Consider the following 55791-nt stretch of genomic DNA (forward strand, 5'->3'; position numbering starts at 1 on the left):
ATCGGCTCGTAGCTTTCCGACCCGCAGATGTCGTCCGCTTCGGCGCGGCGGCGATCGACCACCTTTCCGCCCGATATGGTCACGATGTAGGTCTGTGGCCCGAGCGGCGATCCGGTCGCCGAGGTGAGCTGGGCGCGGACGCAAGCTGTCCAGCCCGGTCCCCGCACCTCACGATGGGGTGAGGCGACATGCACCTCACGCGGATAGGCCGTGCTGAGGAAGACGAATTCGATCTGCTCGCGCACGACGCGTTTGACGTCGGGGGCCGCTTCGGGCGGCGGCTGCTCGGCCTCCTTCATGCGCATGAACTCGGGCACCGGTGCGCGGCTGTCGGCAAAGCCGCAGGCCCCGAGCGCGAGCGCGCTGGCCAGCAGCGCGGCGTGAGCAATAATCCGTAACATCCGTGAAGGTCCCCTGCGGGCCAAAATATAGGCACGAATGCGATCCGACGAAGACCCGGCCAATCAAGATTTGCTGAAGCCAGGATTTCTTGAAGCCAAGATTTCCAGGAGCAAGATTTCCTGGAGCAAGATTTCCTGGAGCCAGATTTCCTGAAGCCCTGGACCCCGCGGCATTGGCTATTCCATAATTGCCGGCTAGTTTGTACCCCAGACGAGGGGGATTGCGCCCATGAGGATTTTGGTCATAGCGGCCGCCGTGCTGGCGCTGGCGGTTGCCTCCGCGCAAGCGCAGATGGGCGGCGGCAGGCGTCAGCCTAACGAGGGCGGCCAGAAGGCGGACAACAAGCCCAAGGTCGACGAGAAGGCCTACAAGGCCGCGCTCGAGCGCATTCCCGAGTCCAAAGAGAAGTACGATCCGTGGAGCGGGGCGCGTCCGCCTGAACCCGCCAAGAAGCCGAAATAGGTGCGGCGGGCGCTGGCGACCCGCCCCCGGTATTTGGCAGCTCTCATCACGCTCCTCTTGTTTTCGGCGCGGCCAGGCCTCGCCTGGGAGAGCTGGGGTGGCGATCCCGGTGGCTCGCGCTTCTCGCCATTGCGAGAGATCACGCCCGACAATGTCGGCAACCTGGTTCGGGCCTTCGAATTCCAGACGGGCGATCTCGCGGCGCGGCCGCCCGGAGTGATGCGGCGAACCAAATTCCAGGCGACGCCGCTGTTCGTCGAGGACAGCCTGGTCTTCTGCTCGCCTTTCAACGAAGTGATCGCGCTCGATCCCGGCACGGGCGCGCAGAAATGGCGCTACGATCCGAAGATCGCAATCAACCAGCGTCCCGCCAACCGCTACGTCTGCCGCGGCGTCACCTACTGGATCGACGACGAGGCGCCTGCGGATGCCGCATGTCGATCGCGTATCTTCATGGGCACGAACGATGTGCGCCTGATCGCGCTCGATGCGAAGACGGGCATCCCCTGTGCCGGCTTCGGGGAGGGCGGTGAGGTCAGGCCCGATATCGGCATGAAGCTGGAATGGCCCGGCGAATTCCAGATCACGTCGCCGCCGGCGGTCGGCCGCGGGGTCGTCGTGGTCGGCTCCGCGATCGGCGACAACCGCCGCGTCGACGCGCCGAGCGGTGTGGTGCGCGCGTTCGATGCGCATAGCGGTCAGCCGCGCTGGACGTTCGAGCCGCTCAAGCGCGACGGCATCGAAGCCGGTCACGCCAATGTCTGGGCGCCGATGTCGGTCGACGCGGCGCGCGGACTGGTATTCCTGCCGACGTCCTCGCCGTCGCCGGATTTTTGGGGCGGCAAGCGGCCGGGCAACAACGAGCATGCCAATTCGGTTGTCGCGCTGCGCATTGAGACCGGCGAACTCGTATGGGCATTCCAGACCGTGCACCACGACGTCTGGGACTACGATCTTCCGGCGCAACCGACGCTCACGCGCATCGACGCCGGCGAAGGTCAGCGCGATGTCGTGATCCAGCCGACCAAGCAGGGCTTTGTCTTTGTGCTCGATCGCGATACCGGCAAGCCGGTGTGGCCGGTCGAGGAGCGCAGCGTTCCGCAGGGGGCCGCGGAAGGTGAACGGCTGTCGCCCACGCAGCCATTCCCGACGCATGTGCCACCGCTGATGTCGCAAAAAATCTCGACTGAGGATGCGCTCTCGCTCGTTCCTGGCCTGCGCCGCTCAGCTTGCGAGACGCAGTTTGCGGAGGCACGCAACGAGGGCCTGTACACGCCACCCTCAACGCAAGGCACGCTGGAGTTTCCCTTCACCGGCGGCGGCGTCAACTGGGGCAGCGCAGCCTTCGATCCCGTCAACCAGGTCCTCTATGCCAACACCAGCCGGGCCGTTCATCTCATCAAGCTGATTCCGCGGGCGGAGGCGGCCGGATTCGATCCTCCGCCCGGTCATGATTTCGGCCAGCAGAATGGTGCGCCGTTTGCGATGTCGCGTGCGGTGGCAATGTCGCCGCTCGGGTTTCTTTGCAACAAGCCGCCCTGGGGCGAGATGGTCGCGGTCGATCTGAAGGCGGGCAAGATCCTCTGGCGTTCGACGGTCGGCACCACCGAGGATCTCGCCCCGCTCGGCGTGCCGCTGCCGTGGGGTGCGCCGCTCGTCAACGGGCTCGCTGTCACGGCAGGCGGGCTCGTCTTCACCGGAGCGATGGACGCCTATTTGCGCGCCTTCGACGCGCGCAGCGGCAGTGAGCTGTGGCAGGGTCGGCTGCCCGTGCCAGGCGTCGCCAATCCGATGACCTATTTCTGGAAGGGCGAGCAGTATGTCGCGATCGGCGCCGGCGGCCACTCCGAGGCAGGCACCTCGATCGGCGACAGCGTCGTTGCGTTTCGCCTGGCACGGCCCGGCGAGGGGCCGTCGTTATGGTCGCGTACCATTGATCGTCCCGGTGGGCGATTTTTTGCGGCATCATCGGCGATCGCGCTCGCGATTATCGCGCTTGTGGTTGCAGGACTGCGCTGGCGGCGCCGAGGTCGTATCGCGCGAACATGACGCAGCATCGCGCGCGATGCGAACCATCATTCACATCATATGCACTACTGTACGAAAGCGAGGCCGATGCGCCTCTCGCTGCGCCAATTACGTTGAACTAAATTCAATACTGGCGCTACTTGCACAGCGCTTCAGATTTCGTTTACGACGTCGAAGCGGAAGTGACTCCGCCGATTTTCCCTCAAGCCGTTCCTTTGTGGCGCTACGCGCCGATGGAGATATTGATGAAGACCACGCTTTCGCTTCTGTTCGCCGCAGCTCTCTCGCTGTCGTCCATGCCCGCCCATGCCACCAAGCTCGATCTCGCGAACATGAGCTGCAAGCAGTTCTTGGAGAGCGGCGACGACACCATCAAGATGGTGCTGACCTGGATGGACGGCTGGTACAAGGGCGATGAAGAGAACGCGATCATCGACACCGACGTGTTCGTCGAGAACGCCAAGCAGTTCGGCAGCTATTGCGGAAAAAATCCGAACGTCAGCATCGTCACGGCGGCTGACGAAGTGCTCGGCAAGTAACGTCTCCCACGTGACGGCGCGAAGCGCGATCGCGCTTCCTGTCTCGACATGACGCCATCGAGAGCCGCGGTGCGCTTTGCGCTCGCGCGGCTTTCCTCTTTTCGGCTGATACTCACCCCGGCAGCATCGCGAACGCGCTCGACACCATCGCCACCGGCTTGTTGTCGGTGGCCGAGAGCAGCGTGACCCGGCCAAAGCTCATGCTGCGTCCGAGCCGCACCACGCGGGCATCGGCCAGCACGTCTGAGGAGGAGACGGCGCGCATGAAATGCGTGGTCTGGTCGACCGTCGTCATCGGACGATAGCCGCGGTTGGCGGCGAGGTTCGCGATCACCATCGCGGTGTCGGCGAGCGCCATCAGCGCTTGGCCGCAGACCACGCCGCCGTTGCGGCACAGGCGCTCCGAGAACGGCATGCGCAGGAGCGCTGCCGGCTGCCAGTCCGGCACGTCCGGCGGCGGCAGGTGCTCGATGCGCTCGACCGACAGGTTGAGATCCTGGACCCAGGGCGCAAAGACCTCGCCGAGGATGCGTCGGGCCTCAGTGATGCCGAACTCGGCTTCTGGCTGCGATGGCATTGCTGTCGTTCCCTCCGTATTGTCGGATGTTCGGCATTCCGCGCAGACCGGCGCGGCAAAGTCACCCGGCCTGCCGCGGGTCCCGTCGGCTTGAAAATGCCTGACTTCGCCCGGTATGATGCCACGGAGTGGGTATGGGGTGGGTGATGTTGCGTCGGTATATCCTCATGTTTTGTCTGGCCGGGTTCGGCCTGTTGCTGAACGGGTGCACCAAGTGCGGCCCGATCTGGGACGACTGGCTCCACGCGCCGAAATCGTGCAAATCGGATCGGCTCTAGCGGCCCGAGCGGCCCTTGCGGTTGTGGCCGGGGTGACAAGGCGCGGGCGACCCGCGCCGCATGGATGATCAAGGAGTCAATGATGAAGCTTTTCCGTATGGCCGCGGTGCTGGCTGTTCTGGCGGGACCGACCGTGCTGGCGGGACCGGTCTATGCGCAAATGCCCAATCTCAATTTGCTGCAGGAGGGGCCTGGCAAGACCCCCGAGGAGAAGGCCGCGGAAGCCGAGCGTGACAAGGCCTACAAGGAAACACTAAAGAAGATTCCGGATTCCAAGGCTTCCAACGATCCCTGGGGCGGCATGCGCTCCGACCCGCCGAAGCCGTCGGCGGCGCCAAAGGCCTCGGCCGCGACCGGTGCGCCGAAGAAGAAGTCCGGCACGTCTGCCAATTGACCATCTGCCCGATCGGAGGCGGTTGATGCCTCCGGCCGGGACTCCTCTTCGGTCGGCCTGCTTCCTACATTGCGCGAGAGCGTATTGCGCAAAGGAGGCGGGACATGGTCGATCGTCCGCGGGATCTCGCCGAGCGGATGGCGCGCCGGCGCACGATGGGCGGCAAGCCCGGCGCGACGGCCGGCGACGGCTATCTACGCGAGACCTTCACGCTGCCGCGCGCGGCGGCGCGGGAGAGGGCGCAGGCTTTCTTCGCCCGCTATCCCAAGGCCGGCTATATGAGCGCGGTCGAGACCTGGCGCGAGCTGCCCGGCGGCGACATCGAATTCACGATGCGGCGGCTGCCCAGCGCGGATTAGGCCTGGCCCCTATTCGAAGGTTTCGGATGTGATGCGGATCCGGAACACGGGCTCCTTGGCCTCGTCCAGCAGCTCCATGTTCCATTCGGAATTTTCCTGGAGCTTGCGGGCGATGCCGGCGGCCATGTCGGCGCAGACGCTGGTCATCTCCTTCCAGGCCAAATCGCGATCGGCAAATTCCGACGCCTGGTCGGCGCAGCCGGAATAGCTGCCGTTCCGGATTCGAAAAAAGTAGAGCGGCATGGTTCGTACCGATCGCGCCTGATGGCTCCGTCCCCACGGCCATAATCGCGGCAGTCCAATCCCAAACCATCGGCAGATCAATTCCGGGCGGCTACGGAATAGCCCCGTGGGGGCGGCGAGCGCCCTGCAAGCCATGCCGCCGACGATCTCGGTCCGGCCGCTCAGGTCGCGTTGCGCCCGATCGCCTTCAGCTCCCGATCGATGCGCAGCTGCACCCGCCGGATCGCCAACAGATCGATCTTGGTCTCGGTCCTGCCGGTCTTGATCTGCTCGCCGATCCGGAACTGCCACTGCCAGATGCCGGGAAGTGCCGTCTTGGCGACGGTGAACTCGACGCCCCTGTGATTCATGGCCTTCTCCCATGATTCACTTCCATCACTGAGAACATGCTGGGCGGCATAATATTCCAGGGAAAGCCAAATCTGTCGGTAAGCCCCGGATAGCTCACGGCTATCTCGCAGACGCACGCGCTGCCGCCCAGCGGCGGCGCGAGGCCTCTCCGTGGTTCTCCGGCCAAGAACAGAGTTCCTGGGATGGGTAAGGGCGCCTTCCGGACCGCGGCGGCATGTGCCTTGCTTGGCCCGATGACGGTCAGCAACATGGGCGCGTCATGCCGGGCATTCCCCGCCGCTATTCTCATTTCGTGTTCGGAATCATCCAGTCCGGACTGACCTCGCTGATCGCCGCGGGCATCGCCAGCTTTCCCGCAGGGAACGCGCTGGACTTCCTGGCGCACTGGATGGTGTCGTGGCTGATCGCATGGGCGGCGATGCTGCCGATCGTGCTGCTCGCGGCGCCGGTGATCCGCGCCTTCTCGCTGCGCCTGACGCAGGAGGAGGGCGGTTCGCAAACCGGCCGGCCGGCATGAAATCGGCAAGAAAATCCGAATGAAAATCAGCATGAAAAAACCCCGCTTGGGAGAGCCAAGCGGGGAGAAGGTTATTGGAGGCTGAGGTGCTGGGCTGCAACACCATAGCCAGGCGACCCTAGCCGGCTCAGCTTACGACAGCCTGACAAGGCCCGACGGTGGCAGCGAAAGCCGGAGCTCGGGGGCCGCACACTGGCCCCGCACCGGTCCCAATTTCGACATCCGTTCGCACAACTCAGGACACAACCGCAGGCGAGATTTCGCAGCGACGGTGCTGCCATGGGGGAAACGTGGCGCACCGGCAACGGGGTGGCATCATGGACAACGTAGAGCGGTCATTCGCCGCCGCGACGGCGGCTGGCTTCGTCGTGCTTGTGATCGGCATCGGGTTGCTGGTTCTGCTGTAGGCAATGCAGGGTGCCGGGAGACGGCTCCGGGGGTGGAAAGGCCCATGCGCGCCTTTCAAAAACACGAAAACAACCCCATGCACAGTAGCCTGCAGGAAAATTCCGTCGCTCAATCAATGGGTTATTGGTAGTATTTAGATACCTTCTCGGCTCGGATTCGCCTCCGCGGCCACGCCAATCCCCATTCCGTGCCGATCTCCTTGAGATCAATCATGGTCGTTCGGGCATCGTCGCGAACGCGTTCCGCTGGCGAACACCGTCACCGCCTGCCGAGTCGGCAGGCCTCGTCAGCTCCTAAGCACTCGTCGCGGCGGCCTTAGTGAACCTTGATCGCGTCCAGCGGCAAATGGAGTTCGGCGGCACGCTCTTCGCGGTCCTTCTTGCGGAACTCGTTTTCCTTGCGCTCGAACTTGCGCATCTCCTCCTGCGCCGCCTCCAGCAGTGGATTGCGCCGGCTCGTATCGTGATGCGTGTTGTTCGTCATGACTGAGGTCCCCAGAGTTGCGGTCCCGTCCAAGAGTCCGATGCAAGACTCCCATGCAAGAGTCCCATCCCAGAGAAGGCCGCAGACCGCGAAAAGGTTCGGTGCCGCAGGATTGCGGAATTCTGACGGCGTGCGGGTCATCGGTCTTTGATGCGCGTCAGCCAGAGCGTGCAAATTCCCAAAAGAACATATTGCGAACCTAGAACAAATAGGGTACATTGATTTTATCGCCGCCCGCCAGCCGTTTGTCCCTCTAGCGAATCCTCGCCATAAGGAGCACGACCCAATGTCCACCACTGCCCTGCGTATCGTCGAAGGATCTTCCATGGACAAGAGTAAAGCTCTGGCCGCCGCGCTCTCCCAGATCGAGCGGCAGTTCGGCAAGGGCTCGGTGATGAAGCTCGGCAAGAACGACCGTTCGATGGATGTCGAGGCGGTCTCCTCGGGCTCGCTCGGGCTCGATATCGCGCTCGGGATCGGCGGCCTGCCGAAGGGGCGTGTCGTGGAGATCTACGGGCCGGAATCCTCGGGCAAGACCACGCTGGCGCTGCACACGGTGGCGGAAGGGCAGAAGAAGGGCGGCATCTGCGCCTTCATCGACGCCGAGCACGCGCTCGACCCGGTCTATGCGCGCAAGCTGGGCGTGAACATCGACGAGCTCCTGATCTCCCAGCCGGACACCGGCGAGCAGGCGCTGGAAATCTGCGACACGCTGGTGCGTTCCGGCGCGGTCGACGTGCTGGTGATCGATTCGGTCGCGGCGCTGGTGCCGAAGGCCGAGCTCGAGGGTGAGATGGGCGATGCGCTGCCGGGTCTGCAGGCTCGTCTGATGAGCCAGGCGCTGCGCAAGCTGACGGCGTCCATCAACAAGTCCAATACCATGGTGATCTTCATCAACCAGATCCGCATGAAGATCGGTGTGATGTACGGCTCGCCGGAAACCACCACGGGTGGCAACGCGCTGAAATTCTATGCCTCCGTCCGCCTCGACATCCGCCGCATCGGCGCGATCAAGGAGCGCGACGAAGTGGTCGGCAACACCACCCGCGTCAAGGTCGTCAAGAACAAGCTGGCGCCGCCGTTCAAGCAGGTCGAGTTCGACATCATGTACGGGGAGGGCGTCTCCAAGATGGGCGAGATCCTCGATCTCGGCGTCAAGGCCGGCATCGTCGAGAAATCCGGTGCCTGGTTCTCCTATGACAGCCAGCGTCTTGGCCAGGGCCGCGAGAATTCGAAAGCGTTCCTGAAGGCCAACCCCGACATCACCGCCAAGATCGAGACCTCGATCCGCCAGAACTCCGGCCTGATCGCCGAGCAGATTCTCGCCGGCAGCCCCGAGCGGGACGTCGACGGCGAGGAGCCGGCCGACGAGTAAGCCTCAAGGCGTAGAGTTTTTCGCGAGGAGCGGGCGCTGAGGACGTTGAGTTGCCGACGTCTTCGGCGCCTGTTTCGTTTTGCGTTGCGTTGATCAGGTGGTGCGATGAAGCGTCTGATCTTGACCAGTTCGTCCGGAGGCGAGCTCGCACGATCCGGGTTGGCGGAGCTTGTCATCTCATCCTCGTTTCATTTTGAGTGGGGACCGCTGCCCTCGCCCGAAAAGCTCGCAGCCTATTTCGCGGCGCGTTCGGCGAATCTCGGGCCGGGTGATCATTGGTCTGATTGGGGCATCCGGTGGCCCAAGGGCATCAAGGACCGCAAAGACTTGTCCCTTGCGGACTTCTGCGAGCAATATGACGTGGTTGAACTTTGGTTCGACCCAGCTCCCCGGGATCAATTGCAGCTCGTCTGCCTCCTGGACCATCTCAGCTCCTGCTCCTCGCTGGTGCGAAAGCTTAGGCTTCGACTTGTGGCATCCGAGCTGACGACGGAACGCGGTGAGGATCTCGCTGCATCCGAGCCGCACATTCATGTCCTGCCTATTAGGGCCCAAGAGTTCGAGACTGCCCGGTTGGCGTGGTCGGCCTACCGCGCAATGACCCCTGAGGCGTCGATCTCCTTCACCAGGATCTCAGTGCATTGCTGATGCTGCGCCCGGCCTTGCTCGATCTCTTAGCAGAACTCCCGTCGCCTTCGACGGGACTCGGTGCGACCGAGATGCGGTTCTTGGAGATGCTTGCCAGAGGGTTTGCGAACACGGGTTCGTTGTTTCACCTGCGCTCGCATCGGCGCACGTTCGTGTTTGGAGAGACTGAGTTGGGTCGGTTGCTCGACGGGCTCGCGCTCGGCCCCAGGCCCGCAGTGGCCGGATTGGACGACGAACTGCGGACAATCGATCGCGAGAATCACAGGGATCGCCACGCCGCATATGTACGCAGCCGACTGTCACTGACGGAGTTCGGGGAGGCTGTCCTGGCCCACCAGGAGGATTTCAGTCGCCACATCCGATCGACCGCTGGTGGGGCGGCACGCATCTGACCAATGATCGGCTGTGGCGTTACGGCCATGTATTGACGAAGCCTTGAGGTGCGAGCACTGAACTGACCAACGAACGGCTCTGGCAGTGGGATCCGAAGGGCAGTTCGTTGGTGGCACCCAAATAGGCGTTCAGACAGTAGGATGGGTAGAGCGCAGCGAAACCCATCATTGTCTTCGTCACCGGTAAAAGTGCACTGATGGGTTTCGCTGCGCTCTACCATCCTACGTAGCTAAGAATCCGCTACTCCGCCGCTTCCGCATAATCGCTCACCGGCGGGCACGAGCACACCAGGTTGCGATCGCCATAGACGTTGTCGACGCGCCCGACCGGGCTCCAGTACTTGTCGGTGCGCGAGGTGCCTGCGGGGAAGCAGCCTTCGGCGCGGGTGTAGGCGCGCTTCCAATCGTCGTCAGCGATGTCGTGCACGGTGTGCGGGGCGTGACGGAGCGGCGACGCCTCGATCTTGAAACGGCCGGTCTCGACCTCGGCGATTTCCTTCCGGATCGCGATCATGGCGTCGCAGAAGCGATCGAGCTCCGCCTTGGATTCCGACTCCGTCGGCTCGATCATCAGCGTGCCCGGCACCGGAAAACTCATGGTGGGCGCATGGAAGCCGTAGTCGATCAGGCGCTTGGCGATGTCGTCGACGGTGACGCCTGAGGTCGTCTTCAGCGCGCGGGGATCGACGATGCACTCATGCGCGACGCGGCCTTTCTCGTTCTTGTAGAGCACCGGGAAGTGCGCATCGAGCCTTGCTGCGACGTAGTTGGCGTTGAGGATCGCGATCTCGGTGGCGCGCTTGAGGCCTTCGCCGCCCATCATCAGGATGTAGATGTAGGAGATGGTCAGGATCGAGGCTGAGCCGAACGGCGCTGCCGAGACCGGGCCGACCGGCGCATCCCCGTTCGCCGCTGGATGCCCCGGCAGGAACGGGGCGAGGTGCGCCTTGACGCCGATCGGGCCCATGCCCGGGCCGCCGCCGCCATGCGGGATGCAGAAGGTCTTGTGCAGGTTGAGATGGCTGACATCGGCGCCGTAATCGCCGGGCCTGCTCAAGCCGACCTGCGCGTTGAGGTTGGCGCCGTCGAGATAAACCTGCCCGCCATGGCCATGCACGATGTCGCAGATCTCGCGGATGTGCTCCTCGAACACGCCATGCGTCGAGGGATAGGTGATCATGACGGCGGCGAGGTCGTTCGAATGCTTCTCGGCCTTGGCGCGGAGATCGTTGACGTCGACGTCGCCGTTCTTCTCGCAGGCGACCACCACCACGTCCATGCCGACCATCGCGGCCGAAGCCGGGTTGGTGCCGTGGGCGGAGGAGGGGATCAGGCAGATCTTGCGGTGGGTCTCGCCGCGCGCGGCATGGTAGCCACGGATCGCAAGCAGCCCGGCATATTCGCCTTGCGCGCCCGAGTTCGGCTGCAGCGAGATCGCGTCATAGCCGGTGATGTCGCACAGCCATTTTTCCAGCCGCGCGAACAGCGCGTAGTAACCCTTCGCCTGCTCGCGCGGGGCGAACGGGTGCAGGCTGCCGAATTCCGGCCAGGTCAGCGGCATCATCTCGGTGGTCGCGTTCAGCTTCATGGTGCACGAGCCGAGCGGGATCATCGCGCGATCGAGCGCGAGGTCGCGATCGCTGAGCTTGCGCATATAGCGCAGCATCTCGGTCTCCGAGCGATGCGCATGGAAGACGGGGTGGGTGAGGAAGGAGGTCGCGCGCTTGAGCGCCTCCGGCAGCGCCTCACGCGTGGTCGCGTCGATCTCGGCATAGGCAAGCTGGCCACCGAAGGCGCGCCAGACCGCTTCCACCGTCGCGGGCGTCGTGGTCTCGTCGAGCGCGATCCGCAAGCTGTCGTCGCCAACGCCGAGATTAATCTTCTCGGCGGCCGCTCGCGCGACGATCTCGGCACGCTTCGCGCCTGTAACCACGCTGAGCGTGTCGAAGAAGCTGTCGGACTGCAGCGCAAAGCCGAGCTTGCGCAGGCCCGCGGCGAGCACCGCCGTGCGGCGATGCACATTGCGTGCGATCTGGGTCAAGCCTTCGGGGCCGTGATAGACCGCATACATCGAGGCGATTACGGCGAGCAGCACTTGCGCGGTGCAGATGTTGGAGGTCGCCTTCTCGCGGCGGATGTGCTGCTCGCGGGTCTGCAGTGCGAGGCGATAGGCAGGCATCCCGCGCGAGTCCACGGAGAGGCCGACGATGCGGCCGGGCAGCGAACGCTTCAGCGCATCGCGCACCGCCATATAGGCCGCGTGCGGCCCGCCATACCCCATCGGCACGCCAAAACGTTGCGCCGAGCCGATAGCGATGTCGGCGCCGAGCTCGCCGGGCGAGGCGAGCAGTGTCAGCGCCAGCAGATCGGCAGCGATGATCGCAAGCGCGCCCTTGGCCTTCAGGCTGGCGATCGCGGGCCTGAGGTCGCGCACAGCGCCCGAACTGCCCGGATATTGCAGCAGCGCGCCGAGCACGTCTGATTTGTCGAGATGGGTGAGGGGATCGCCGACGATCAGGGTCCAGCCGAGCGGCTCCGCGCGGGTGCGCATCACGGCGAGCGTCTGCGGATGCACGTCCTTGTCGACGAAGAAGGCTTTTGCTTCAACTTTTGAGTGCCGCTCCGCGAGCGCCATCGCTTCCGCGGCCGCGGTCGCCTCGTCGAGCAGCGAGGCGTTGGCGACGTCGAGCCCGGTGAGATCGCAGATCATGGTCTGGAAGTTGAGCAGCGCCTCCAGCCGGCCCTGGCTGATCTCGGGCTGGTAGGGCGTGTACGCCGTGTACCAGGCCGGGTTCTCCAGAATGTTGCGCTGGATCAGCGCAGGCAAGATCGTGCCGGAATAGCCTTGGCCGATCAGCGAGGTGAAGACCTGGTTCTGGGCGGCGAGCTCGGCCATATGCGCGATCGCTTCGGTCTCGCTCAAGGGCTTGCCGAGATCGAGTGGGGCGGCCTGCCGGATCGAAGCGGGAAGCGTCTGCGCCATCAGCGCATCGACGCTGTTCGCGCCGACGGCCTCGAGCATCGCGGTGACGTCGCGTGCCGAGGGGCCGATGTGGCGGCGAACGAAGCTGGTGGTGTCGCCGTTGGATTTGCGGTGTGCGGTCATCATGGGTCCTCGCTTCAGATGTTCTTGTCGCCGTCATGCCCCGCTTAGTGCGCACTTGCGCACGGGGGCGGGGCATCCAGTAAACGCAGCCGCTTCGGCTAGGGCCGATGGGCCGCGGCGTACTGGATCGTCCGCCTTCGCGGACGATGACACCGAATATGAGGTCAGAGTTCGCATCATCTCACGCCGTGTGGGCCTTGTACGCCGCTTCGTCCATCAGACCGCCGAGCTCGCTCTTGTCGGCCATCTTGATCTTGAAGAACCACGCCTTGCCCTGCGCGTCCGAGTTTACCAGCGCCGGCTCGCTCGCGAGCTCGGGGTTGGTCTCGAGCACCTCACCGCTAACAGGCGCGTAGACGTCCGATGCGGCCTTGACGGACTCCACGACGGCGGCGGGTTCGGCCTTCTTCAGCGTGCGGCCGAGCTTGGGCAATTCGATGAACACGACGTCGCCGAGCTGCGATTGCGCGTAGTCGGTGATGCCGACGGTGGCGACATCGCCGTCGATCGCGAGCCATTCGTGGTCGGTGGTGTACAGCGTCGTGGTCATTTTCTCAGTCCTCAGCGTTTGTAGGTGTTTTTCACGAAGGGCATGGCGGCGATTTGCACGGCCAGGCGTTGGCCGCGCACCTCGGCGAAAAGTTTTGTGTCGAGCGCGCTCAGGCTCGTGGGCACATAGCCCATCGCGACCGGCGCATTCAGGCTCGGGCCGAAGCCGCCCGAGGTGACCTTTCCGATCGGCTCGCCGGAGGTTGCGTCCGCAAACAGCAGCGCGCCCTCGCGCACCGGCGCGCGGCCCTCGGTGCGCAGGCCGACGCGGCGGCGGGATGCGCCGTGGTCGAAATGGACCAGAATCTTTTCCGCGCCGGGAAAGCCGCCGGCGCGCGCGCCGCCGGTGCGGCGGCTCTTCTGCACCGACCATTCCAGTGCGGCCTCGACCGGCGTGGTCGCAGTATCGATGTCGTGGCCGTAAAGACAAAGCCCGCCCTCGAGCCGCAGGCTGTCACGGGCGCCGAGCCCGATCGGCATGACGTCCGGATTGTCCAGCAGGGCCCTGGCGAGCCGTTCGGCATCGCCTGCAGGAACCGAAATCTCGAATCCGTCTTCGCCGGTATAGCCGGAGCGCGAGACGAAGCAGTCGAGGCCGGCGACCTTGTGCGGGCCGCCGGAATCCATGAACTTCATGGCGGGCGCCTCTGCACATAATTTCGCCAGCGCGGATTCCGCCTTCGGCCCTTGCAGCGCGATCAGCGCGCGGTCGGCCAGCGAATCGATGACGCAGGCGTCGGACAGATTCGCGCGCAGATGCGCCTCGTCCTCGGCCTTGCAGGCGGCGTTGACGACCAGGAAGAGGTGATCGCCGAAATTGGCGACCATCAGATCGTCCAGAATCCCGCCCTCGGCATTGGTGAACTGGGCGTAGCGCTGCCGGCCCGGCGCGATCGCCAAAATATCCTGCGGCACCAGCCGTTCCAGCGCGCGGGCGGCGTCCTCGACCTTGCCCGATCTCGGCCTGAGTGCGATCTGGCCCATGTGAGAGACGTCGAACAGGCCGGCTGCGTTGCGGGTATGAAGGTGCTCTTTCAGGACTCCGGCCGGATATTGCACCGGCATGTCATAGCCCGCGAACGGCACCATCTTGCCGCCGAGCGAGACATGCAGGTCGTAAAGAGGGGTGCGTTTCAGGGAGTCTTTGTCGTCACGCGCACGCATCGGGGGGCCCTCGGCGGTTCCCCGGGAACGATTTCCCGTGGACACCAGTCGAAGCCCCATCTGTCGCTGTGCCTGAGAGTATTATCCCGTCGGCGGACGCCATCCGGGTTAAGCCGGTCGGCGCCTCTTTCCAGATGCTGTCAAAGCCACGCGGTCCTTTTGCCTGAGAGTTTCCGGGGCGGTTGCTCCTTCGGCGCCGGCACCAGTGCCGGTCTCTCCCGACGTGGCCGTACGATACAGATAGGTAAAGACCACAGGCCGGCCAAGCCTGTCAACGCGGCATCGGCGGCTTTCCAACGGGATTGCGCATCTGCGGCAACGCCTTGATCTGTCTGCACAGTTTCTGGACAGCGAAGCTGGCCTTGTCTAAAAGCGCTTTGACCCGCAGATATCAGCCCAAACTCGCGGTTTGGATGGCTGGAAGGCGGGTACAAGCACACCCGATTGGATGAACATGAGCGGCGTCAACGAGATCAGGTCGACCTTTCTGAACTTCTTTGCCGAGAACGGCCACGAGATCGTGTCGTCCTCGCCATTGGTGCCGCGCAACGATCCGACGTTGATGTTCACCAATGCCGGCATGGTGCAGTTCAAGAACGTCTTCACCGGCGTCGAGAAGCGGCCCTATCAGCGCGCCACCACCTCGCAGAAATGCGTGCGCGCCGGCGGCAAGCACAACGACCTCGACAATGTCGGCTACACCGCGCGCCATCTCACCTTCTTCGAGATGCTCGGCAACTTCTCGTTCGGCGACTATTTCAAGGAGCGCGCGATCGAGCTGGCCTGGACGCTCATCACCAGGGAATACGGGCTGAAGAAAGACAAGCTGCTCGTCACGGTCTATCACACCGACGACGAGGCGGCCGGACTGTGGAAGAAGATCGCCGGCTTCTCCGAGGATCGCATTATCCGCATCCCGACCTCGGACAATTTCTGGGCGATGGGCGACACCGGCCCGTGCGGCCCGTGCTCGGAGATCTTCATCGATCGCGGCGACCACATCTGGGGCGGACCTCCCGGCTCTCCGGAGGAGGACGGCGATCGCTTCCTCGAATTCTGGAATCTCGTCTTCATGCAGTACGAGCAGGTGACGAAGGAGGAGCGCGTGCCGCTGCCGCGTCCCTCGATCGACACCGGCATGGGGCTGGAGCGCATGGCCTGCATCATGCAGGGCGTCGACAGCGTGTTCGAGACCGACCTGTTCCGTCATTTGATCGACGCGACCGCGTCGGCTCTCGGAAGCGGACCGGACGAGAAGACCGTGGCCTCGTTCCGCGTCATCGCCGACCATCTGCGTTCGTCGGCCTTCCTGGTCGCCGACGGCGTGCTGCCCTCGAACGAGGGCCGCGGCTATGTGCTGCGCCGGATCATGCGCCGCGCGATGCGCCATGCGCAGCTGCTCGGTGCGCAAGAACCGCTGATGCATCGCCTGGTCTGGGCGCTGGTGCGCGAGATGGGCCAGGCCTATCCCGATCTGATGCGCGCGGAAAATTTGATCGAGGAAACGCTGCGGCTGGAAGAGACCCGCTTCCGCAAGACGCTGACGCGCGGCCTCGCCATTCTCGACGAGAAGAGCGCGTCCTTAAAGAAGGGCGACATGTTCGACGGCGACGTCGCCTTCACGCTGTACGACACCTACGGCTTCCCGCTCGATTTGACGCAGGACGCGCTGAAGTCGCGCGGCATCAGCGTCGACCAGGCTTCCTTCACCGATGCGATGGAGCGTCAGAAGGCCAAGGCGCGCGAATCCTGGAAGGGGTCTGGCGAAGCGGCTTCCGAGGCGATCTGGTTCCCGCTGCGTGAAAAGCTGGGGGCAACCGAATTCCTGGGTTACGAGACCGAGAGCGCCGAAGGCGTGGTGACCGCGCTGGTCAAGGACGGCAGGGAAGCCACGAGTCTCAAGGCCGGCGACACCGGCGCGATCGTGCTGAACCAGACGCCGTTCTACGCGGAGTCGGGCGGCCAGGTCGGCGACACCGGCGTATTGACGGGCGAGGGCGGCATCAAATTCCGCGTCACCGATACGCAGAAGAAGCTCGGCGATTTCTTCGTTCACGTCGGCACGGTCGAGAGCGGCGAGCTGAAGCTCGGCACCCCCCTGCAGCTCGAAGTGGATCACGGCAGGCGCTTTTCGATCCGCGCGCATCACTCGGCCACGCATCTCATCCACGAGGCGCTGCGCCAGGTGCTCGGCGATCACATCGCCCAGCGCGGCTCGATGGTCGCGCCGGATCGGCTGCGTTTCGACTTCGTGCATCCGAAGCCGATCACGGCGGAAGAGCTCGCGCGCGTCGAGGATATCGCCAACGACGTGGTGCTGGAGAATGACGAGGTCTCGATCCGCGTCATGGGCGTGGACGAGGCCCGCGAGGCCGGCGCACGCGCGCTGTTCGGCGAGAAATATGGCGACGAGGTTCGCGTCGTCTCGATGGGCCGGACCGCGCGCGAGCGCGGCGCCAACGCGCTCGGCTGGTCGGTCGAACTCTGCGGCGGCACGCATGTCAGGCGCACCGGCGATATCGGCCTGATCACGCTGACCGGCGAGAGCGCGGTTGCCTCCGGCGTGCGCCGCATCGAGGCGCTGACCGGCAACTACGCGCGCAAGCACGCCAACGAGACCATGGCGCTGGCGAAGACGGCGGCCAACGAACTGCGCACCTCGATCGACGACGTCCCGGCGCGCATCAGTGCCCTGATGGAGGAGCGCAAGAAGCTCGAGCGCGAACTCTCCGACGCCCGCAAGAAACTCGCGATGGGCGGCGGTGCGGCTGCGAGCAACGGCGCGGCCTCCGGCGTGCGCGAGGTCGGCGACGTCAAGCTGATGGCGCGCGCGGTCGAGGGCATCGAGATGAAGGATCTCAAGAGCCTTGCCGACGACGGCAAGAAGCAGATCGGCTCCGGCGTCGTCGCCATCGTCGGCGTGACCGAGGACGGCAAGGCCGGCGTCGTGGTCGGCGTCACCGCGGATCTCACCTCGCGCTTCAATGCGGTCAATCTGGTGAAGGTCGCCTCCGAAGCGCTCGGCGGCAAGGGCGGCGGCGGCCGGCCCGACATGGCCCAGGCCGGCGGCCCCGATGGCGCGAATGCGGCCGCGGCGCTCACGGCGATCGAAAAAGCCATGACTGAACAAAAATCGGCCGGCGCGTAGCCAGGTGCGCCCCGTTCCGCGAGGGCGTGGCTCAACTGATCCCAATCTGAGGGATCGCCTCTACGAATTGCTGGAGCACGATCCGCTGGCCTACTCGGTCGGGTCGCGCTTCATCCAGCTGGTCATCGGCGTCATCGTGCTGGACGTCGCTGCGATGATCCTTGCCTCGGTGCCGGAGCTGGATGCGCAGTTCGGCGCGCTATTCGCGGGCATCTCCATCCTCTCCGTGATCGTATTCGCGCTGGAATATGCCGCGCGGCTGTGGACGGTGGCGGGCCATACCCAGCGCACGGCGTCCGCGCTGTCCGACCGGCTCGGCTATGTGTTCTCCGCACTCGGCATCATCGATCTGCTCGCGTTCCTGCCGGCTGCGGTCGTGCTCGCTACGGGCCGGCATGCGACGCTGGCAGCCCTCGGCGTGCTGCCGTTCTTCAAGCTGGTGCGGTACTCGCCGGCGATGCGTTCGCTGCTCGCGGCCGTGCACGCCGAGCGGCGGGCGCTGATCGGCTGCATCGTCATCCTGATCGGCGCGGTTCTGACGTTTGCCTCGCTGCTCTACGCCATCGAGCGCGACGTGCAGCCCGACAAGCTCGGCACCATTCCGCAGGCGATGTGGTGGGCGATCGTGACGCTCGGCACCGTCGGCTATGGCGACGTCGTGCCGGTGACGGCGCTCGGAAAGTTCATCTCCGTCTTTACCATCATCAGCGGCTTTGCCATGATCGCGCTGCCGGTCGCGATCATCTCGACGGCCTTTGCGGAAGAGGTGAAACGGCGCGACTTCGTGGTCACCTGGGGCATGCTGGCGCGGGTGCCGCTGTTCTCGCATCTCAGCGCATCCGAGATCGCCGACATCATGCGGCTGCTGCGGGCGCGCACCATCGAGCAGGGCGAGATATTGGTGCGGCGGGGCGATGCGGCTTCGTCGATGTACTTCATCACCGCCGGCGAGGTCGAGATCGCGCTGCCGAACCAGCAGGTGCGGCTCGCGGATGGCACCTTCTTCGGCGAGATCGCGCTGCTGCATAAAACAAAACGCAGCGGCACGGTGACGGCGACGCGCAAGACCCGGCTGCTGGTGCTCGATGCCCAGGATTTTCACGCCCTGATCGAACGCATGCCGACGCTCGCCGCGCACGTCCACAAGACGGCGAAGGCGCGGCTGGAGGGCAGCGGCGACCTTGCCGTGGCGGAGCTGGCGCAGGCGGAGCGCGAAGGCACCGACCGCTGAGGGCTCAGCCCTTCTTCAGGAACACGTAGTCGGCCGAGTAGGGCACACTTTGAAAGTTGCCGGCGATTTCGCAAGGGCCGTCGTCTAACCAGCCGCCATGGGTGTTGATGCGCTGAACCGTCGTAACCGGCGTGAGGACGCCGCTGCCGCGGTGGGCGGTCACCTCCAATTTGAGCCACGGGATGTCCGTGGTCTTGCCCGACGCGTTGCCGATCGCCAGTCTGCCGGTCATCTTGCCCACCACGGCGCTGCCGTCGGCATGCTCCCAGTTCGGCCCGGCATAGTGCCGGCCGATGGTCTTGCCCTCGACGAGCAGCGTCGCGATCGGCTCGCGGAAGGCCCAAGCGAGCTTGCCGTCGGTGCCGGCCTTGCACTCATAGACCTGCGCGCCCTCGGCGTGGACACTGAGCACGATGCTCTCGCCGGGCGCGGCGATGGCGTCGGGGAGCGGGTCGGCGGCCACAGCCGGTCCAGCGAGCAGCAACAGGCAGGGGACGGCAAGCTTAATCGACATCGTCGCATCTCCGCGAAAGGTCCCAAAGAGAACGGGCCGCGCTTGCGGCGCGGCCCGTGATGATGTCCGGCCCAGTCCGGCGAAATTGCGGTCGGCTTAAGCCGCCAGCGCCTTCCCGAGGTTCTCGGCGACCTTGTCGAGGAAGCCGGTGGTCGAGAGCCAGCGCTGGTCGGCGCCGACCAGGAGCGCGAGGTCCTTGGTCATGTAGCCTTCCTCGACGGTGTCGACGCAGACCTTCTCCAGGGTGTTGGCGAACTTGGCGAGCTCGGCATTGTTGTCGAGCTTGGCGCGGTGCGACAGGCCGCGGGTCCAGGCGAAGATCGACGCGATCGAGTTGGTCGAGGTCTCCTTGCCCTTCTGGTGCTCGCGGTAGTGGCGGGTCACCGTGCCGTGGGCGGCCTCGGCTTCCACCGTCTTGCCGTCGGGGGTGAGGAGGACCGAGGTCATCAGGCCGAGCGAGCCGTAGCCCTGTGCCACCGTGTCGGACTGCACGTCGCCGTCGTAGTTCTTGCAGGCCCAGACATAGCCGCCGGACCATTTCAGCGCCGAGGCCACCATGTCGTCGATCAGGCGGTGCTCGTAGGTCAGGCCCTTGGCCTCGAATTCCTTCTTGAACTCGCGGTCGTAGATGTCCTGGAAGATGTCCTTGAAGCGGCCGTCATAGACCTTGAGGATGGTGTTCTTGGTCGAGAGATAGACCGGGTAGTTGCGCAGCAGGCCGTAATTGAGCGAGGCGCGGGCGAAGTCGATGATGGAATCGTCGAGATTGTACATCTGCATGGCGACGCCGGCGCTGGGCGCCTTGAACACTTCCCGCTCGATCACGGTGCCGTCCTCGCCGACGAACTTCATCGACAGCGTGCCCTTGCCCGGGAACTTGATGTCAGTGGCGCGGTACTGGTCGCCATAGGCGTGGCGACCGATGATGATCGGCTTGCTCCAGCCCGGAACGAGGCGCGGCACGTTCTTGCAGATGATCGGCTCGCGGAAGATGCAGCCGCCGAGGATGTTTCGGATGGTGCCGTTCGGCGACTTCCACATCTGCTTGAGGTTGAATTCCTTCACCCGGGCCTCGTCCGGGGTGATCGTGGCGCACTTGACGCCGACGCCGACCTTCTTGATGGCCTCGGCGGCGTCGATCGTCACCTGATCGTTGGTCTCGTCACGGTACTCCATCCCCAGGTCGAAATAGAGCAGCTCGACATCCAGGAATGGGTTAATCAGCTTGTCCTTGATGTACTGCCAGATGATCCGGGTCATCTCGTCGCCATCGAGTTCGACGACGGGGTTGGACACCTTGATTTTTGCCATGATCGGGGAAGCCTCTTGGGAACGGCGCTTTGGCGCGCCACGGGAATATCCGCCGCCTCTTAGCACCTGATAGCAGCGGGCGAAAGCCAAGGGATTATGCACTTTTAGCTCATCCAGCCCCCGCAGATGGGGGTTCGAGGAGCCCCGTCGCGAGGGCAGGGCTGAAGTTTCAGGCGAGATTCAAAAGTCGAATCCAACCCGTTATTTCCCTTGAGAATTTTGTCAGGACAGGCAAACGACAGGCGAACGGGCAGCCGGCCCGAGAGCAGGTCAAGACCGGGTCGAGACCAGGTCGAGACCAGGTCAGGACCGGCCTTGAATCATTTCATCAAGAGGGCCTGTCCAAGGCCTTGAGAACCAGTGTGAAAGCGAAGCGAGATGTCGGGGACTGACAAGAGCAAGGCGGGCCTTTCCCTCGACGGTCCCATCGTCATCCTGGTCGAGCCGCAGCTGGGCGAAAACATCGGCATGGCCGCGCGCGCCATGGGTAACTTCGCACTGAGCCGATTGCGCATCGTCAATCCGCGCGACGGCTGGCCGAACATCGCCGCCCAGCGCGCCGCGGCCGGGGCCGACTATATTCTGGACAAGGTCGAATTGTTCGACACGGTCGGTGAGGCCGTCGCCGACCTCGACCTGCTGTTCGCCACCACCGCGCGCCCCCACGACCAGGCCAAGCCGGTGGTGGGCCCGGAAGCCGCAGCTAGTGAGATTTCCGGGCACGTCGCCGCCGGCGGAAAGGCCGGTATCCTGTTCGGCCGGGAGCGCTGGGGCCTGACCAATGAGGAGGTCGGGCTCGCCAACCGCATCATTACCTTCCCGGTCAATCCGGGCTTTGCCTCGCTCAACCTCGCCCAGGCCGTGCTGCTGGTCGGCTACGAATGGTTCAAGCGCGCGACCTCCGGCGAGCTGCCGCACGCCATGCCGGAGCGCTCCGAGCGCGCCTCGCAGCACCAGATGCAGGCCTTCTTCGACAATTTGATCCGCGAGCTCGACCGGGTCGAATTTTTGCGCCCGGCCGAGAAGCGCGACACCATGCTGGTGAACCTGCGCAACATCTTCACTCGGATGGAGCCGACCAAGCAGGACATGCACACCCTGCACGGTGTCGTGATGGCGATCGCGGAAGGGCGCAAGGGCCCGGCCAAGGGCGGCGTGCTCGACGGCGAGCAGGCCACGCGGCTGCGCGCGCTTTTGGCCGAGCACGGGCAGGGCGGCGGGGTGCCCGACAGCGGCTCCACCGTGCGCGGCCTCGCCCGCCTCCTCCGCCGCAACCCGACCGATGCCGAGCGGCTGCTGTGGCAGGCCCTCACACGCGATCGCCGTTTCGCAGGAGGGTTCAAGCGCCAGACCCCGGTGGGGCGGCACATCCCGGACTTCGTCTCGTTCCCGCACCGGATCGCGATCGAGCTGGTGAACGCGGGTGAGAACGAGGCGATCGTCGCGGATCGTGCGTCGCGGCGGGCGTGGCTGGAGGCGCGCGATTATCGGGTGCTGGAGATTCGGGCGGCGGATGTGGAGCGCGATATCGAGGCGGAGCTGGAGCGGCTGCAGGGAATGATACAGCAGAGCGCTTAAATTTCGTCGGAAAGCAAAGCGGATTGTCGGTCTCGCTCACCTGGGCCAATCAGCGCCGGTTCAGCGCTGGAAGACAACCTTGCCGCCAACCAGGGTCAGGTCCACCTTGATTTCCTTGATCTGCTCCTCCGGCACGGTCGCGTAGTCGGCGGAGAGCACCACGATGTCCGCCAGCTTTCCGGGTTCAATGGTCCCTTTGCGCGCTTCATCGAACGTGTAGCGTGAAGCCGCGCTGCTGTAGAGACGGAGGGCCTGCTCGCGGGTGATGGCTTCTGCCAAGCCGTAGACGTTTCCGTTGGGGTCCTTCCTGGTCACCATGATGTACATGTTGAGGAAGGGGTTGATCGGGTTGACCGGAAAATCCGTCCCGGCGCCGAGGCTGTTGAGCCCCATTTTTTCGATCAACGTCCTGGTCGGCACGGCGCGGTCGGCGGTCGCTTTCCCGAGAAATCGTTCGACGGTCGCTGCCTTATCCCACATGAAAACGTTCTGGAAATCGATGCGGATTCCGAGTCTTTGCGCACGCTCCATCTGTTCTGGCCGGATCAGGCTGGCGTGGATGAGGACGAAGCGACGATCGCGGATCGATTTTTCTTTATCCGCTGCCTCGAAGGCATCGAGCACCTGGTCAACACCCAGGTCGCCCACCACGTGGACACCGACACGCCAGTCATAACGGTTGCTGACGGCGATGAGTTGCTTCAGCCGCTCGGGAGTCTGCTGCGTGATGCCGTGATAGTTGTCGTGTGAATCGGGATACACGTCACGCATGAGCGCCGTCTTCAGCGTCATGCCGCCGTCGTAAAAGATCTTGATGCCGGCGAACTTGAGCCAATCGTCACCGAACCCTGATGAGGCGCCATTGCCTGACATGATCGCTTCCCATGCAGTCAGATCAGCTGGGGGCTCCGGTCGAAACATCACGCCGGTGCGCAAAGTGGCCTTCCCGGCTGCGACAAGCTTCTGCAGCGTGCGGACGTCGCGTGGCTCTGTTGCGCCTTCGATCACACTGGTGATGCCAAAACTGTTCAGCACACCTTCGGCAATGGTGAATTGCCGCATTTCGTCGTCTTCTGTCCAGGGTGGTACGGCCTTCTCGACCCGATCGATCGCCGTCTCCACGAGCACGCCGGTCAATTCACCGGCTGCGTCGCGTTCAAACTTTCCACCACTCGGATCCGCGGTGGTCTTGTCGACACCGACCACTTGTAGAGCCATGGTGTTCGCCATCGAGAAATGCCCGACGGTGCGAAGATAGACCGGGTTGTCTGGAGCAACGCTATCGATCTCCTGCCTCGTCAGATAGCGCTTCTCGGCCAATTGTGAGGGTGGATGCCACGCGCCACCTACAATCCACTCACCTGGCTTTTTCTTCGTGGCGAATGATTTGATGGCCTCGAGCGCGTCCGCAACGGTCTTGGCTCGGCCCAGGCTTACGACATAGTCGCCCAGACCAGCGGCTTTGAAGTGAGCGTGTGTATCGATCAATCCGGGGATGACGGTCTTGCCAGACACATCGAGCACGCGGGTCCGGGCGCCTGCAAGCGCCTTGATCGAAGCACTGGTTCCGGTCGCGATGATCTTTCCATCCGCGACGGCGACTGCCTCCGTGACGGTCGATCGGTCGTCTAACGTCAGAACCTTGCCATTAACGAGGACCAGGCCCGGCGCATTAAGCTCCGGCTGCTGTGCCTCGGCATTTGCGACGCCAGCGATGAACGTGCCCGTAGCAAGGATTGCAAATGCCGTTAATTTGCGGATCATCGCGTACCCCCTTGGATCTTTTTTGCGTTGGCGACAGCTGCAAGGGTATCTTTGATCAAATAGGGGTTCAATGCTTCTCGACGCTTGGCAGCGTCGCACGGTGGGCAAGGTGGAGTGCTCTCTTGGCTAGCCGAAAGCTGGCTGGCTCCGTACCGGGCGCCCATGTCCCCTCTACGAAAGGCGCCCGAGCTGCACCTCGCGCTCCACCGCAATCCATGTCGTGCGCGCCACCGCGAGCAATTTCCCGGCTCCATCATGCACCGCGGCGTCGGCCATGCGCTTGCGGCCGTCGCGGGCGGTTGGCCAGGCCGTGATGATGCAGCGGTCTCCCGGGCGCGGGCGGGCGTCGATGTGAGCCGACATCCGCCCGAGCAGGAGCGGGGTCTTTTCGAAGCCGCCGCTCTGCTGATCGTAATTGCAGGCAAAGCCGGTGGGGCAATCGAGCGCCGACCAGAGGAATTCGGGTGCGACCAGGCCGTCCTCGGCGGCGAGGTTCGAATCTGGTGCCCAGGTCGCCGCGAGGACAGGAATCTGCGCATGACGGCTGAGCGGCCCGGCGAAGATGCGCAGGCCGTCGCCTTTCGCACGCGCGGGACCGCAAACGAAGCAATTCGGCAGCGGATGCTCGTGCGGCTGGACTAGCGCCAGCAATTCGGCGGCGCGTGCTTTCTCCAGGCTCGCTGTCTCCAGCCGCGCAAGCTCGACGCTTGCCGGCCGCCCGGTCGCGACGATCTTGTCGCTGTCGTGAAGCTCCCATGTGCCGTCGTTCGTCGCGACCGCATCAAGCGGGGTGTCCAGCGGCGGCGGTGCGCGCAGCGTTATCTCCGCGGCGCCGGCAATGTGGCGGGCCAGCCGCCCACAGACATAGCCGCCGTTGCCGGAGTTGGGAGGACCGCAAAAGCGTTTGTCGATGATGATCTGTGTCATCGGTTTTGTTCTCTCTTCCCCGTGCACTTTACCTGATCTTGAGGACAATTCGCCCCTGAACCGTTCGGTTGGCCACGGCACGCATGGCTTCGCCGGCCTCCTCCAAAGGGAGGACGCGATCGATATGCGGGCGGATTTTTCCGCCGGCCAGCAATTGCATCAGCGTGGCATTCATACGCGCGGCGTCCGCGGGAAATTTCTCCGCCCAGGCGCCGACGAAGACGCCGAGGATGGAATAGTTCTTCAGAAGCGGAAGGTTCATCGGGAGCTGTGGAATTTCGCCGCTGGTGAAGCCGATCGGCATCAGCCGTCCGCCCCATTTCACCAGCCGGGCCATCTGCTCGAAAATCGCGCCGCCGATCGTGTCGAAGCCGATGTCGATGCCTTCTCCTGACGTGATCGACTTGATGCGGTCGCGCAGATCCTCACTGCGATAGTTGACGATGTCGCTGGCCCCATAATTGCGAACCAGGGCGGCCTTGTCATCGGAGCCGATACCGGCGACGACGCGCAGGCCGAGATGGCGGCCGAGATCGACCACAGCAAGGCCAACTCCGCCGGCAGCACCGGTGACGAACAGCGTTTCGCCGCGCTGTGCCCGGGCCCGCTCGACCAGCGCATAATAGGCCGTGCCGTAATTATGCAGGACCGTCGCCGCGGCCTCGAACGCGACGTCGCCAGGCAGACGCACGCACTTTGAGTCCTTGGCTATCATCCGTTCGGCGTAGCCGCCGGTCCAGGCGCTGCATGCCACGCGGTCGCCGGGAGCGAATGCCGTGACCTCGTCGCCGACCGCGACGACCACACCGGCCGCTTCCGTGCCGGGCACGAAGGGCGTCGGCGGCCGCATCTGGTAGAGCCCCGAGACCACCAACTGGTCCATGAAGCTGACAGAGGCCGCATGGACGTCGATCAGGATCTCGTCGCCGGCCGGCTTCGGCTCGTCGATCTCGCCGAGGCGCAAATCGCCGGGGCCGGTGAACGATGTGCACAGAATCGCTTTCATCGGGGCGCTCCGAAAAGACGCGGCAGCAGCATGGGAACGTGTCGGCGGTAGTCCTGGTAGGTGGCGCCGAATTCGGCGATCAGGTCGCGCTCCTCGAACTGAAGCGCGGCCAGGATGTAGGCGGTGTTTGCGAGCGCAAACAGAAGGTGGCCAATGGTCATCTCGGGCGTGGCCCAGAACGCGAGCAGGAAGCCGAGCATGATGGGATGCCGCACGATCTTGTAGAGCAGCGGCGTCCTGAACGATTGACCTGGTATCGCGCTCCCGCGGAACGCAACGAAGGCCTGGCGCAGGCCGAACAGATCGAAATGATCGATCATGTGGGTCGAGGCGAACGCGATCAGCCAGCCGAGCCAATGTACGCCGATCAGCAACCAGGCCGCTGTTCCGCTGGTTTGCCAGACCGGCGTGGGGATCGGACGCCACTGCCAAAACAGCAGCAGCAAGATCAGGCTGGAGAGCAGCACATAGGTGCTGCGCTGGCAGGCTGCGGGGAGGAATTTGACCAGCCATCGCTTGAAGCCCGGGCGCGCCATGACGCTGTGCTGGATTGCAAACAGGCTCATCAGCAGCAAGTTGACGACGATGGCCACGCTCAGGTCCGTCGGGCTGCCGACGCCGATCGGCATGTCGATCGACTTATCAATCGACTTGGGCACGACATAATTGCCGACGAAACCGAGCGCATAGAGAAATGAGACCGTGAAGATGACGTAGCTCACGATGGCGTAGAGCAGGATCAGGAGGCGCGAGATCATGTTTTTTCCTATTGTGCCTGATGCAGCCGTGCCGCATGCAGGAGCCTGAGTTGCTCGCCGGCGAGCAGGCTCGATCTGCCCCGACTGCTATCGCTGGACCGTCCCCTGTGCGTCCCCCGGGGGCGCCGCGAGGGGAGGGAGGACTTTCATGACGGTTTTTTCGCTGGGGACGTTCGGGTTCCCGGAGGTCCACGCCGACGGCCGCCCGATTAAGTTGGCCCTGCGCAAGGGCCTCGCGCTGCTGGTCTATCTCGCGGAAGCCAAGGGCGCTGCGGCCCGCGACGTGGTGGCCACGCTGCTGTGGCCGGAGGCCGACCGCGAGACCGGCCTTGCGCGATTGCGGCGGCTGCTTCACCGCATCGAGCTGACGCTCGGTCAGCAGGTGTTCGAGACCGATCGGACCAGTCTGCGGTGGTCTCCGGCAGTCGCGCTGCAAGTCGATGCACATCTGTTCGAGAGCGCCTGCGATCGCGGTGACTTTGACCAGGCCTGCCAGATTTATCGGGGAGATTTCCTCGCAGGCTTCTCGCCGGAGGACTGTCCGGAATTCGACGACTGGGCGTTCTTTCGCCGCGAGGCGCTGCGCGGACGTCTCGTTCACGCGCTGGAGCGTCTGGTGCAGGACAAGACTGCTGCCGGAGACTACTTTGCCGCGACCGCACATGCGACCCGTCTGGCCGAGCTCGATCCTTTGAGCGAGGTCTACGGCCGGCATCTGATCCGCAGCCTGCTGCTGGCGGGCGACCGCAGCGCGGCAGAGCGGCACCACGCGGCACTGACGCAGCGGCTGCGTGACGAGCTTGGTGTTGCGCCCGAAGCCGAGACCGAGGCGCTAATGAGTCCTGCGGCGGCACATGCGATTCCAGCGACGCGCTATGTCAAGGGCGCCGGCGTGCATCTGGCGTATCAGACCTATGGCAGCGGTCCGGTCGACATCCTGGTCATGCCGGGCTTCGTGTCGCATGTGGAACGCGCCTGGGAGCATCCCGCGAGCCGGAGGTTTCTGGCCTCACTGATGAAGCTTGGGCGCCTGATCGTGTTCGATCGTCGCGGCATCGGGCTGTCGGACCGGGTTGGATCGGCCCCCGGTATCGATGTCACCGCGGAGGATATCGGTACCGTGTTGCGGGCGACGGATTCGCGCCGTGTCGTGCTGTTCGGCGCATCCGAGTGCGGGCCAGCCTGCATCAAATTTGCGGTCGATGAGCCGCGTCTCGTGGCCGGACTCATTCTGTTCGGTGCATTGGCCAAGGGCTGCTGGTCGCAGGACTATCCGCACGCGTTGCGCGCCAGCCAGTACGACGCCTGGAGCAAGCACCTCATTGCGCAATGGGGAGGACCGGTAGAGATTGAAACCTTCGCGCCCAGCCTTGCCGGCGATCCCCAGGCCCGCGCCTGGTGGGCGGGGCTATTGCGCGCGGCCTCCAGTCCCGGCGGCATCTCGGCCGTGCTCGAGGCGTTTCGCGACGCCGACGTGCGGCAGCTTTTGCCGCAGATTGCCATGCCGACATTGGTGCTGCATCGTCGGGACGACAAGGCCGTACGGATTGCGGCCGGCCGCGATCTCGCGAGCCGGATCAAAGGTGCGCAATTCGTCGAGCTCGACGGCCATGATCACTGGTTCTTTGCAGGCGATCAGGGACCGGTGCTGGGGGCGATCAGGCGGTTCATTGCTGCGTTACCGCGCGAGCGGCTGCGAGTGCTGTAGCCCGGATGAGCGACGCGACATCCGGGGACGGTCGTCCCGCATGTCGCTGCGCTCATGCGGGCTACGGGATGGGAGCGATCACACCGCCTCGAGCTGATCCGCCGCGCGCTTCTTCTTTGCCTTGGACTGGCTGAGCAGGGGACCTGCCGTCAGCGCCGCCGTATCCGCCACACCCGGATCGCGCGACACCATCGCCGCGACGATCGCGCCGTCGATCAACAGGCCGAGCTGGTGCGCGAGCACGATGGGTTCGTTCGATCCGAGCTCGCCGGCGAGCTTCTCGATATGGCCGAGCACGATCTTCTTGTGCTTCAGCGCGATGTTGCGGAACTGCTTGGCGTCCTTGTCGTGCTCGCCGACCGCGTTGATGAAGGGGCAGCCGTAGAAGCGCTCTTCGGCGAACCAGCTCTTCAGGGCCGGGAAGATGCGCGTGAGTTTGGCTTGCGCATCGCCGCCGCCTTCCTCCATGGCGCCGATGAACCATTCGCGCCACTGCTTGCCTTCGCTCTCCAGCACCGCGTTGACGAGATTGGTCTTGGAGCCGAACAATTTATAGAGCGTGGTCTTCGCGGTGCCGGCTTCCGCGATGATCGCGTCGATGCCAGTGGCGTTGATACCGTTCTTGCAGAACAGATGCGTCGCCGCGTTGAGCAGGCGCCCGCGCGCGGACTCGTCTTCGCTGGTGCCGCCGTGCGGCGAATGAGGCTTCTGCTTAGACGTCTTGTTCGGTGAGGGCTTGGCCATGAGTCCAAACTTACCCGCAGCCGCGCTGCATCAGCAAGCCGCATCTGTCCGCGCTGAAAAGATTCGCACGGGAAAGCCGGTCTGCATCGCCTTTGAGCAAACGGCGGCTGATCAATCCGCAGGCAGCGTTCGCTAAGCGGCTCCAATGCTTGGCCTTTTGATTTTGGCCTGGTCTGGCACGCTCCATGCAAGGAAACAGACCGTTCGGTATCCTGCCGATTTCCACTTCTGCCAGGGAGAAGATGATGACTGCCGTCGTTCAGAAGACAGTGCTGACGGGTTGCCTCGCGCCCATCGACAAGAACGGCCTCGAGCAACTGATCGCCAACGGCAAGGCCAATCCGAAGGTCATCAAGACCTTGAAGTGCAAGACGGTCGCGGAAGGAAAATTCCGCCATGCCAACTACATCCGCAATTTGCCGCCCTACATCGTCGACGAGCCGCCGGGGCTTCTGGGCGACGACACTGCGCCCAATCCGTCCGAAGCCTCGCTGGCCGCGCTCGGCTCCTGCCTTGCCGTCGGCCTGCACGCCAACGCCGTGCATCGCGGCTGGATCGTCAACAAGCTCGAGCTCGAGCTCGAGGGTGACCTCAACATTACCGCGGTGTGGGGCACCGGCGACATGTCGGACAAGCCGGTCGGCTTCACCGACGTCCGCGTCAAGGTCGACATGGAATGTGAGGGGATCTCGCCGGACGAGATCAATGCGCTGGTGGCCCATGTGAAGCAATGGTCGCCGGTCGCCAACACCTTCACCCGCCCGGTCAATCTCGAGGTCGGCATCTGAGCTGACGGCAACAGGACAAGGTGCGGAGACGATCATGGGTTCACTGGCTTTATCACGGACCGAAGTTTTGGATCAGCCCGCACCGTCCATTGCAGGAGAGGTGGCGCGAATCGCGCGGGAGCAGCTCGCGCCGCTCGCCGCCGGCATCGACGACGGCTCGGTCTATCCGGCCGAAGTGCTGCGCAAACTTGGCGAGGTCGGTGCCTGGGGCAGTCACATGCCCCACGAAGGTCCCGCCGATTTGCGCTGTGCCATCCAGGCGATGTCGGCGATCGGCGAGGTCTGCGGCAGCACCGCCTTCATGGCGTGGTGCCAGAACACGCTGGTCTGGTACGCCGCCAACTCGACCAACATGAAGCTGGCAAAGCGCTTCGGCGATGCGTTCTCGACCGGCCGCGTGCTCGGCGGCACCGGGCTCTCCAATCCGATGAAGAGCTTTTTCGGCATCGAAAAGCTCAAGCTGAAGGGGCGCAAGGTCGACGGCGGCTACATCGTGCGCGGCGCGCTGCCCTGGGTCTCCAATCTCGGACCCGACCATTATTTCGGTACCATCTTCGAGCGCGAGGACGAGCCGGGCACTGTCATGTTCCTGGCCGACTGCGCCGATCCCGCGATCTCGCTGACGCCATGCAAGCCGTTCCTCGCCATGGACGGCACCGGCACCTATGGCGTGCAGTTCCGTGACGCCTTCGTGCCTGACGAGCTGATCCTAGCCGATCCCGCCGCGCCGTTCGTCAAGAAGATCCGCGCCGGGTTCATCCTGCTGCAGGCCGGCATGGCGCTCGGGCTCATCAAGGACTGCATCAACATCATGGACGAGGTCGACAACCCGCTCGGCCACATCAACCGCTATTTGCCGCAACAGCCGGTGCACTTCCGCGATCTCGCCGCCGAGCTCGAGGCCGAGACCATGGCGCTGGCGCGCGATCCCTACAATGAAGAGGAGACCTACTGGCGCAAGGTGATCGCGCTCAGGCTTCGCGCCGGCGAGGCCAGCGTCGCGGCGGCGCATGCGGCGATGCTGCATTGTGGCGCGCGCGGCTACCTCAAGTCCCACCGCGCGCAGCGCCGCCTGCGCGAGGCCTATTTCGTCGCGATCGTCACGCCTGCCACCAAGCAGTTGCGCAAGATGCTTGCCGATTCCTGAGTTTTACGAGCCCACCCACCATCTAACCTCAACGGAGAGGCTGCCAATGACGGACGTTCTGATCTCTGCCAGCGAACTTGCCGATCTCTTGAAGACCGAGCCCTGTGTCGTAATCGACACCCGCAACCCCGACGCCTATGGCGCCGGGCACCTTCCCAACGCCGTGAACGTGCATGAGATATTCACGTTTCTTGCGACCTCGACGCCGGAGGGCATGGCCGAGCTGAAGACCAAGTTCGCCGACGCCTTTGGCGGCGCGGGCCTGTCCGGCAAGGAGACCGCCGTGATCTACGAGCAGTCGATGAACTCCGGCTTCGGCCAGTCCTGCCGCGGCTACTACCTGCTCACCATGCTCGGCTATCCCAAGATCAAGGTGCTGCATGGCGGCTTCGATGCCTGGGCGGCCGCAGGTCTTCCGGTGACGAAGGATGTGCCGGCGCCGGCGAAGGCGTCGTTCGGAATCGTGCCTGAAGCGGGCGATATCCTGATCGACGCCAAGACCATGCTGGCGGCGGTCGGCAAGCCGGGCGTCGCCATTCTCGACGTGCGCGACGTCGACGAATGGATCGGCGACAGCTCGTCTCCGTATGGGAAGGATTACTGCCCGCGCAAGGGTCGCATCCCCGGCGCGGTGTGGCTGGAATGGTATCGCATGATGAAACCGACCGCTGAGGGCCCGCGCTTCAAGTCCAAGGACGAGATCCTAGCGGAATGCGCCACTGTCGGCATCTCGCCCTCCACGCCGGTCTATCTCTACTGCTTCAAGGGAGCGCGCGCCTCGAACACATTCCTGGCGCTGAAAAACGCCGGCGTGAAGGACGTGCGGATGTATTTCGGCTCCTGGAACGAATGGTCGCGCGATCCGTCGCTGCCGATCGAGCAGGGATTGCCGATCGCATCGGAGGTGACGACCAAGGCGGCGTGATCGCCGCTAACCGAGGGCACGCGGACGGGGCGCGATTCCCAGCGCCTTGATCCGCGAGGCCAGCGTGGTCGGCTTGATATCCAGCATCTCGGCCGCGCCACCGGGGCCGAACACTTTTCCGGCGCAGCCCTCGAGCGCGGCCAGGATGTTGGCGCGCTCGTGATCGCGCATTTCGGATGACGTCATCACAGCGGGCCGTGCGTCAGCCTTCTGCCGCGTGGCGCCAACCGGGGCCTGCGTGCCCGAGGGGTCGGGCAGATCGATCCGCAAACGGCCGTTCTGCGACAGGATCGCGGCGCGCTCGATCACGTTCTGCAGTTCGCGGACATTGCCCGGCCAGTCATAGCGCGTCAGCCGCCGCGCATCGCCTTCCGACAAGCGCAGATTCGATTTCAGCGCCTTGCTCTCGCGGGTGAGGAAATGCTGAGCGAGCAGCGCAATGTCCTCGCGCCGTTCGCGTAAGGGCACCGTCTCGATCGGAAACACGTTGAGCCGGAAATAGAGGTCCTCGCGAAAACGGCCGCGCTGCACCTCCTGCTTGAGGTCGCGGTTGGTCGCGGCGATGACGCGGACGTCGACCGCGCGGGTGCGCTCCTGGCCGACGCGCTCGAAATTGCCCTCCTGCAACACGCGCAGCAGCTTGCCTTGCAATTCGAGTGGAATCTCGCCGACCTCGTCGAGGAACAGCGTGCCGCCATCGGCGAGCTCGAAGCGGCCGATGCGGTCGCGCGTCGCGCCGGTGAAGGCGCCGCGGACATGGCCGAAGAATTCGCTTTCGAACAATTCGCGCGGGATCGCGGCGCAATTGACGCGGATCAGCGGCCGGTCGCTGCGGGTGGAATCCTCGTGAATGGCGCGCGCGATCAGCTCCTTGCCGGTGCCGGATTCCCCGGTGATCATTACCGCCGCGCTGGTCGGCGCCACCAGCTTGACCTGGCGCAGCGTCGTCTGGATCGCCTCGCTGCCACCGATGATGCCGCGCGGATTGGTCTCGATGCGGATTTCTTCCTGGAGATAGGCGTTTTCGAGCTCGAGACGTTCGCGCAGGCGATCGACTTCGGCGAGCGCGGCGTGCAGCTTCTCGTCGGCCTCGCGGCGCTGGCTGACGTCGCGAAACACCACGACGGCACCGACCACCACGCCGCGATCGCGGATCGGCGTGGAGGTGTATTCGACCCAGGCCGGCGAGCCGTCCTTGCGCCAGAATACCTCGCCATCGACCTGGTGCACGGCGCCGTCGCGGAACGCCGCGTAGATCGGGCAATCATGGTTGTGATAGTGCCGCCCGTCATGGTGGGTGTGGTGCATGATGGGATGGATTTCCTTGCCGACCAGCTCCTCGGCAGTCCAGCCCAGCATCCGCTCGGCGGCGGGGTTCACGAAGGTGGTCTTTCCTTCCGCGTTGACGCCGTAAATGCCTTCGCCGGCGGCGCGCAGGATCAGTTGGTTCTCGCGCTCGATGTCCTGGAACACGCGCTCGACCCGCTGCCAGGTCGAGATGCCGCTGCGCATGTGGTCTTCAGCGGCGGCATCGACATTGCGGCGGCGGCGTGCTTCGAGATCGGTCAGGGTGAGCTGGACCAGCGTGCGCCCGTCATGGGGCAGGACGCAGCCGGCATATTCGAGCCGGAGATTCTGCCCGGTGGCATGGCGCGGGTTCAGCGCCGTGGTCCAGTAGGCGCCCTTGTGCAGCACGGCCTGGGTGAACACGGTCAGCGCCGGAAGTTCGCCGGCATGCAGCGTGCTCGGCCTGGTCTGGCGCAGCAGCGCGCGGTCGTAGCCGATCAGGGCGCAGGCGGCGGGATTGGCATCGACGATCAGGTCGCCGAAGGGGTCGATCAGCAGCGTCGCTTCGACCGAGGATTCGAAAGCCGCGACGCGCGGATCGATGGTCGGGGCCACGTCGTCGTGGGCGAGCATTGGCGTCGTTGCCATTACGAAATCTCGTTATTCAACTACGAAATCTCGTTTATCACGAATTTTCGTAATGACCAAGTGCAGGCGAAAGTGCTGCGTCATCAAGGCACTGGTGGGCGCGAAGGTGGTGGCATGCTCCTTGCGTAATTCTCCTCGCAACGACGCGCAGGAGGTCCGATGTCCACTTTCGACAATCCGTTTGATCCCAATCGCAACCTGCGAGCCGGCTGTGCCTGTGGTCAGCATCAATCCGCGGCGGAGCATGAGCAGGCCACCGCGTTGCGCTGTGATCCCGTCGAGAGCGAGGAGAAGCGCTATGAGGGCGTGGTCGCCTCTGCCGTGATGCGCGCGATGTTTCCGCAGGACGTGGCGCGGCGAGCATTCCTGAAGTCGGTCGGGGCCTCCACCGCGCTGGCCGCGCTGTCGCAGTTCTTCCCGCTTCAGACCGCGACCGAGGTTTTTGCGCAGGCCGGCACGCCGGAAAAGAAGGATCTCAAGGTCGGCTTCATCCCGATCACCTGCGCCACGCCAATCATCATGGCGGCGCCGCTGGGCTTCTATGCCAAGCACGGCCTCAACGTCGACGTGGTCAAGACCGCCGGCTGGGCCGTGATCCGCGACAAGACCATCAACAAGGAATACGACGCCGCGCACATGCTGGCGCCGATGCCGCTCGCGATCTCGCTTGGCCTAGGTGCCAACGCGATTCCGTTTGCCGTGCCCGCGATCGAGAACATCAACGGGCAGGGCATCGTGCTGGCGAGCAAGCACAAGGACAAGCGCGACCCGAAGGATTGGAAGGGCATGAAATTCGCCATCCCCTTCGACTATTCCATGCACAATTATCTGCTGCGCTACTATCTCGCCGAACACGGGATCGACCCCGACACCGATGTGCAGCTGCGTTCGGTACCGCCGCCGGAAATGGTGGCAAACCTGCGCGCCGACAACATCGACGGCTTCCTCGCGCCCGACAATATCTGCCAGCGCGCGATCTATGACGGCGTCGGCTTCATGCATCTCTTGTCCAAGGAAATCTGGGACGGCCATCCCTGCTGCAGCTTCGCGGCCAGCCGCGAGTTCATCACGACGGCGCCGAACAGCTTTGCCGCGCTGACGCGCGCGATCGTCGATGCCACGGCCTATGCGTCGAAGGCGGAGAACCGCAAGCAGATCGCGGAAGCCATCGCGCCGGCGAACTACATCAACGCGCCGGTCACGGTGCTGGAACAGGTCTTGACCGGCACCTATGCCGACGGCCTCGGCGGCGTGAAGACGGATGAAAAGCGCGTCGATTTCGACCCGTTCCCCTGGCAGTCCTTCGCGGTGTGGATGCTGACGCAGATGAAGCGCTGGGGCCAGATCAAGGGCGACGTCGACTACAAGGCGGTCGCCGAGCAGGTCTATCTCGCCACCGACACCAGGAAGCTGATGACCGAGATGGGCCTGGCGCCGCCGGCCGGCAGCTACAAATCGTTCGCGGTGATGGGCAAGACTTTCGATCCGGCCAAGCCCGAGGATTATTTGGCGGGCTTCAAGATCAGGAAGGCGTCGTGAGGGGCCGCGCTCTCTTTTCACCTCGCCCCGCTTGCGGGGAGAGATCGGATTGCTTCGTTAGATGCAATCCGGGTGAGGGGGCCTCTCCGCGAGTTCGTCTCTCACCGAATATGTGGAAGCATGCCCCTCACCCCGACCCTCTCCCCGTAAGAACGGGGAGAGGGAGATGACCACCGCCTCCCTCCGTATCCGCGCCGGCCTGGTCTCGATCGTGCTGCTCGCCGCCTTCCTGGGCGTCTGGCATCTCGCCGTGCGCTCGACGGCGCCGGTGGCCACGATGAGCGCGGAATACGCCAAGCTGATGGGCCTGACCGCGACCCAGGGCAAATCTGCCATGCCCGGGCCGCTCGATGTCGGCGCAAAACTCTGGGAGCATGTGAGGAGGCCGTTCTACGACAACGGGCCGAACGACAAGGGGCTCGGCATCCAGCTCGGCTACTCGATCGCGCGCGTCGGCACCGGCTATCTGCTTGCCGTGCTCGTCGCCATCCCGCTCGGCTTCCTGATCGGCATGTCGCCGCTGCTCAGTCAGGCGCTCGATCCCTTCATCCAGGTGCTGAAGCCGATCTCCCCGCTCGCGTGGATGCCGCTCGCGCTCTACACCATCAAGGATTCCTCGATCTCCGCGATCTTCGTCATCTTCATCTGCTCGATCTGGCCGATGCTGCTCAACACCGTGTTCGGGGTCGCGAGCGTACGCAAGGAATGGATCAACGTCGCGCGAACGCTCGAGGTCGGAACGATCAGGCGCGCCTTCACGGTCATCCTGCCGGCAGCGGCACCGACGATCCTGACCGGCATGCGCATCTCGATCGGCATTGCGTGGCTGGTGATCGTTGCGGCCGAAATGCTGGTCGGCGGCACCGGCATTGGCTATTTCGTCTGGAACGAGTGGAACAACCTCTCGATCACCAACGTCATCATCGCGATCCTGCTGATCGGGGTCGTCGGCATGCTGCTCGACCAAATCCTTGCGCGTTTCACGCGCATGGTCACGTTTCCGGAGTAGGGCCGTGACCGAAAAATTCATCTCCATCGAAGCCATCGCAAAGCGCTATCCGGGCGCGGACGGCGCGACGACGGCGGTCTTCGAGAATCTCTGGCTGTCGATGGCGCGTGGCGAGTTCTGCTGCGTGATCGGCCATTCCGGCTGCGGCAAGACCACGGTGCTCAACATCCTCGCCGGCCTCGATGCGCCGAGCGAGGGCGCGGTGATCGTTGACGGGCAGGCCATCTCAGGGACGAGCCTCGATCGCGCCGTGATCTTCCAGAGCCACGCGCTGCTGCCCTGGCGCACCGTGCTCGGCAACGTTGCCTACGCCGTGAGCTCGAAATGGCGGAGCTGGGATCGCGCCAAGGTGAAGGCGCATGCGCAGACTTTTATCGATCTCGTCGGCCTGACGGGTTCGGAACACAAGCGACCTTCCGAGCTTTCCGGCGGCATGAAGCAGCGCGTCGGCATCGCGCGTGCGCTCTCCATCACGCCAAAGATGATGCTGATGGACGAGCCGTTCTCGGCACTGGACGCGCTGACGCGCGGCACGCTCCAGGACGAGGTGCGGCGGATTTGCCTCGAGACAGGGCAGACCGCGTTCATGATCACCCATGACGTCGACGAGGCGATTTACCTCGCCGACAAGATTTTTCTCATGACCAACGGACCCGGCGCGGTGCTGGCCGAAGTGGTCGAGAACCCGTTGCCGAGGGACCGCGGCCGCACCGATCTGCACCGCCATCCGCTGTACTACGCGCTGCGCAACCACATCGTCGATTTCCTGGTGACGCGCAGCAAGACCTTTGCCGTCGAGACGCCCGGTCACGATCCGCGCAACGTGCCGGTGGTGCGTATCGGCAAGCCCGGACTGACCGTCGCGTCCGGTGGCGACGAGCAACGACAGACCTGGATACCCGGGACGAGTCCCGGGCTGACTGCTTGAAAAAGGAGACCCTCACATGAAACGCGAAGACCTCACCGAGAAGCTGCTCGACATCAAGCGCGAGAAGGGCTGGACCTGGAAATATATCTGCGAGCAGATCGGCGGCTATTCCGAGGTGCTGATAACAGGCGCGATCCTCGGCCAAATGAAATTGACCAAGCCGCAGGCCGCGAACGCCGCTGAACTGTTCGGCCTGACGAAGGCCGAGACCACGATGCTGAACGAGACGCCGATGCGCGGCATGCCGATGCCGCCGACCGATCCCTTGATCTATCGCTTCTACGAGCTGGTCATGGTCAACGGTCCGGCCTGGAAGGCGCTGATCGAGGAGGAGTACGGCGACGGCATCATGTCGGCGATCGATTTCGACATGGTGATGGAGCGCCTGCCCAATCCGAAGGGCGACCGCGTCAAGATCACCATGAGCGGCAAATTCCTGCCGTATAAATATTACGGCGCCAGCGGCAACGTGCCGGAGTATGGATTCAAGGAGGGGTGATCGATCCCTCCGTCATTCCGGACGCCGCGATAGCGGCGATCCGGAATCTCGAGATTCCGGGTTCGGTCCTGCGGACCGCCCCGGAACGACAGTGCGTGCGGATGCCGCTTTCGCCTTATTTCCCGGCCTTCACCTCGGCCGCCGCCACCGCGATCAACTCGTTCATCTTGGCCCGAATCGCCTGTTCGGTGATGGCGACGTTCTTCGCGGCGAAATCGGCCATGACCTTGCGCAGGACGTCGGCGTCACCGGCTTCCTCGAAATCGGCCGCGACCACCTCCTTGGCATAGGCCGTGGCGGCATCGCCGGTAATGCCGAGCTTTTCGGCCGCCCACAGCCCGAGCAGGCGGTTGCGGCGGGCTTCCGCCTTGAATTTCTGCTCCTCGTCGAGGGCGAACTTCTTCTCGAAGCCTTCCTCGCGCTTGTCCAACGTGCTCATGCCTTTTCCAATTCCCTGCTGACTGGACCTGGCCGGCCCTCGTTGCGAGAGCCCCGGTGCATGCCTAGATAGGGGGCACGAATCGGCAAAACAACGAGCCGTTAAGCCGCAGGCAAGACGGTATAAGTTTGATGCCGGACGGCCGGATCGATTGTGCTGGGACAGCCAATCGGATAGGTTGCCTAAGGCTGGGTTCCCGTTCTGTTTCTAGGGGTTCCGGGCCGTTCACGGCAGCTCCGCTGTGGGTCGTAGTCTCGTCAACCGGAGCACACCAGATACATGGATTTCAACAAAACACGGTACATCCCCATGAGCCGTCGGCGTCGCATTTATGAAGGCAAGGCAAAGGTTCTTTACGAAGGCCCGGAGCCCGGTACCCTGATCCAGCACTTCAAGGACGACGCCACCGCGTTCAATGCGAAAAAGCATCAGGTGATCGAGGGCAAGGGTGTCCTCAACAACCGGATCTCGGAGTACCTGTTTCAGCACCTCAACGACATCGGGGTGCCGACCCATTTCATCCGCCGCCTCAACATGCGCGAGCAGTTGATTCGCGAAGTCGAGATCGTGCCGCTCGAAGTGGTGGTGCGGAACGTTGCCGCCGGTTCGCTGTCGCAGCGCCTCGGCATCGAGGAGGGCACGCAGCTGCCCCGTTCGATCATCGAGTTCTACTACAAGAACGACCAGCTCAACGACCCCATGGTGTCGGAAGAGCACATCACCGCTTTCGGCTGGGCGACACCGCAGGAGATCGACGACATCATGGCGCTTGCCATCCGTGTCAACGACTTCCTCACCGGTCTCTTCCTCGGCATCGGCATCCGCCTCGTCGACTTCAAGATGGAGTGCGGCCGACTGTTCGAGAACGACATGATGCGGATCATCGTCGCCGACGAGATCTCGCCGGATAGCTGCCGTCTGTGGGACATCAAGTCGAACGAGAAGCTCGACAAGGACCGTTTCCGCAGGGATCTCGGTGGGCTGCTCGAGGCCTATACCGAAGTCGCCAAGCGTCTCGGCATTCTCATGGAGAACGAGCGTCCGGCGGGCTCCGGCCCGGTGCTGGTGAAGAGCTAAGAGGGATCTGACGTGAAGGCACGTGTTACCGTGACGTTGAAAACGGGCATCCTCGATCCGCAGGGCAAGGCGATCGAGGGTGCGTTGAAGTCGCTCGGCGTCGACGGCGTCGCCAGCGTTCGCCAGGGCAAGGTTTTCGATATCGAGCTCGCGGGCGCGGACAAGGCCAAGGCGGAGGCGGCGTTGAAGGACGCCGCCGACAAGCTGCTGGCGAACACCGTGATCGAGAATTATCGGGTCGAGCTGATCGGGTGAACGGGATGGCTCACAGCCACCCGACCCGACGAAAACGCCAGTACAGCGCCCCGCACGAGACCAGCATCACGCCGAGCAGCATGTAGTAGCCGTACTCCCAGTCCAGCTCCGGCATGTGCTTGAAGTTCATGCCGTAGATGCCGGCAAGTGCGGTCGGGATCGCGATGATCGCGAGCCAGGAGGCAAGTTTCTTGGAGACCGCCGTCTCCTGGGCCTGGCCGACCAGCAGGCTCGCTTCGAAGGCGAAGGCCAGCACCTCGCGCATCGAATCGATCCGCTCCTGGATGTTCCTGACGTGGTCGGTGACGTCGCGGAACAGCGGCTGCATCGTCGCGCGCACCATCGCCAGCTCGTCATGCTCGAGCCGGCGGCAGACCTCGACCAGAGGGCCGATCGCGGTCCGGAGCCGCAAAAGGTCGCGGCGCAGCATATAGAGCCGCTCGATCTGCGCCTTGCTGATCGCCTTGGAGAGCACGTCATCCTCGATGCTCTCGACCTCTTCGTGAATGCTCTCGAGCACGGGCGAGTAGTTGTCGACGATGAAATCGAGAATGGCGTAGAGGATGTAGTCCTCGCCGCGCGCGAGCGCTCGCGGGCAGCTTTCGCAGCGTTCGCGCACCGGCGTGTAGGACGTCGACGCACCGTGGCGCACCGAGACCAGATAGCCTTCGCCGACGAAGATGTGCGTCTCGCCGAAGGCGATCCGGCCCTCGATCAGTTGCGCCGTGCGCGCCACGATGAACAGGGCCTCACCATATTGCTCGATCTTCGGTCGCTGATGGGCATGGTTGGCGTCCTCGATGGCGAGCTCGTGCAGGTCGAACTGCTTCTGCACCGCGCTGAGCAGCGCCATGTCGGGCTCGTGCAGCCCGATCCAGACCACGTGGCCGGGCTTCGCCCGCCAGCTCGAGGCTTCGCTGATGGCGATATTGGCGACGCGCCGGCCGTCGACATAGGCACCGGCGGCGATGACGCCCTCGGTGGACACCGGCTCGGAGAGGGATGCGGGCAGCGAGGGGACATTCATGGCTTTGATCCCGGGCGAATCGATCGGCCGAATGGCGGGCTATGGCCTGTGCACAACGCTCGCGGGCAAGGCTAGCACTGGTAAAATCCCCGTCAAATGGTTATGTCTGCTGCCGATTTGGCAGCCGTGCCAGCCCCATTCAATCCTCGTTCGGAACCTCTGCCATGAAAGCCGCCATCCTCGTCTTTCCCGGAATCAACCGCGAGCGCGACATGGCGCGTGCCTTGAGGCTGATCTCGGGCAGCGAGCCCACAATGGTCTGGCATGCCGAGACGTCGCTACCTGATGGTACCGACCTCGTGGTGGTGCCCGGCGGGTTCTCCTATGGCGATTACCTGCGCTGCGGCGCGATTGCGGCGCGGGCGCCGGTGATGGACGCGGTGCGCGATTATGCGGCCAAGGGCGGCCTCGTGCTCGGCGTCTGCAACGGATTTCAGATCCTCTGCGAGTCCGGTCTCTTGCCCGGCGTCCTGATGCGCAATGCGCGGCTGAAATTCATCTGCCACGACGTGCATCTCCGCGTCGAGCGCTCCGACACGCCGTTCACGCGCGGCTACAATGCGGGGCAGGTGATCCGCGTGCCCATCGCGCATGGTGAGGGCAATTATGCGGCGGACGCGGAGACTATCAAGCGGCTCGAAGGCGAGGGTCGCGTGCTGTACCGCTACTGCTCGGCCGACGGCACGATCGACGATGTCAGCAACATCAATGGCGCCGCGCAATCCATCGCCGGCATCGTGAACGACAAGGGCAACGTGCTCGGCATGATGCCGCATCCGGAAAACCACGTCGAAGACATCATGGGCTGCACCGACGGCCGCGGTCTGTTCGCTGGCCTCACCGCGCATCTGGAAAAAGCCGCGTGATTGCGTTCGTGCTGAAGCGGCTGCCGGCCGCTGTCGCCGTCGTTACGTTCGCGACAGCCGCGCTCGCGCAGGATTTCCCCAAGCGTCCCGTCACCATGATCGTGCCGTTCGCGGCTGGCGGCACCTCCGACGTGATCGCGCGCACCGTTGCCGAGCAGATGGGCATCGCGCTCGGCCAGACCATCGTGATCGAGAACGTCGCCGGCGCCGGCGGATCGACCGCACTGGCGCGTGCCTCCCGCGCCGAGCCCGACGGCTACACCATTGCGATCGGCAATGCCGGTACCAACGCCGCGACTTATACGATCTATCCAAAACTGCCGTTCACGCCGGACTCCTTCGTGCCGATCGCCATGGTGGCGAAGACGTTCGGCATCATCGCCGTGCGCAAAGATTTTCCGGCAAAGGACCTGAAAGAGTTCATCGCCTACGCCAAGGCCAATCCGGGCAAGATCAATCTCGGCCATGCCGGCGTCGGCTCTTCGAATTACCTGATCTGCAAGAGCTTCGTCACAGCCGCCGGGATCGACGCGACGCTGGTCGGCTATCGCGGCGCCGCGCCCGCGCTCACCGACGCGATCGGCGGCCAGATCGACGGCGTCTGCGATGCGGCAGCCTCCGTCTCGCAGTCGATCAACGAGAAGCTGGCGCGCGGGCTCGTGGTCGGCTCGACCGTCCGGCTCGCCACAGTGCCCGACCTGCCGACGTCAGCCGAAGCCGGCCTGCCCGAATTCGAAGCGCAGGGCTGGAACGGCCTGTTCGCGCCCAAGGGCACCCCGCCGGCGGTCATCGCCAAGCTGAATGCCGCCGCGCGTACGGCCGTGGAAACCGACGCGGTGAAGAAACGGTTCGCCGATCTTTCGACCGTGGCACCCGATCCCGACGAGCACACGCCCGAGGTGCTTCAGAAGCTCGTGACGCGCGACGTCGAGAAGTATCGCAAGATGCTGGCGGACGACGCCAAGTAATAGCTAGCGTCGTTTCAGCCGTTCCGTCGGCACCGTCATCGCGGCGACGCCCGCCATGACCAGCACCAGGCCCAGCGCCAGGTTCGAGGGCACGCTCTCGCCGAGCAGCAGCACGGAGAGGCCGACGCCGATCGGGATGCGCAAATAGCCTTGCGCGTTCGTGGTCAGCGTGCCGAGCCGTCCCAGGCACATGTAGAACAGCATCAGCCCCAGGGCGCTGGAGACGATGCCCATGACGATGGTGGCTGTGATCGCGGTCGGCGTCGGGTGCAACGTCCAGGGCTGGTCGATGATCAGTGAAGGCGGCAGCAGCACGAGGCCGCCGAACAGCAGCGAGCCGGCCGCCACCACCATCGGATCGTATTCGGACAGCCGCAGGCCGAAGATCGTGGCGCAGGCGAACGAGATGGTGGCGAGCAGGATGGCGATCTCCGCCACGATCTCGCTCCCGAAGCCGCGCAGCGCATCAAGGCCGACGATGACGATGGTACCGGCAAGTCCGAGAATCGCGCCCAAGAGCTTCAGCAGCGTTGCCGGCTCGTGCCGCGTGATCAGCGAGGTGATCAGGAAGGCGAAGATCGGCGTGGTCGAGGCCAGCACCACCGTGTTCGACGCCGGCACATATTGCTGAGACCAGGTGATGATCAGGAACGGAAAGGTCGAGTTGATCAATTGCTGGGTCGCGAACAGCTTCCAGGCCTTCGCATCGGTCGGAATCCTGACGCCGCGCATCCACAGGATCGCGAACAGGAAGGCGGCCGCGATCAGCGAGCGCGCCGAGATGAAGGTCACAGGCGGGATCGTATCCAGCGCGAGCTTGGCCAGCGGATAGGTTGAGCTCCAGCAGCAGGCCAGCGCGACCAGCAGCGCATAGTCACGCCAGTTGCGCGCGCTGGTGGCGGGCATGGACGGCAGCGGCGAGGCCGAGGCGCGACCCGTCGGCGGTGTGCTCTCCGGCACCTTGGTGTTGCTCCCGGCGCGACAGCGCTGGACCCAAGTCTGGGCGACGGGGCGCCAAAAGGGAAGGCGGCGAGCTATGCGTTTGGCTGTGGTGCCGGCTTCCGCTTCACCCGCTTGATCGTGCCGGAGAAGGTGAACAGGGGCCGCCCGCCTGATGTCAGCTTGCCGCGCAGGAAGATCAACGAGCCGCCGGCGCGGGAGACCTCGCCGACGCATTCGATCAGCTCGCCTTCGCGTGCCGCGTCGAGGAAGTCGCAGGCGAAATTGGTGGTCACGGCCGGCCCATCCAGCTCGTGGGTGGCGATCGCGAACAGGCAATAGTCGGAGAATGCCATGAAGCAGCCGCCATGGACGTTTCCGGAGCCGTTGAGGTGCTTCTCCTCGACCCGGAACGCCGAGCGGACGCTGCCGTCGTCCTCGATCCTGTGCCAGAACGGGCCGATATGGCTCTCAAAACTGTCGCGAATCCAGGTTCGCCAGCCCTGGAATTCCCCATCGGTGGCGACGTGGAGGTCGGGGCGGCGGGGCGGGGGCGCTTTGGTCAATTCGTGCAAGGAAATGGGCCTTCAATTGCGAGTCGTTTGCCCTTAAATCCGATCTGTCCACGCTGTGCAATTCCTGTTCCCGCAGCCCCCGGCCGCAAAACGTGGGACAGCGGGAAAATGCGCCATAAAGGGCTTTTCCAAGCCGTCCGATGTTCCTAAGAACGGCCCACCGCCGTCGAAAGCCTCGAATCCATGAAGAACGAACCCAAGATCACTCCCGAGCTTATTGCCGCCCACGGGCTCAAGCCGGACGAGTATGAGCGCATTCTGAAGCTGATCGGGCGGGAGCCAACTTTCACCGAGCTCGGCATCTTCTCGGCGATGTGGAACGAGCACTGCTCGTACAAATCCTCGCGCCTCCATCTGAAGGGCCTGCCGACCAAGGCGCCCTGGGTGATCCAGGGCCCGGGCGAGAATGCCGGCGTGATCGACATCGGCGACGGCCAGGCCGTGGTCTTCAAGATGGAGAGCCACAACCACCCGAGCTACATCGAGCCGTACCAGGGCGCGACCACCGGCGTCGGCGGCATCTTGCGCGACGTCTTTACGATGGGCGCGCGCCCGATCGCCTGCCTCAATGCGCTGAGCTTTGGCGCACCGGAGCATGCCAGGACGCGGCATCTCGTCTCCGGCGTCGTCGCCGGGGTCGGCGGCTATGGCAATTCCTTCGGCGTGCCGACGGTCGGTGGTCAGGTCCGCTTCCACACCCGCTATGACGGCAACATTCTCGTCAACGCGATGGCGGTCGGCCTCGCCGACACCGACAAGATCTTCTATGCCGCCGCCTCCGGCGTGAACATGCCGATCGTCTATCTCGGCTCCAAGACCGGCCGCGACGGCATCCACGGCGCCTCGATGGCCTCGGCCGAGTTCGACGACAAGTCCGAAGAGAAGCGCCCGACCGTCCAGGTCGGCGATCCCTTTGCCGAAAAGCTGCTGTTAGAGGCCTGCCTCGAGATCATGGAGAAGGGCTGCGTCATCGCGATCCAGGACATGGGCGCGGCGGGTCTGACCTGTTCGGCGGTCGAGATGGGCGCCAAGGGCGATCTCGGCGTCGATCTCGATCTCGATGCGGTGCCGACGCGCGAGATCGGCATGAGCGCCTACGAGATGATGCTCTCGGAGAGTCAGGAGCGCATGCTCATGGTGCTCAAGCCCGAGAAGGAGAAAGAGGCCGAGGCGATCTTCAAGAAGTGGGGCCTCGATTTCGCCGTGGTCGGCTACACCACGCCGAGCAAGCGCTTTGTGGTCAAGCATGGCGGCGACGTCATGGCCGATTTGCCGATCAAGGAACTCGGCGACGAGGCGCCGCTCTATGACCGCCCGCATGTCCCCTCCGCCGCTTTGCCTGTCGTGCATGCGCGCGAAGTGGCGGCGCCGATGAATCTCGGTGCCGCGCTCGAAAAGCTGATCGGCACGCCCGACATGTGCAGCAAGCGCTGGGTCTGGGAGCAGTACGACCACGTCATTCTCGGCAACACCATGCAGCGTCCCGGCGGCGATGCCGCGGTGGTGCGCGTGCAGGACGGCCCGAAGGGCCTCGCGCTGACCGTCGACGTGACGCCGCGCTATTGCGAGGCCGATCCTTATCAAGGCGGCATGCAGGCCGTGGCGGAAGCCTGGCGCAACATCACTGCGGTCGGCGGCAAGCCGCTTGCGATCACCGACAATCTCAATTTCGGCAATCCCGAGCGGCCCGAGATCATGGGCCAGTTCGTCGGCTGCCTGAAGGGCATCTCGGAAGCCTGCCGCACGCTCGACTTCCCGGTCGTCTCCGGCAATGTCTCGCTCTACAACGAGACCAACGGCCGCGCGATCCTGCCGACGCCCTCCATCGGCGGCGTCGGCCTGCTCGACGACTTCACCAAGTCGGCCTCGCTCGCCTTCAAGGCCGAAGGCGAGGCGATCCTCCTGATCGGCGAAACTCACGGCTGGCTCGGTCAGTCCGTTTACCTGCGCGACATCTGCGGTCGCGAGGAGGGGGCGCCGCCGCCGGTCGATCTCGCAGCCGAGAAGCGCAACGGCGACTGCGTGCGCGGCATGATCCATGCGGGCACTGCGACCGCCGTGCACGATCTCTCCGACGGCGGTCTTCTGATCGCGCTGGCCGAGATGGCGATGGCGAGCGGCATCGGCGCAAAGCTGCTGGCGGCGCCGACCGCGTTGGTGCCTCAGGCCTATTGGTTCGGCGAGGACCAGGCGCGCTATCTCGTCACCGTGCCTGAGACGGAAGCCGGCCGCGTGCTCGCCAAGATGCGCGGCTGCGAGGTGCCCTGCGTGCGGATCGGTACCACCGGCGGCGACGCGATCGCGATCGCGGGCGAAGCGCCTGTTGCGATCGACACGCTCAGGGCATCGTTCGAGCGCTGGCTGCCGGAGTATATGGGCGGGAAAGCGGCCTGAGGCGCTGAACCGGTAGCCCGGATGAGCGAAGCGACATCCGGGTCTTTGTCGTGAGGTTTCCCGGATATCGCTATGCTCATCCGGGCTACGGGTATCGTGCCTCACAGCACGTGCGACGCCCCCGGAATCTTCCGCAAGCCCGCCGTCAGTCCCCAGCTCAGGATCACCGTGAGCACGAAGCCGATCGTGGCTTTCACGATCGCAGGCCAGCTGTAGTCGTACAGTGCGTACTGGATCCACAACGCGATCGGGTAGTGCACCAGGAAGATGCCGTAGGCATCCGCCTGCATGCGGTCGAGCAGGTTCGGGCCCGGCGACTTCTGGTGCAGGAAGAAGGCGAGGATCGCGAGCAGGATCGAGCCTGAGAACAGCACGAAGAACGTGCCGTAGATCGCCTGATACCAGTGCGGCTGCGGGTCTGGATTGCCCAGAACTTCGCGCTTGATGTAGATCATGCCCCACATCAGGCAGTAGGGGATCAGCGTGGCGATCACCCAGAGCCAGCGTTGTTTCGGCAACTGGCCGCCGGCGCTGAGGATGCCGCGATCGAAGTTCGCCGCTCCAACGCTGACGCCGATGAAGAAATAGGCGAAGTAGAGCAGGATGCGGCTCGCCTGCACCGAGAACGGCCCGAGCTCGAACCATTTGCTTCCGCCGAAATAGAGCAGCGCCGGCACGTAGGCGATTGTCGTGACGACGACGAGCAGCAGCCAGAATACGGCCGGCTGGTCGAATCCGCGTAGCGACACGCGGTTGCCCGGGTCGACCAGATGCGCGGAGACCCGGTAGAGCAGGCTCGCGGTCAGGTCGAACGCCAGCAGCACCCACACGAACCAGATCGGGCCGCTCGGCCACGGGCCAACCGTGATCGTCTTCCACCAGAACGCCGTGAAGCTCAGCCCGGGATCGTGCCGCAGTGCGATCGCGTAATAGGCGAGGGGAATCACGGTGAACGCCGCGATCGCGAACGGCAGCCCGAGCCGCAACAGGCGGTCGCGGAGAAAAACTGACGGCGCCTTGCGCGCGATGCCCGGCCAGGTGAACAGTCCTGACAGGAAGAAGAACATGGCCATGAAGAAGCTGTCGGTGGCCAGCACGACGATGTCGAAGCCGATCCAGGACGCCGGATCGGTGTGCCCGAAATAGGTGTAGGGAATGACGGCGTGGTGCAGCAGCACCACCAGCGTGAGGAAGGTGCGGGCGCGATCGAGCGACAGATTGCGCGCCTTGGCCTTCGGCACTGCGTGCGCCTCTGCGCCGATCGTCGCTGAATGTGACATCGTCATCGTGGCCGCCCCGGTCGCGCTTTCCGCCCCCGGCCGGACTTTGCCGCCGGGAACCGGATTCAGCAAGGGTCGTTTGGGACGCCCGCAGGTCTCGAGACCGCTAGGAACCAGTTCCCTGCGACGAAGTTAGCGTTCGCCAAAAGGGCTTGGGACCGCGGCAAGCGGTACAATTTCGGAGCTGGCGATGACGATCCTGAAATGGGCGCTGATCTTCCTACTTGTCTCGATCGTGGCCGGCGTGCTCGGCTTCACCGGCATCTCGGCCGCCTCCGCCGACATCGCCCGCTTCCTGTTCTACGTGTTCGTCGCGATTTTCCTGGTGCTACTGATCCTGGGGCTCACGATATTCAGGGCGTAGCGGGGCTCGCGTCAGCATTCCCAGTCGTCGTGCCCGGGCTTGTCCCGGGCATCCACGTCCTTTGTATCCGCGGCAGCCAAGAACGTGGATGGCCGGGACGAGCCCGGCCATGACAGCAGGCCCTATGTGGGCTTACCCCACTTCCTCGATCTTCACCTTGTCCGGATAGAAGGCGAGATGGCCCGAAATCTCGGTCATCGCGGGAAAGGGCGCCTCATAGGTCCAGATCGCGTTATCCAGCGTCTTGCCGTCGGCCTTGACGCTGTAATAGCTCGCATCCCCTTTGTAGGGGCAATGGGTGACACGGTCGGTGCGCTCCAGCAGCGCCATATTGGCGTCCTGTCGCGGCACATATTGCACCGCCGGATATTTCGCCTCTTTCAGCGTCAGCGCCTTGGTGGTCTCGGCGATCACGATATCGCCGGCCGTGACGCGGACGCGCCTGGGATTTGGGGTGATGGTGATGGGGTGGTCGGGCCCTGGAAGCTTCATGATTTCACGCCTTTTTCGATCACTCTGCCGCGCGCGGCACTTTGTCGTGGCTTTATCCAGATCGGATCACCGATATAGTGCCGGAAGGCGTGACGTAGAAGGCCGTTCACGCTAAGTTTGGGCCCGCCGGCTTTGCATATCCGGACCCCGGCAGCGATTCGACGACAAGGCTGATTGCAGCCGAGACAGGAGCACGACCCGAATGCCAATGGACGCCCACGATATCGAGGCGATGATCAAGGCGGCGATCCCCGATGCCGAGGTGACCATCCGTGACCTCGCCGGGGACGGCGATCACTATGCCGCGACCGTGATCTCGGAAACCTTCCGCGGCAAGTCCCGCGTCCAGCAGCACCAGATCGTCTATCAGTCCCTGCGCGGCCAGATGGGCGGCGTGCTGCATGCGCTGGCGCTGCAAACCGGTGTGCCGGGCGCCTGATCTGCTCGTGACGGGGGGATGACGATGGCTGCGGACAATCCGCGCGGCGCGATGTTTCGCGTCATCCTGCCAAACCAGCACAGCCGCGTCACCAATGCCGAGCTGTTCTTCGACCTGGTCTTCGTCTTCGCGATCACGCAGGTCTCGCACACATTGCTGCACCATTTCACGCCGCTCGGTGCGGTGCATGTCGCGGTGCTGTTTCTCGCGGTATGGTGGGTGTGGGTCTACACCGCCTGGGTCACCAACTGGCTCGATCCCGAACGGACGCCGGTCCGGATCCTGATCTTCCTGATGATGCTGGGCGGTCTCGTGCTGTCCACGACGATCCCGACCGCGTTCGAGGGGCGGGGCCTGTGGTTCGCGATCGCCTACGCAACGATGCAGGTCGGGCGCACAGCCTTCTGGATGTTTGCAACGCCGCGGCATCGAACTGCGGTCCGGCACAATGCAATCCGCATCCTGACGTGGCTCTCGGTCTCCGCGATCTTCTGGATCCTCGGCGGCCTCACCCATGACGAGGCGCGGCTGTGGTTCTGGATCGTGGCACTGACGATCGAGTACATCTCGCCGGCGGTGCGCTTCTGGGTCCCCAAGCTGGGCTTCTCGTCGGTCGAGGCCTGGGCAGTCGAGGGCGGCCATATGGCCGAGCGCTGCTCGCTGTTCGTCATCATCGCGCTTGGCGAGGCCGTCGTCGTCAACGGCGCGACCTTTGCCGAGCTGGACTGGACCGCGGACAACATTTTGGCCTTCGTCTCCGCGCTGGTCGGCAGCATTGCGATGTGGTGGGTCTATTTCCACAAGGGCGCCGAGGCCGGCGCCGAGCGCATCTCGAAATCCGCCGAATCCGGCCGGTTGGCGCGGCTCGCCTACACCTATCTGCACATGCCGATCGTCGCTGGCATCATCCTGACCGCGGTCTCCGACGAGCTCGTGCTGAAGCATCCGGTCGGGCATTCAGATATCCGGACCATCGTGAGCACGATCGGCGGTCCCTTGCTGTTCCTGGTCGGCACCATCCTGTTCAAGCACGCGATCCGCGGCTTCCTCCAGCTCTCGCATGGGATTGGCATCATCGCGCTCGCGGCGCTGTCGTGGTTCGCCGCCGAGCTGTCCCCGCTATGGCTGTCGGTCGCCGCGACGGTGATCATGATCGTTGTTGCGGTATGGGAGTCGGTTTCGCTGGGATCGACGCCGGAAGAAGCCGAGGAGCATCAGAGCACGGACCGCGGTAGCGCCTGACTTGAACGCCTCGTCCTTCGAGACGACCGCCCCGCGGTCTCCTCAGGATGAGGCTAATCAGCGCCGGTGCCCGTCGAAACTGCTGCCACGGATACCGTCCTCATCCTGAGGAGCCCGCCTAAGGCGGGCGTCTCGAAGGATGCGCCGCAGGAAACGGAGGAATTTCTACTCCGCCGCCTCCAGCGCGTGCACCGAGAACATCTTCGCGGCATCGGTCCAGCTCTCACGCACACGCCAGCCCGCGCCCTGCGCCAGCGCGGCAAAACGCTCGAGGCTGTATTTGTAGCTGTTCTCGGTGTGGATGCTCTCGCCCGCGCGGAACGAAAAGCTGGTGCCGAGCAGGCGCACGGTCTGGCTCTTCTTGCTGATCAGGTGCATCTCGATGCGGTGCCGCTCGCGATTGTAGATCGCGCGATGGGTGAAGGCGGAGAGGTCGAAATTGCCGCCGAGCTCGCGGTTGATCCGCACCAGCACATTGAGGTTGAAGCGCGCGGTGACGCCGGCGGCATCGTTATAGGCGTCGTGGAGCAGACGCTCCTCCTTCTCGAGGTCGGCGCCGATGATCATCTGCGCACCCCGGCCCAGGATGGCGCGCGCGCTCTTCAGGAAGGCCTGCGCTTCATGCGGCTCGAAATTGCCGATGGTCGAGCCCGGGAAGAACCCGACCTTGGGCATCGTCGCCACCGCCTTGGGCAGCTCAAACGGCGTGGTGAAGTCGGCCGCCACCGGGTAGATGCCGAGTGACGGAAAATCCCGCTTCAGGCCGTTTGCCTGCGCCGTGAGGAAGTCGCCAGAGATGTCGACGGGCACATAGGCCGCGAACTTGCACTGGTTGAGCAGCAGGCGGACCTTTGTGGTCGCGCCTGCGCCGAATTCGACGAGGGCGGCGTGCTCCGGAATGATCTTTGCGATCTCGCTGCCCCGCTCCTTCAGGATCGCCAGCTCCGTGCGCGTCGGGTAATATTCCGGCAGCCGTGTGATCGCTTCGAACAATTCCGATCCGGCCGCATCATAGAAATACTTCGGCGACAGCTTTTTGGGCTGCTGCGAGAGGTCCTCAATGGCCTCGCGCGCGAAGGCGGTGGTTTGTTCGTCGGGAAGATGGGCTTCGGCCAAAGCGCTGGCGTGCACATTCATGATACTCTCCTGAACGCGCTGTCCGGCGCGCATTTGTCGTCGGATGAGAATTTTACTCGTAGTCGGCGAGCCGCAGTCCCGTGAATTGCCAGCGGTGGTGCGGATAAAAGAAGTTACGATAGGTGATACGGCTGTGCCCCTCCGGGGTTGCAAGCGAAGAGCCGCGCAGCACCAGCTGGTTGACCATGAACTTGCCGTTGTATTCGCCGAGCGCGCCTTCGATGGCGCGATAGCCGGGGTACGGCGAGTAGGACGATCGCGTCCACTGCCAGACGATGCCGAAGGCATCGTTGAGCTGGCCCGCGCGGGCCGCGACCTCCCACTCCATCTCGGTCGGCAGATGTTTTCCGGCCCAGCGCGCAAAGGCGTCAGCCTCGTAATAGCTGACGTGGCAGACGGGCGCGTCAGGATCGACCGGCTTGAGGCCGGCCAGCGTCATCACATGCCATTGGCCGTCGATCTCGCGCCAATGGCCGGGGGCGTCCCAGCCCTCGTTGTTGACGGCTGCAAAACCGTCCATCAGCCACAGCGTTGCGGTCCGGTAGCCGCCGTCCCGCATGAAGGCGAGCCATTCGCCATTGGTGACGAGATTGCGCGCGAGCTTGACCGGGCCGACGAGGGCGCGATGCGCCGGCTTCTCGTTGTCGAAATGAAAACTGTCATCCACGTGACCGACGGTGTGGATGCCTTCGTTCAGCGTCAGCCAATCCTCACTGGCCGGCGTCGCGGCCGGGAAGCGCCAGTCCGGATCATAGGCCGGCGGGATCGGGTTCTGCGCGAAAGCGTGCAGGATGTCAGTGACCATCAATTCCTGATGCTGCTGCTCGTGATTGAGGCCGACCTCGACCAGCGGCGCGATCTCGCGAAGCTTGTCCTCGCCGGCGTCGCGGAAGAATTTCACGACGGCAGCGTCGACATATTTTCGATAGGCGCCGACCTGATCGGCGCTCGGGCGGGTGATGTCGCCGCGGTGATTGCGGGAATGGCGCGGACCGGCGCTGACGTAATAGGAATTGAACAGGAAAGCGAAGTCAGGGTGAAAGGGCTGGTAGCCCGCACAGTGCTCGCCGAGCACGAACTGCTCCCAGAACCAGGTGGTGTGCGCCCGGTGCCATTTCGTCGGGCTCGCGTCCGGCATGGACTGGATCTGCTGGTCCTCCGGCGACAGCGGCGCGGCCCTGCGCTCGGTCTCGTCGCGGACGGTGAGAAACGCGTCCTCCAGCCTCTGGGCAAGGCCGCCCAAATCGGCCGACGGTGACGGGGCGGGGGCCGTAGCGGAGGCTTGTTTCGTCACGTTTTTCTCCAGACAGGACAAGAGAACGTTGTTGGCGTTGCCGGGTTCCAAAACGCCGGGTTCGTCCTAGATAGGGGCTCCGTGACGGTATGAAAGTCCTCCCTGGCGATGATATTCGTGGCATCATGCAATGGGCCGCTGCTGCCGAGAGCGGTCCGCCCAGGGGCCGCTCGCCGCCATTTTACTTTGGATGCACAACGGTTTGGGCTACATATATAGGCAGGGATCGGGTTAAATCGGCTGAGCCAGCCCGAAGCGATTGGAGTGGGCTCCGCCCAGAAGGACACGGATATGAGCATCGAGGAATTTATCGCCAACGAAGTGAAGTCGAACGACGTGGTTCTGTTCATGAAGGGCACACCGCAATTTCCGCAATGCGGGTTCTCCGGCCAGGTCGTCCAGATTCTCGACCACATCGGCGTCGGCTATAAGGGCCTCAACGTTCTCGAATCCGCCGAACTGCGCAACGGCATCAAGGACTATTCGAACTGGCCGACCATTCCGCAGCTCTATGTGAAGGGCGAGTTCGTCGGCGGCTGCGACATTGTCCGCGAGATGTTCCAGGCTGGTGAATTGCAGCAGCTCTTCTCCGAAAAGGGCGTCGCTGTCGCGGCCTGATACATGACCCAGCTGACGCGCCGGATCGGCGGCGCGGAGCTCAAGGTCATCGTTGCTGACATCACCACGCTGAGCGTTGACGCCATCGTCAACGCGGCCAACACGTCGCTCCTGGGTGGGGGCGGCGTGGATGGCGCGATCCATCGGGCGGCCGGGCCCGAGCTTCTCGCCGAGTGCCGGAAGCTCGGAGGATGCCCGACCGGCGATGCCAAGATCACCAAGGGTTACCTTCTTCCTGCGCGCCATGTGATCCATGCGGTCGGCCCGGTCTGGCACGGGGGCACTCGCGGCGAGGCAGAGGCGCTGGGCTCCTGTTATCGCCGTGCGCTCGAGCTCTGTGAGGCCAATCAGCTGACGTCCGTGGCGTTCTCCGCGATTTCGACCGGGGTTTACGGCTTTCCGGCCGACCAGGCCGCGAAGATTGCGGTCCATGCGACCATTGAAGCCCTGCAGGCCGCGCCGCTGGTCGCCGACGTCATATTTTGTTGTTTCTCGGAAAAGAGCGCGGCTCTGCACGCGGACGTTTTGGCGCAGTACGGCGGCCCTTGTGCCTGATGACGTGGTCGGTACACTCCGCCGGGCCATGTTCCGGGGAGGGGATATGATTTCACAGTCTGGACTGCGCGCGCTGGTCTGCGCCGCGCTTGTATCGTTGGGTACGATGTCGTTCGCGCGGGCGGAGGGCACCTACGAGATTCCGGCCGGCGCGCATTTCAACCAGGACAAGCTCGCCAAAGTCACCGAGTTCTTCAAGAACGAGGTCGCGACCGGCAAGATCGCCGGCGCAAATGTGCTCATCAAGCAACATGGCAAGCCGGTCTACCACGAAGTCTTCGGCGTGCAGGACGCGGTCAGCAAGGCGCCGATCACCGACAAGACGATCTTCCGCCTGTTCTCGATGAGCAAGGCGATCACGTCCGTCGTCGCAGTGAAGTTGATCGAGGAAGGTACGATCAAGCTCGACGATCCCGTCTCGAAATACATTCCGTCCTTTGCCAATGTGAAAGTCGGCGTCGAGAAGAAAGCCGAGGACGGCACCAAGTCGCTCGAGCTCGTGCCGCCGAACCGGCCGATGACGGTGCACGATTTGATGACGCACACCTCGGGCGTCACCTACGGCTTCTACGGCGACAGCCTGGTCCGCAAGGCCTATCGCGAAGCCAACATCTATGCCGGCGATTTCGACCTCGCCGAGTTCGCCGAGCGCATCGCAAAACTTCCGCTGCACAACCAGCCGGGCGCGCTGTGGCAATACGGCCATTCCACCGACATCCTGGCGCGGGTCATGGAAGTCGCGGCCGGCAAGCCGCTCATCGAGATCGAGCGGGAGAAGCTGCTCGACCCCCTCGGCATGGTCGACACCGGCTTCTTCGTCACCGATCCCGACAAGCAGAAGCTGCTGGCGCAGCCGGTGCCGAACGACAGTGATTTCCGGGTCGGGCGGATCAATGATCCGACGGTCGTCAAAAAGATCCAGTTCGCCAGCGGCGGTATGGTTACGACCATGGCGGATTATGAGCGCTTTACGCAGATGTTGCTCAACGGCGGCAGCCTCGACGGCAAGACCATTCTCAAACCCGAGACGTTCAAGCTGATGGCCACCGACCAGATTGGCCCCAAGTCGGGCGTCGATCGCGATTATTTCTACTTCCCCGGCGATGGCTTCGGCTTCGGTCTCGGACTTGCGGTCCGCACCGATCCCGGCAACGCAAAACCGCCGCCGCCCGGCGATCTCGGCGAATTGAAATGGGACGGCGCCTCCGGCTGCTATTTCGTGATCGATCCCAAGCAGGACATGTTCTTCGTGCTGCTGGAGCAGACCCCGACCGAGCGCCAGCGCGTGCAGCGGACATTGAAGCAGCTGGTCTATGAAGCGATGGAGAATTGACATGTTCGGGCGCCGCGCATTGATCGCGGCACTCGTTCTTCTCGCCGGCGGCATCGTTGCGAAGGCGGGTTCCGAGAGACCTGCGGTCCGCACGCTCTCGCCCGCGGGGCTGGCGAAGGTTTCCGACTACATCCGCAACGAGGTCGCCACCGGCAAGATCCCCGGCGCCATCCTGCTGCTTCAGCAGCACGGCAAGCCGGTGTATTACCAGAATTTCGGCGTCCGCGACGTCGCGACCGAAATTTCGATGAGCGCGGACACGATCTTCCGCCTCTACTCGATGTCGAAGCCGGTCACTTCCGTGATGGCGATGATGCTGGTCGAGGAGGGCAGACTTTCGCTCGACGATCCGGTCTCGAAATACATTCCGGCCTTTTCCGGCATGAAGGTCGGCATCGAGAAGAAGGCCGAGGACGGCAAGGTCGCGCTGGCGCTGGAGCCGCCGGAGCGACCCATCACAATCAAGGATCTGCTGCGCCACACCTCAGGGCTGCCTTACGGCTATTACGGCGGCGGCATGGTGCGCGAGCTCTATGCGGACGCCAATCTCTTCAACAGCAATCTGACCAACGCCGAATTCGCCGCCAAGGTCGCCACGCTGCCCCTGGTCGAGCAGCCGGGCACGGTGTGGGACTATGGCTATTCCACCGACGTGCTCGGCCGCGTCGTCGAAATCATCGTGGGAAAGACGCTGCTGCAATTCGAGAAGGAGCGGCTGCTCGATCCGCTGGGCATGACCGAGACGGCTTTCTTCGTCGCAGAT

55 protein-coding genes and 1 riboswitch (2 of these 56 only partly in view) are annotated in these 55791 nt (G+C 64.1%); of the genes, 31 read left to right on the forward strand and 24 right to left on the reverse strand.

Going from position 1 to position 55791, the window contains the following annotated elements; all coding sequences use genetic code 11:
* A protein-coding gene (locus tag AC0L30_RS01570) for a hypothetical protein (protein WP_007602199.1) crosses the window boundary here: on the reverse strand, nt 1-401 show its 5' portion. Its footprint begins 4 nt before the window's first position; the window shows 401 of its 405 coding nt (coding positions 1-401); it begins with the start codon at nt 399-401; the stop codon falls past the left edge of the window.
* Nucleotides 402-630: 229 nt separating this feature from the next.
* On the opposite strand from AC0L30_RS01570, the gene AC0L30_RS01575 reads away from it, so the two are divergent.
* The 3 genes from AC0L30_RS01575 to AC0L30_RS01585 all read left to right on the forward strand — a co-directional run bounded on the left by AC0L30_RS01575 (nt 631) and on the right by AC0L30_RS01585 (nt 3431).
* Nucleotides 631-864 (forward strand): hypothetical protein, encoded by a 234-nt coding sequence (locus AC0L30_RS01575; RefSeq protein WP_007602200.1) that lies wholly within the window; start codon nt 631-633, stop codon nt 862-864.
* Nucleotides 865-897: 33 nt separating this feature from the next.
* Nucleotides 898-2913, forward strand: a complete 2016-nt coding sequence (locus AC0L30_RS01580) for a pyrroloquinoline quinone-dependent dehydrogenase (RefSeq protein WP_473403665.1) — start codon at nt 898-900, stop codon at nt 2911-2913.
* Between the two features lie 224 nt (nt 2914-3137).
* A complete protein-coding gene (locus tag AC0L30_RS01585) occupies nt 3138-3431 on the forward strand; it encodes an HdeA/HdeB family chaperone (protein ID WP_473403666.1) in 294 nt (97 codons plus the stop codon).
* A gap of 112 nt (nt 3432-3543) precedes the next feature.
* Here the strand turns inward: AC0L30_RS01585 and AC0L30_RS01590 are convergent, their stop codons facing one another.
* On the reverse strand, nt 3544-4008 hold the full coding sequence (locus tag AC0L30_RS01590) for a PaaI family thioesterase (RefSeq protein ID WP_007602203.1): 465 nt from the start codon (nt 4006-4008) through the stop codon (nt 3544-3546).
* 360 nt (nt 4009-4368) lie between these two features.
* On the opposite strand from AC0L30_RS01590, the gene AC0L30_RS01595 reads away from it, so the two are divergent.
* Both AC0L30_RS01595 and AC0L30_RS01600 read left to right on the forward strand, forming a co-directional pair.
* A complete protein-coding gene (locus AC0L30_RS01595; protein ID WP_473403667.1) occupies nt 4369-4680 on the forward strand; it encodes a hypothetical protein in 312 nt (103 codons plus the stop codon).
* 104 nt (nt 4681-4784) lie between these two features.
* Complete coding sequence (locus tag AC0L30_RS01600) at nt 4785-5039, forward strand: hypothetical protein (RefSeq protein WP_473403668.1); 255 nt, start codon at nt 4785-4787, stop codon at nt 5037-5039.
* A gap of 9 nt (nt 5040-5048) precedes the next feature.
* On the opposite strand, the gene AC0L30_RS01605 is transcribed toward AC0L30_RS01600, so the two are convergent.
* Both AC0L30_RS01605 and AC0L30_RS01610 read right to left on the reverse strand, forming a co-directional pair.
* Nucleotides 5049-5282, reverse strand: coding sequence for a DUF6894 family protein (locus AC0L30_RS01605; protein WP_027518878.1), 234 nt, complete (start codon nt 5280-5282; stop codon nt 5049-5051).
* A 161-nt stretch (nt 5283-5443) separates the two neighbouring features.
* Nucleotides 5444-5632: a hypothetical protein gene (locus AC0L30_RS01610; protein WP_473403669.1), complete on the reverse strand. Its 189-nt coding sequence runs from the start codon at nt 5630-5632 to the stop codon at nt 5444-5446.
* A gap of 260 nt (nt 5633-5892) precedes the next feature.
* On the opposite strand from AC0L30_RS01610, the gene AC0L30_RS01615 reads away from it, so the two are divergent.
* Entirely contained in the window at nt 5893-6150 is a 258-nt protein-coding gene (locus AC0L30_RS01615; RefSeq protein ID WP_473403670.1) for a DUF2798 domain-containing protein, read from the forward strand.
* A 723-nt stretch (nt 6151-6873) separates the two neighbouring features.
* On the opposite strand, the gene AC0L30_RS01620 is transcribed toward AC0L30_RS01615, so the two are convergent.
* Entirely contained in the window at nt 6874-7041 is a 168-nt protein-coding gene (locus AC0L30_RS01620) for a hypothetical protein (protein ID WP_473403671.1), read from the reverse strand.
* A gap of 286 nt (nt 7042-7327) precedes the next feature.
* Here AC0L30_RS01620 and recA point away from each other — a divergent pair, with 286 nt between their 5' ends.
* Nucleotides 7328-8416: a recombinase RecA gene (gene recA, locus AC0L30_RS01625; RefSeq protein ID WP_473403672.1), complete on the forward strand. Its 1089-nt coding sequence runs from the start codon at nt 7328-7330 to the stop codon at nt 8414-8416.
* A 641-nt stretch (nt 8417-9057) separates the two neighbouring features.
* The gene (locus AC0L30_RS01630) at nt 9058-9456 is read left to right on the forward strand and encodes a hypothetical protein (protein WP_473403673.1); all 399 of its coding nucleotides are present in this window, start codon (nt 9058-9060) and stop codon (nt 9454-9456) included.
* Between the two features lie 241 nt (nt 9457-9697).
* Here AC0L30_RS01630 and gcvP read toward each other — a convergent pair whose 3' ends face one another.
* The 3 genes from gcvP to gcvT all read right to left on the reverse strand — a co-directional run bounded on the left by gcvP (nt 9698) and on the right by gcvT (nt 14275).
* Nucleotides 9698-12562: an aminomethyl-transferring glycine dehydrogenase gene (gene gcvP, locus AC0L30_RS01635; protein WP_473403694.1), complete on the reverse strand. Its 2865-nt coding sequence runs from the start codon at nt 12560-12562 to the stop codon at nt 9698-9700.
* A 181-nt stretch (nt 12563-12743) separates the two neighbouring features.
* On the reverse strand, nt 12744-13112 hold the full coding sequence (gene gcvH, locus AC0L30_RS01640) for a glycine cleavage system protein GcvH (RefSeq protein WP_007602218.1): 369 nt from the start codon (nt 13110-13112) through the stop codon (nt 12744-12746).
* 11 nt (nt 13113-13123) lie between these two features.
* On the reverse strand, nt 13124-14275 hold the full coding sequence (gcvT, locus tag AC0L30_RS01645; protein WP_473403674.1) for a glycine cleavage system aminomethyltransferase GcvT: 1152 nt from the start codon (nt 14273-14275) through the stop codon (nt 13124-13126).
* Between the two features lie 142 nt (nt 14276-14417).
* Nucleotides 14418-14506: riboswitch (glycine riboswitch) on the reverse strand.
* Between the two features lie 223 nt (nt 14507-14729).
* Between gcvT and alaS the strand changes: the two genes are divergently transcribed.
* Nucleotides 14730-17423, forward strand: a complete 2694-nt coding sequence (gene alaS / locus AC0L30_RS01650; protein ID WP_473403675.1) for an alanine--tRNA ligase — start codon at nt 14730-14732, stop codon at nt 17421-17423.
* Nucleotides 17424-17427: 4 nt separating this feature from the next.
* On the forward strand, nt 17428-18654 hold the full coding sequence (locus tag AC0L30_RS01655) for a cyclic nucleotide-gated ion channel (RefSeq protein WP_219685008.1): 1227 nt from the start codon (nt 17428-17430) through the stop codon (nt 18652-18654).
* A gap of 4 nt (nt 18655-18658) precedes the next feature.
* Here the strand turns inward: AC0L30_RS01655 and AC0L30_RS01660 are convergent, their stop codons facing one another.
* Together AC0L30_RS01660 and AC0L30_RS01665 are read right to left on the reverse strand one after the other, a co-directional pair.
* Entirely contained in the window at nt 18659-19168 is a 510-nt protein-coding gene (locus AC0L30_RS01660) for a DUF3455 domain-containing protein (RefSeq protein ID WP_219685007.1), read from the reverse strand.
* A 96-nt stretch (nt 19169-19264) separates the two neighbouring features.
* Nucleotides 19265-20479: an NADP-dependent isocitrate dehydrogenase gene (locus tag AC0L30_RS01665; RefSeq protein ID WP_219685006.1), complete on the reverse strand. Its 1215-nt coding sequence runs from the start codon at nt 20477-20479 to the stop codon at nt 19265-19267.
* Between the two features lie 378 nt (nt 20480-20857).
* Here AC0L30_RS01665 and AC0L30_RS01670 point away from each other — a divergent pair, with 378 nt between their 5' ends.
* Nucleotides 20858-22057, forward strand: a complete 1200-nt coding sequence (locus AC0L30_RS01670) for a TrmJ/YjtD family RNA methyltransferase (protein WP_219685004.1) — start codon at nt 20858-20860, stop codon at nt 22055-22057.
* A gap of 60 nt (nt 22058-22117) precedes the next feature.
* On the opposite strand, the gene AC0L30_RS01675 is transcribed toward AC0L30_RS01670, so the two are convergent.
* The 4 genes from AC0L30_RS01675 to mddA all read right to left on the reverse strand — a co-directional run bounded on the left by AC0L30_RS01675 (nt 22118) and on the right by mddA (nt 26512).
* A complete protein-coding gene (locus AC0L30_RS01675) occupies nt 22118-23821 on the reverse strand; it encodes an amidohydrolase (protein WP_473403676.1) in 1704 nt (567 codons plus the stop codon).
* Nucleotides 23822-23992: 171 nt separating this feature from the next.
* Nucleotides 23993-24748 (reverse strand): PaaI family thioesterase, encoded by a 756-nt coding sequence (locus tag AC0L30_RS01680; RefSeq protein WP_219685002.1) that lies wholly within the window; start codon nt 24746-24748, stop codon nt 23993-23995.
* Nucleotides 24749-24776: 28 nt separating this feature from the next.
* The gene (locus AC0L30_RS01685; RefSeq protein WP_354159155.1) at nt 24777-25754 is read right to left on the reverse strand and encodes an NADPH:quinone oxidoreductase family protein; all 978 of its coding nucleotides are present in this window, start codon (nt 25752-25754) and stop codon (nt 24777-24779) included.
* The gene (mddA, locus tag AC0L30_RS01690) at nt 25751-26512 is read right to left on the reverse strand and encodes a methanethiol S-methyltransferase (protein WP_473403677.1); all 762 of its coding nucleotides are present in this window, start codon (nt 26510-26512) and stop codon (nt 25751-25753) included. Before mddA ends, AC0L30_RS01685 begins: the two co-directional genes overlap by 4 nt.
* 148 nt (nt 26513-26660) lie before the next feature.
* Between mddA and AC0L30_RS01695 the strand changes: the two genes are divergently transcribed.
* Nucleotides 26661-28220 (forward strand): bifunctional AfsR/SARP family transcriptional regulator/alpha/beta hydrolase, encoded by a 1560-nt coding sequence (locus tag AC0L30_RS01695; RefSeq protein ID WP_473403678.1) that lies wholly within the window; start codon nt 26661-26663, stop codon nt 28218-28220.
* Nucleotides 28221-28298: 78 nt separating this feature from the next.
* Here the strand turns inward: AC0L30_RS01695 and AC0L30_RS01700 are convergent, their stop codons facing one another.
* The gene (locus AC0L30_RS01700; protein ID WP_007602242.1) at nt 28299-28964 is read right to left on the reverse strand and encodes a TetR/AcrR family transcriptional regulator; all 666 of its coding nucleotides are present in this window, start codon (nt 28962-28964) and stop codon (nt 28299-28301) included.
* Between the two features lie 245 nt (nt 28965-29209).
* On the opposite strand from AC0L30_RS01700, the gene AC0L30_RS01705 reads away from it, so the two are divergent.
* The 3 genes from AC0L30_RS01705 to AC0L30_RS01715 are packed head-to-tail and all read left to right on the forward strand — an operon-like array spanning nt 29210 to nt 31824.
* Nucleotides 29210-29752, forward strand: coding sequence for an OsmC family protein (locus AC0L30_RS01705; protein ID WP_007602244.1), 543 nt, complete (start codon nt 29210-29212; stop codon nt 29750-29752).
* Between the two features lie 34 nt (nt 29753-29786).
* On the forward strand, nt 29787-30899 hold the full coding sequence (locus AC0L30_RS01710) for an acyl-CoA dehydrogenase family protein (RefSeq protein WP_007602246.1): 1113 nt from the start codon (nt 29787-29789) through the stop codon (nt 30897-30899).
* 46 nt (nt 30900-30945) lie between these two features.
* Nucleotides 30946-31824 (forward strand): sulfurtransferase, encoded by an 879-nt coding sequence (locus AC0L30_RS01715; RefSeq protein ID WP_007602248.1) that lies wholly within the window; start codon nt 30946-30948, stop codon nt 31822-31824.
* Nucleotides 31825-31830: 6 nt separating this feature from the next.
* Here the strand turns inward: AC0L30_RS01715 and AC0L30_RS01720 are convergent, their stop codons facing one another.
* Complete coding sequence (locus tag AC0L30_RS01720; protein ID WP_473403679.1) at nt 31831-33759, reverse strand: sigma-54 interaction domain-containing protein; 1929 nt, start codon at nt 33757-33759, stop codon at nt 31831-31833.
* 159 nt (nt 33760-33918) lie between these two features.
* Here AC0L30_RS01720 and AC0L30_RS01725 point away from each other — a divergent pair, with 159 nt between their 5' ends.
* The 4 genes from AC0L30_RS01725 to cynS all read left to right on the forward strand — a co-directional run bounded on the left by AC0L30_RS01725 (nt 33919) and on the right by cynS (nt 37734).
* Nucleotides 33919-35298 (forward strand): CmpA/NrtA family ABC transporter substrate-binding protein, encoded by a 1380-nt coding sequence (locus AC0L30_RS01725; RefSeq protein ID WP_473255826.1) that lies wholly within the window; start codon nt 33919-33921, stop codon nt 35296-35298.
* Nucleotides 35299-35464: 166 nt separating this feature from the next.
* On the forward strand, nt 35465-36307 hold the full coding sequence (gene ntrB / locus AC0L30_RS01730) for a nitrate ABC transporter permease (RefSeq protein WP_473255825.1): 843 nt from the start codon (nt 35465-35467) through the stop codon (nt 36305-36307).
* 4 nt (nt 36308-36311) lie between these two features.
* Nucleotides 36312-37235 (forward strand): ABC transporter ATP-binding protein, encoded by a 924-nt coding sequence (locus AC0L30_RS01735; protein ID WP_473403680.1) that lies wholly within the window; start codon nt 36312-36314, stop codon nt 37233-37235.
* A gap of 16 nt (nt 37236-37251) precedes the next feature.
* On the forward strand, nt 37252-37734 hold the full coding sequence (cynS, locus tag AC0L30_RS01740) for a cyanase (protein WP_007612142.1): 483 nt from the start codon (nt 37252-37254) through the stop codon (nt 37732-37734).
* A 115-nt stretch (nt 37735-37849) separates the two neighbouring features.
* On the opposite strand, the gene AC0L30_RS01745 is transcribed toward cynS, so the two are convergent.
* Nucleotides 37850-38173 (reverse strand): DUF1476 domain-containing protein, encoded by a 324-nt coding sequence (locus AC0L30_RS01745; protein WP_007602260.1) that lies wholly within the window; start codon nt 38171-38173, stop codon nt 37850-37852.
* A 309-nt stretch (nt 38174-38482) separates the two neighbouring features.
* Between AC0L30_RS01745 and purC the strand changes: the two genes are divergently transcribed.
* Nucleotides 38483-39250 (forward strand): phosphoribosylaminoimidazolesuccinocarboxamide synthase, encoded by a 768-nt coding sequence (gene purC / locus AC0L30_RS01750; RefSeq protein ID WP_171944915.1) that lies wholly within the window; start codon nt 38483-38485, stop codon nt 39248-39250.
* Nucleotides 39251-39262: 12 nt separating this feature from the next.
* Nucleotides 39263-39505 (forward strand): phosphoribosylformylglycinamidine synthase subunit PurS, encoded by a 243-nt coding sequence (purS, locus tag AC0L30_RS01755; protein WP_007602264.1) that lies wholly within the window; start codon nt 39263-39265, stop codon nt 39503-39505.
* A 10-nt stretch (nt 39506-39515) separates the two neighbouring features.
* Here the strand turns inward: purS and AC0L30_RS01760 are convergent, their stop codons facing one another.
* The gene (locus AC0L30_RS01760) at nt 39516-40532 is read right to left on the reverse strand and encodes a magnesium and cobalt transport protein CorA (RefSeq protein WP_007602266.1); all 1017 of its coding nucleotides are present in this window, start codon (nt 40530-40532) and stop codon (nt 39516-39518) included.
* Between the two features lie 164 nt (nt 40533-40696).
* Here AC0L30_RS01760 and purQ point away from each other — a divergent pair, with 164 nt between their 5' ends.
* Complete coding sequence (purQ, locus tag AC0L30_RS01765) at nt 40697-41398, forward strand: phosphoribosylformylglycinamidine synthase subunit PurQ (RefSeq protein WP_219684989.1); 702 nt, start codon at nt 40697-40699, stop codon at nt 41396-41398.
* Nucleotides 41395-42366, forward strand: coding sequence for a tripartite tricarboxylate transporter substrate binding protein BugD (locus AC0L30_RS01770; RefSeq protein WP_473403681.1), 972 nt, complete (start codon nt 41395-41397; stop codon nt 42364-42366). The genes purQ and AC0L30_RS01770 overlap by 4 nt, the downstream gene beginning before the upstream one ends.
* Nucleotides 42367-42369: 3 nt before the next feature.
* Here the strand turns inward: AC0L30_RS01770 and AC0L30_RS01775 are convergent, their stop codons facing one another.
* Nucleotides 42370-43326 (reverse strand): DMT family transporter, encoded by a 957-nt coding sequence (locus AC0L30_RS01775; protein ID WP_473403682.1) that lies wholly within the window; start codon nt 43324-43326, stop codon nt 42370-42372.
* A 74-nt stretch (nt 43327-43400) separates the two neighbouring features.
* Nucleotides 43401-43880, reverse strand: a complete 480-nt coding sequence (locus AC0L30_RS01780) for a PaaI family thioesterase (protein WP_473403683.1) — start codon at nt 43878-43880, stop codon at nt 43401-43403.
* Between the two features lie 183 nt (nt 43881-44063).
* Here AC0L30_RS01780 and purL point away from each other — a divergent pair, with 183 nt between their 5' ends.
* Nucleotides 44064-46274: a phosphoribosylformylglycinamidine synthase subunit PurL gene (gene purL / locus AC0L30_RS01785; protein WP_473403684.1), complete on the forward strand. Its 2211-nt coding sequence runs from the start codon at nt 44064-44066 to the stop codon at nt 46272-46274.
* A 101-nt stretch (nt 46275-46375) separates the two neighbouring features.
* On the opposite strand, the gene AC0L30_RS01790 is transcribed toward purL, so the two are convergent.
* Nucleotides 46376-47554, reverse strand: a complete 1179-nt coding sequence (locus AC0L30_RS01790) for an acyltransferase family protein (protein ID WP_354159305.1) — start codon at nt 47552-47554, stop codon at nt 46376-46378.
* A 190-nt stretch (nt 47555-47744) separates the two neighbouring features.
* Here AC0L30_RS01790 and AC0L30_RS01795 point away from each other — a divergent pair, with 190 nt between their 5' ends.
* A complete protein-coding gene (locus AC0L30_RS01795) occupies nt 47745-47918 on the forward strand; it encodes a DUF1328 domain-containing protein (RefSeq protein WP_007602280.1) in 174 nt (57 codons plus the stop codon).
* Between the two features lie 132 nt (nt 47919-48050).
* Here AC0L30_RS01795 and AC0L30_RS01800 read toward each other — a convergent pair whose 3' ends face one another.
* Nucleotides 48051-48410 (reverse strand): DUF427 domain-containing protein, encoded by a 360-nt coding sequence (locus AC0L30_RS01800; RefSeq protein WP_027567668.1) that lies wholly within the window; start codon nt 48408-48410, stop codon nt 48051-48053.
* A gap of 202 nt (nt 48411-48612) precedes the next feature.
* Between AC0L30_RS01800 and AC0L30_RS01805 the strand changes: the two genes are divergently transcribed.
* Nucleotides 48613-48849, forward strand: coding sequence for a BolA/IbaG family iron-sulfur metabolism protein (locus AC0L30_RS01805; protein WP_007602284.1), 237 nt, complete (start codon nt 48613-48615; stop codon nt 48847-48849).
* A 24-nt stretch (nt 48850-48873) separates the two neighbouring features.
* Entirely contained in the window at nt 48874-50091 is a 1218-nt protein-coding gene (locus AC0L30_RS01810; RefSeq protein ID WP_473403685.1) for a low temperature requirement protein A, read from the forward strand.
* Nucleotides 50092-50256: 165 nt separating this feature from the next.
* Here the strand turns inward: AC0L30_RS01810 and egtD are convergent, their stop codons facing one another.
* Both egtD and egtB read right to left on the reverse strand, forming a co-directional pair.
* Nucleotides 50257-51228 carry an L-histidine N(alpha)-methyltransferase gene (gene egtD / locus AC0L30_RS01815; protein ID WP_007602290.1) on the reverse strand — a complete coding sequence of 324 codons (972 nt, stop codon included), beginning with the start codon at nt 51226-51228 and terminating at the stop codon, nt 50257-50259.
* Nucleotides 51229-51280: 52 nt separating this feature from the next.
* Entirely contained in the window at nt 51281-52573 is a 1293-nt protein-coding gene (gene egtB / locus AC0L30_RS01820) for an ergothioneine biosynthesis protein EgtB (protein ID WP_354128077.1), read from the reverse strand.
* 240 nt (nt 52574-52813) lie between these two features.
* Here egtB and grxD point away from each other — a divergent pair, with 240 nt between their 5' ends.
* The 4 genes in view from grxD to AC0L30_RS01840 are tightly spaced (at most 46 nt apart) and all read left to right on the forward strand, a layout consistent with a single transcriptional unit that may run on beyond the window.
* On the forward strand, nt 52814-53140 hold the full coding sequence (gene grxD / locus AC0L30_RS01825) for a Grx4 family monothiol glutaredoxin (RefSeq protein ID WP_007602294.1): 327 nt from the start codon (nt 52814-52816) through the stop codon (nt 53138-53140).
* A 3-nt stretch (nt 53141-53143) separates the two neighbouring features.
* The gene (locus AC0L30_RS01830; protein WP_473403686.1) at nt 53144-53695 is read left to right on the forward strand and encodes an O-acetyl-ADP-ribose deacetylase; all 552 of its coding nucleotides are present in this window, start codon (nt 53144-53146) and stop codon (nt 53693-53695) included.
* A gap of 46 nt (nt 53696-53741) precedes the next feature.
* Nucleotides 53742-55028, forward strand: a complete 1287-nt coding sequence (locus AC0L30_RS01835) for a serine hydrolase domain-containing protein (RefSeq protein ID WP_473403687.1) — start codon at nt 53742-53744, stop codon at nt 55026-55028.
* Between the two features lies 1 nt (nt 55029).
* Nucleotides 55030-55791, forward strand: partial view of a serine hydrolase domain-containing protein gene (locus tag AC0L30_RS01840; protein ID WP_473403688.1) — the 5' portion only. Its footprint extends 501 nt past the window's final position; 762 of the gene's 1263 nt are visible here — the first part of the coding sequence; it begins with the start codon at nt 55030-55032; its stop codon lies off the right edge, out of view.

The organism is Bradyrhizobium sp. MI1.11 (assembly GCF_055811255.1).

Excerpts from the sequence above, each read along its gene's own strand:
- AC0L30_RS01575 (WP_007602200.1), top strand. The coding sequence starts at position 631 with ATGAGGATTTTGGTCATAGCGGCCGCCGTGCTGGCGCTGGCGGTTGCC.
- AC0L30_RS01585 (WP_473403666.1), top strand. The coding sequence starts at position 3,138 with ATGAAGACCACGCTTTCGCTTCTGTTCGCCGCAGCTCTCTCGCTGTCG.
- AC0L30_RS01590 (WP_007602203.1), bottom strand. The coding sequence starts at position 4,008 with ATGCCATCGCAGCCAGAAGCCGAGTTCGGCATCACTGAGGCCCGACGC.
- AC0L30_RS01595 (WP_473403667.1), top strand. The coding sequence starts at position 4,369 with ATGAAGCTTTTCCGTATGGCCGCGGTGCTGGCTGTTCTGGCGGGACCG.
- AC0L30_RS01600 (WP_473403668.1), top strand. The coding sequence starts at position 4,785 with ATGGTCGATCGTCCGCGGGATCTCGCCGAGCGGATGGCGCGCCGGCGC.
- AC0L30_RS01605 (WP_027518878.1), bottom strand. The coding sequence starts at position 5,282 with ATGCCGCTCTACTTTTTTCGAATCCGGAACGGCAGCTATTCCGGCTGC.
- AC0L30_RS01610 (WP_473403669.1), bottom strand. The coding sequence starts at position 5,632 with ATGAATCACAGGGGCGTCGAGTTCACCGTCGCCAAGACGGCACTTCCC.
- AC0L30_RS01615 (WP_473403670.1), top strand. The coding sequence starts at position 5,893 with ATGCCGGGCATTCCCCGCCGCTATTCTCATTTCGTGTTCGGAATCATC.
- AC0L30_RS01620 (WP_473403671.1), bottom strand. The coding sequence starts at position 7,041 with ATGACGAACAACACGCATCACGATACGAGCCGGCGCAATCCACTGCTG.
- recA (WP_473403672.1), top strand. The coding sequence starts at position 7,328 with ATGTCCACCACTGCCCTGCGTATCGTCGAAGGATCTTCCATGGACAAG.
- gcvP (WP_473403694.1), bottom strand. The coding sequence starts at position 12,562 with ATGACCGCACACCGCAAATCCAACGGCGACACCACCAGCTTCGTTCGC.
- gcvH (WP_007602218.1), bottom strand. The coding sequence starts at position 13,112 with ATGACCACGACGCTGTACACCACCGACCACGAATGGCTCGCGATCGAC.
- gcvT (WP_473403674.1), bottom strand. The coding sequence starts at position 14,275 with ATGCGTGCGCGTGACGACAAAGACTCCCTGAAACGCACCCCTCTTTAC.
- alaS (WP_473403675.1), top strand. The coding sequence starts at position 14,730 with ATGAGCGGCGTCAACGAGATCAGGTCGACCTTTCTGAACTTCTTTGCC.
- AC0L30_RS01660 (WP_219685007.1), bottom strand. The coding sequence starts at position 19,168 with ATGTCGATTAAGCTTGCCGTCCCCTGCCTGTTGCTGCTCGCTGGACCG.
- AC0L30_RS01665 (WP_219685006.1), bottom strand. The coding sequence starts at position 20,479 with ATGGCAAAAATCAAGGTGTCCAACCCCGTCGTCGAACTCGATGGCGAC.
- AC0L30_RS01670 (WP_219685004.1), top strand. The coding sequence starts at position 20,858 with ATGTCGGGGACTGACAAGAGCAAGGCGGGCCTTTCCCTCGACGGTCCC.
- AC0L30_RS01675 (WP_473403676.1), bottom strand. The coding sequence starts at position 23,821 with ATGATCCGCAAATTAACGGCATTTGCAATCCTTGCTACGGGCACGTTC.
- AC0L30_RS01680 (WP_219685002.1), bottom strand. The coding sequence starts at position 24,748 with ATGACACAGATCATCATCGACAAACGCTTTTGCGGTCCTCCCAACTCC.
- AC0L30_RS01685 (WP_354159155.1), bottom strand. The coding sequence starts at position 25,754 with ATGAAAGCGATTCTGTGCACATCGTTCACCGGCCCCGGCGATTTGCGC.
- mddA (WP_473403677.1), bottom strand. The coding sequence starts at position 26,512 with ATGATCTCGCGCCTCCTGATCCTGCTCTACGCCATCGTGAGCTACGTC.
- AC0L30_RS01695 (WP_473403678.1), top strand. The coding sequence starts at position 26,661 with ATGACGGTTTTTTCGCTGGGGACGTTCGGGTTCCCGGAGGTCCACGCC.
- AC0L30_RS01700 (WP_007602242.1), bottom strand. The coding sequence starts at position 28,964 with ATGGCCAAGCCCTCACCGAACAAGACGTCTAAGCAGAAGCCTCATTCG.
- AC0L30_RS01705 (WP_007602244.1), top strand. The coding sequence starts at position 29,210 with ATGACTGCCGTCGTTCAGAAGACAGTGCTGACGGGTTGCCTCGCGCCC.
- AC0L30_RS01710 (WP_007602246.1), top strand. The coding sequence starts at position 29,787 with ATGGGTTCACTGGCTTTATCACGGACCGAAGTTTTGGATCAGCCCGCA.
- AC0L30_RS01715 (WP_007602248.1), top strand. The coding sequence starts at position 30,946 with ATGACGGACGTTCTGATCTCTGCCAGCGAACTTGCCGATCTCTTGAAG.
- AC0L30_RS01720 (WP_473403679.1), bottom strand. The coding sequence starts at position 33,759 with ATGGCAACGACGCCAATGCTCGCCCACGACGACGTGGCCCCGACCATC.
- AC0L30_RS01725 (WP_473255826.1), top strand. The coding sequence starts at position 33,919 with ATGTCCACTTTCGACAATCCGTTTGATCCCAATCGCAACCTGCGAGCC.
- ntrB (WP_473255825.1), top strand. The coding sequence starts at position 35,465 with ATGACCACCGCCTCCCTCCGTATCCGCGCCGGCCTGGTCTCGATCGTG.
- cynS (WP_007612142.1), top strand. The coding sequence starts at position 37,252 with ATGAAACGCGAAGACCTCACCGAGAAGCTGCTCGACATCAAGCGCGAG.
- AC0L30_RS01745 (WP_007602260.1), bottom strand. The coding sequence starts at position 38,173 with ATGAGCACGTTGGACAAGCGCGAGGAAGGCTTCGAGAAGAAGTTCGCC.
- purC (WP_171944915.1), top strand. The coding sequence starts at position 38,483 with ATGAGCCGTCGGCGTCGCATTTATGAAGGCAAGGCAAAGGTTCTTTAC.
- AC0L30_RS01760 (WP_007602266.1), bottom strand. The coding sequence starts at position 40,532 with ATGAATGTCCCCTCGCTGCCCGCATCCCTCTCCGAGCCGGTGTCCACC.
- purQ (WP_219684989.1), top strand. The coding sequence starts at position 40,697 with ATGAAAGCCGCCATCCTCGTCTTTCCCGGAATCAACCGCGAGCGCGAC.
- purL (WP_473403684.1), top strand. The coding sequence starts at position 44,064 with ATGAAGAACGAACCCAAGATCACTCCCGAGCTTATTGCCGCCCACGGG.
- AC0L30_RS01790 (WP_354159305.1), bottom strand. The coding sequence starts at position 47,554 with ATGTCACATTCAGCGACGATCGGCGCAGAGGCGCACGCAGTGCCGAAG.
- AC0L30_RS01795 (WP_007602280.1), top strand. The coding sequence starts at position 47,745 with ATGACGATCCTGAAATGGGCGCTGATCTTCCTACTTGTCTCGATCGTG.
- AC0L30_RS01800 (WP_027567668.1), bottom strand. The coding sequence starts at position 48,410 with ATGAAGCTTCCAGGGCCCGACCACCCCATCACCATCACCCCAAATCCC.
- AC0L30_RS01805 (WP_007602284.1), top strand. The coding sequence starts at position 48,613 with ATGCCAATGGACGCCCACGATATCGAGGCGATGATCAAGGCGGCGATC.
- AC0L30_RS01810 (WP_473403685.1), top strand. The coding sequence starts at position 48,874 with ATGGCTGCGGACAATCCGCGCGGCGCGATGTTTCGCGTCATCCTGCCA.
- egtD (WP_007602290.1), bottom strand. The coding sequence starts at position 51,228 with ATGAATGTGCACGCCAGCGCTTTGGCCGAAGCCCATCTTCCCGACGAA.
- grxD (WP_007602294.1), top strand. The coding sequence starts at position 52,814 with ATGAGCATCGAGGAATTTATCGCCAACGAAGTGAAGTCGAACGACGTG.
- AC0L30_RS01830 (WP_473403686.1), top strand. The coding sequence starts at position 53,144 with ATGACCCAGCTGACGCGCCGGATCGGCGGCGCGGAGCTCAAGGTCATC.
- AC0L30_RS01835 (WP_473403687.1), top strand. The coding sequence starts at position 53,742 with ATGATTTCACAGTCTGGACTGCGCGCGCTGGTCTGCGCCGCGCTTGTA.